Source organism: Nostoc sp. (assembly GCF_036917415.1).
Classification (GTDB): domain Bacteria; phylum Cyanobacteriota; class Cyanobacteriia; order Cyanobacteriales; family Nostocaceae; genus Nostoc.
This window is the reverse complement of record NZ_JBALDJ010000116.1, coordinates 172,739-230,409: the sequence shown is the minus strand read 5'-3', so window position 1 is coordinate 230,409 and position 57,671 is coordinate 172,739. Positions and strand designations below refer to the sequence as shown.

Below are 57,671 nucleotides of genomic sequence, written 5' to 3'. Positions count from 1 at the left end.
AATGAAGTCCAAATAGTGTAAGTTTCCTGTAGGAATCACGCGAGTGCGGGCAAAAACTTGCCCAAAGATCAGCAGCCATAAGGTTGGTTGCACAGCTCGAACTACTAAATCAGTGGGATCGTGGCGGAGTTTACGTATTTCCAATTCAGCGATCGCCAGGGTTTTCGTAACTAGCTCTTTAATTGCAGAGATCAAATTTACTCGGACAGTGGGTGGTGCTTTAACCCAACCGTTGAGCAGTACGTCTGGTTCTTGCTGTGTCACGGTAGTTGACTCCTGATGTTAACTGGTCGCCTGTATAGTGAATAAAGACATCATCCAAAGTTGCATTTGGGTTATCTAAAGAAGCTTTTAAGTCGCTTGGTGTACCTGTGGTAACGACTTCACCTTGCTGCATAATCGCCACTCGGTTACATAAACTGTCTGCTTCTTCTAAAAAGTGGGTTGTTAAAAATATAGTTGTGCCGTAATCATCACAGAGTTGTAGTACAAGCTGCCATACTTGAGTTCGAGCGATGGGATCTAGTCCGACAGTCGGCTCATCAAGAAATAAAATTTGGGGTTGATGTAGAACTGATATGCCAATTTCCAGCTTGCGGATCATCCCACCAGAGTAGTTTCGTACCAAGCGTTTCGCGGCATCTTGCAAACCCATGTATTCTAAAATTTCATAGATGCGGCGATCGCGTCCTTTGGCAGGTATTCCATACAGCTTGGCAAAAATTAAGAGATTTTCGTAACCTGTGAGGCTACCATCAGCAGAGAGCGCCTGGGGTACATAGCCGATAGCCCGTCTTACAGGATTAGATTGACGAGTTACGTCATAGCCAGCCAAGGTTGCTTTCCCTGCACTGATAGGTAGCAAGGTTGTCAACATCTTAATAACTGTACTTTTGCCTGCTCCATTGGGTCCAAGTAGTCCAAATACTTCACCCTGTTCTACAGATATGCTTAGGTTATTAACTGCGGTTAACTTCCCAAAACGGCGTGTGAGTCCCTGAGTTTCCAAAATCAGGGGTTTTGCCTCGCTAGGAGGTTGCGATCGATTTACTTTTCTCGTCAGTATTGTCACAAATTTGATGCACTTCTGTTAATTAGTAAAACTAACTATTAGTTTCTCAATGTATTCGTCTGAAGTCAATAGACTTGTTACAAAAATCTGAATCAGAGTAAAACAAAACTCAGTAGAATAGCGACGAGGTTATTGATGGGGGAAGTATCACTGACAAATTAAGCGCAAAGACTTGCTAAGAATAGCCAATAGGTGAAGAAATGTTCAGAATGCCTACTGCTGCCCAGCTAGAGAGTCTATACCGCATTGCCTATCAACTAACCTATGTTATGCTTCAGCCAATACATCTAGTTTGTGTTGATAATCGCCCTCACAATGTGTATTTATTAGCTGGTTATAGCGAAGAACTGGAGTTTCAAATTCTACCCAACGGGGAGTTTGCTGATGAGCCGCGTTAACTATGATGTAATGTCTAATGCCGAGTTGAGAGAGTATTTTCTCAAACATCGTAAAGATGAAGCTGCATTTCAGGCGTACTTAAACAGAATTAACCAACGTCCACTCAGAATTATTGCATCTCTCAACGATCCTGATTTTGATCAAAAGGTTCAGATAGCTATTCGTCAAAAGTTAGAAGCTGCAAGAAATGGTAGCAACCAGCCGTTTAACACAGCATTGGAGCCGAAAAACCAAGATTGATCTGTGAAATTGATTTGCGTTATTGTAGAGTATCAAAAATTAATTTTCATCAACAAGCTGCAAAACCCTCTTGTATAAAGGTTCCGTCACCCAGAATCCTGCTTGGTTAATCAGAGCATCTAACAAAGGTTTCACAGCAAAAATCAGCTTTTGACTTTTAGCTTCAACCAAAATCCCTAAAATCCCTGTGTAACCAAGATTTAGCCTAGCTGCAACCATGCGACCACGACGTTCATCAATCAAAACTTGATCTGCTTTCATTTCCAGCGCTAGAGCGATCGCTTCAGCTTCACCAATATCCAGTTCATTGCTGAGTGCTTCAACCAGTATACGATCTTGAACTGGACGAGTTTGAATCCAGATAAAAGTTTGGACTTCAATTGCACCTGCAACTGGAAAGTTGGGATCAGTCAGTTCTCGGTAGACAGCTTCAGGAATTAGGACTGTTCCGTAAAGCTGTTGTAGTAAATGAAGATGGTTAATGGCAGCGAGGTTATTAATAGGCGAAGTATCACTGACAATGATCACAGTCTACCCATCGCCCGCAAGTTATTGATATCTTGTTCAAAATCCTCGACCCCATAATGCACTGAAATTTGACGACTTGCGAGTAGATGCTGAAATGCTATACGATTCATGCCTGCAAATCGGCTGGCTTGAGCAAGGGTTAACTTTTCTTTTTGAAAGAGCATCACCGCAATTTCCTGCTTCATTTCGCCTTCAGTCATCCGAGTTGCGGTTAATATTTCATTAGGAATGACGACGTTCATAATTACAATCCTTTCTATCACTACTATTCTAAGCAACTGCAAACTCTTTGTTGCTGATTTGGTATACAGCGAAATACCATCAGTGTTAATACTGATATAATTCTAGTAATAATTATGCTTTAGTAGTAGAATATCGTGTACCAGATTAGGAAAAATTGATTTATGAATTTTGAAGATATTACCAATAAAGCCGTTGAAAAAGGTGTAGAAACTGCAAATACAATCAAGTTGCTGGATGTAGTAGCACTGACAGTTGATCTGCCTGAATACAACCTGTACCGTGGTCAAGTTGGCACAGTAGTAGAATTATTAGCTAGTGACGCTGCATTTGAAGTTGAATTTAGCGATACCTCCGGCGGGCTACGCCTACGCAACGGGCGCACTTATGAATCTGTTGGTTTACGCCCAGCGCAAATTATGGTGTTACATTTTGAGCCAGCATCCCCTGATTCAGTCCCTGAAATGGTGTCAGTGTAATCGGTATAAAAACGCAGATGCTAATGATATTTAGGATGGGTTACCCTGACGCACATAAATATAGAGAATCTGGCGATCGCTTATTGTATATTGTAGTTTTGAAAGCGATGCCAAGATAGATAGAAAGTAGAGAGCAAAATAATGCTAAAAACATTCAAAGCTTGGTTGAAAGGAAGTCGTTTAGAGTGGATTGATGATGTACCTACATTGGGAGAGCTACAAATCCCAGTTCATGTTACATTGCTGGAAAATGAATCAGTCATAGATAAACAAGCACGGGGAAGAAGAATGGCTGAAATATTAGAAAAACTTGCTGTGAGTCAAGCTTTGACTGATGTAGATCCAGTTATTTGGCAGCAAGAAACTCGTCAAGACCGTTCACTTCCGGGACGATAAAACGTGCTGCTCGATAGCAATATTATTATATATTCTGCTCAATCAGAAAACGCCCAATTGAGAGAGTTAATTGCTGAATATGCACCTGCGGTATCAGCACTCAGTTATTTAGAAGTGTTAGGCTATCATCTGCTTAAAGAGGAACAACGTCAGTATTTGGAGGAGTTTTTTCAAGTTGCTCAGGTTCTACCAATCTCTCAAGATATTTTAAATCAAGCGGTAATTCTGCGACAACAGAAACGAATGACTTTAGGTGATGCAATTATTGCCGGCACTGCTTTGGTGTATGGACTAACTCTGATAACAAGAAATACAGATGATTTCCGTTGGATTACACAAGGGAGATTGTGGAATCCGTTTGACTCTGATAAACCCAGTTAAGAGAAAAGTGCGTAAACGTAGCCCGTCGTAGACATCGTATCTGGTAATTTTGAGAGCGATCGCATTAAAAATTATTGAAAAATTGAGCGCTTCTTGACAAAAGTCTGATTGGTAATCACAATGTAATTACAATCTAGGAGAAGTATTCTTATGGGGACAGCAATTAGAACCCGTATTGTTAAAATCGGAAACTCTCAAGGTATCCGCATTCCTAAACTTCTGCTGGAACAAAGCGGTATTGGTGAAGAGGTGGAAATTGAAATTCAAGATTGTCATCTAATTGTCCGTGCTGCCTCGCAATCGCGTCAGGGGTGGGAGGAAGCATTTGCAACTATGGCGAAGCAACACGACGATACACTGCTTGATGATGCGATAACTACAGAGTGGGAGCATCTAGAGTGGGAGTGGTAGTGAATCGATTTGATGTGTTTTTGGTTAACCTTGACCCAACGATTGGCAGTGAGATTCAAAAGACAAGGCCCTGTGTAGTAATTTCACCAGATGAGATGAATAAATATATTGCCACAGTTATTGTTGCTCCAATGACAACTAAAAGACAGTCTTATCCGACTCGTGTTGCTTGTGACTTTCAGGGCAAGGATGGGCAAATCGTTCTAGATCAAATTCGTACAGTTGACAAAACTCGATTAGTCAAAAAGCTAGGTCAGATTGACCCTGATGAACAAAAAGCAATTTTAGATACCTTGGCTGAAATGTTTGCCGAATAATATGCCTCAATACAGTTCAGTTAGAGCTAAAAGCCTAAATTGTGTAGGTTGGGTTGAGGGACGAAACCCAACATTTTCAGGACTTGGGCAAATTTTTACGCGGCATCGCATCAAAAATCCAGTTAAAGCAGGAGGGGAAACGTCCTGCAAATACACTTTCAATTCTTCAGCAATACTTACAGGTAACATCGTCACTCGACTTTTCATCCCATCACGGACAATAATTTGCTGCTAGGCAAAATCAATATATTTAATACGTAGTTGTAACCCTTCTGTTAATCGCAATCCTGTTCTGTGAAGCAGCTTGATAACTAATTAATAAAAACCCGATAATTGCTGGATGATTGCCAACACTTCTTCTTTTATTAATACTTAACTTAAAAAGTGGCTTTTTGTACTATTTATTGAAGTATTATAGTATGACATTTTTAAGTGCGGAATGTGGGGGTATAGTACCTGAATACGGGTGTTATATGGAAAAACTCTGTAAATTCTAAAAATAAATAGCTGGAATGTTTGTATATTCTCATTGAAACAAAATATTAGACGGAAAATTTCAGTCTAATAAATATAGGACTTACGCAAAAATTGCCCAAAAGCTTAATTTGTCGAACCGCCAAGACGCCAAGAACGCTAAGAATTCGTAGAGTGTGCGTAAGTCCTAAAATAATTAGACAGCTATTTTTAGTGCATTTAACACTTTATCTGAACTGATTATGAAAACAAGCTTAGTCGTCTTTATTTTCGGAGCCATCCTCCTTGCTGTAGCTATTCTCGGCGGTGGGTTTGAACTCAAAGAATTAAAAGTACCTAAGGTGGCTACCTAGGTTGATTTCAGGACTTGTGGGTGCATTTTTCGTTGTAGTAGGAATTGGATTAGAAGCACCAGATAATACTGCTCCTCCTCAATCAGCCATCAATTTTACAATTGGTGACAATCTTGGCGTTGAGATAGGTCAGGTAAGCGAACAAGTTGAAGTTTCCATAAATGGAAGACCAGTTGGGACTCTTACAGTCAATCAGAACTACCCTAGAGCAACTTTAACAGTTACTGTTCCAAAACCCGGTCAGTACACGTATTCAGCCAACGCGAGGGCTGTGTTTGACAACGGAAAAGAAGGTAGCTGTGCTGGGCAAGGGAATGTTGATATATCCGATGGCAAAAAATTCAACTTAAACGCAAATTCTGGTGGCAATACTTGTTTTATAGTCTTGCAAGAGGAGTAAAGAGCAAATTATGGTGTTACATTTCGAGCCAGCATCCCTTGATTCAGTCCCGGAAATGGTGACAGCGTAAGCAACAGAAAGTGGTCTATGCATAATACACATAGAACATTATCCGATCGCCTATTGTAGTGATGAGCGCGATCACCTACCCTGATGTTGCCTTGATCCAAGAAAACCCAAAATTTGCTGATATTTAAAGGTTACAGGTTTTTTAGATTCTGGCGCTCGCAGTCTAAAAATCCCTTTACACCCAATACAAACTAAAGTTACTAAGCAAACACCTAATGCAATGCCTACGTAGGTATACCCCACTATCTTGTTGTAGACTGCGCTGCATCAAACCTACCTGGAGAATAATAAGGTAGATCGAATGCTAAGAATAAAGTTTTTCAATAAATTTTATATTTTTGTGAATTGCTTTGCTGGTTATACTACCTCTAATCCTTATTTTTAGGACTTTTGCAGCTTACTTAGCTAACTCCAGTTGTTACCTTGACTAATCAATGAGGTTAAGAGAAACTAACTAAATACTGATGTGTGTGCTTATAATATTAATAACTTTTGTAAAGATTCTGAGATATATATGTTGAAAGATGGAACATTAATTAACAAATGGCGAGTTTGTATCTAATATCTAAGTAAAAATGTTCCTACGGCTATATTTGTAGCCTTCTGCTAAGGCAGTAAAATTTAAGCGTACTTATCGTGGTTGGCCAAGAGCATGGAGACATTAGAGTTCATAATCTATCCAGACGGTCGGGTACAAGAGAAAGTCACTGGCATTGTGGGTGCTTCTTGCGCTGAGGTTACAGCAGCAATAGAGGCACAGCTGGGGCAAGTACTTAATCATGAGCCAACCTCAGAATATTTCGCCGCGAAGGTGCAGCAATCTAATGTGGCGAATACACACACCACTTACAGCGATTGGTAAGTTTTCACAGTAGTTTAGTGTTATTAATTCATAACCACCATGTCACACTTTAGCCAAATTAAGACTCAAATCCGTAACCTTGATTCTTTGAAAGATGCTTTGACTGAATTGGGCGTAGACTGGAAACCCGGCCCACGCGAAGTCCGTGGCTATCGCGGTCAAACCCATCCTGCGGAAGTTAGTATTGAGCAGGAAAATGGCTATGACATCGGTTTTAGATGGAATGGCAAAGAATATGAACTGGTGGCTGACTTGCAATATTGGCAGCAAGACCTATCCGTGGACGGATTTTTGCGCCAAGTAACACAGCGCTATGCTTATCAAACAGTTGTGAAAGAAACCGCTCGTGTTGGTTTTCAAGTCTCTGAACAACAAAAAAATGAAGATGGTTCAATTCGCCTGGTAGTACAGCGCTGGAGTGCGTAATGGCTGATTTTCTGCCGTCGCCGGAAGAACAAGAAGAGAACCGTTCCGGTTTGGAACCAGAATTAGGGGGTTTTTTACGGGATGCCCCAGAACGTTCTGGTTTAGAACCGGAATTGGGTGGTGTATTTCGCCAAAATGGTGTTTATGTTGACGAAATCACCTGTATTGGTTGCAAGCATTGCGCTCATGTTGCGCGTAACACCTTTTATATTGAACCAGATTACGGGCGATCGCGCGTAGTTCGGCAAGATGGGGACGCTGAGGAAATTATCCAAGAAGCAATTGACACTTGTCCGGTTGATTGCATTCATTGGGTTGATTACACTGAACTGAGAAAGTTAGAAGACGAGCGCAAATATCAGGTAATTCCTTTAGTGGGTTATCCGGTAGAACAGGCAGTTGTTGCTAGCGAACGTCGGCGTAAAAAGCAAAAGTTGAAGACCAAAAAATCTCGTTATTAAGATAAAAACGTTAAATCAATTTAATAAAGGACTGGTATATCCAGTCCTTTTGTTTTTCGTCATATAGTTAATTTATGATGCAAGAATAATTTTGAATTCCCTGTTAGGGCTAACTCCCTTCATTTTAAATTTAGAGGATCGTGTTGTGAAAGCAATTTTTCTACTTTTGCTTCGTCTAACCTAGCGGTTAATCTTCTAGTTTCGTGCAAGTCTCTAGTAGTTTTTGCCAAAGTAAAAGTTGAGCCAACAGAGAAAGCCATACCCATACCCATAAAGCCTTTCACCCAGCCATTTACGGGTAAGTTTACAATACCGAAGGTGGTCATAGAAATAGAAATCACAAAAGCTGCCCAAGTTTGAATAACCCAAGCTGCACTGTCTTTCTGGGTACCAATTGTTTGCATATTTCTTACCTTTGATAATTCGTAATTAAGAAGCGTAAGATTTAATCTGGGTTTCCAGACTTATATCTATAGTTATAGTTTTGGAGAATTGGTGTTAACAGTAATTATATTTATTGGTAGGTTTACTGGTATCAATAGTAAGACCAGTTTCATAACTGGACTTCAACAGGTAAGCTCAAGAGCAATTGTAGTAAGTAGAAACTGGCACAAGATTTGTACCAGTTTTACAAGTGGCATTAAAAGGATGAGTTTACTTATTGATCTGGAAAAGTCTGTACCTTGCCATCAGGGCTGAGAACAACTCGAATTCTGACATTTTGTCCATTTTTATTGGCAGAAACAAAAGGTTTACCAACTTCAGGCATCCCAGCGTTATCAACGAATTCTCTTGCTGCCTTATTAAGGGGGAAAATTCGTTCAATTGTGCCGTCAACACCAACTATCAAACTGTACTCTAATGTTTGTCCCAGTCCAGTAGGTGGTTGCCAACGCTTTGTTAGGTATTCTCTAGCTTCTGCTACTTGAGGTGTGTCAAATAATGTGCCAGTAGCTACTTCTCTGGATGTGGGGTTTTTACCTGCGTCCCCTAATTGATCGATAAAGGGATTATTCTCCGCAGTCCTAGAGGAGGGAAGTTGTGAAGCAGGTTTTTCTCCAGCAGAAGATTGCTGTAAGGAACGGATTCTTTCGTCTAGCTGTTGTGAGGTTAGTGGGGAGGGTTGGGTTGGGGTATTGACACGATTATTATTGGGTATGGTGTCAAGAGATGGAGGGAGGACGGGTGAGATATTAGTTGGTAAGCTGCTGGCGTTAGAAGATAGTCTGGGTGGCAAATTCCGCAGTTTAGGGATAGTACCAGCACCGCCTTGGGGACTTGACCCGGTTGGATTCTGTCCCAGATTTGGTAATATGGCAATTTCCTGTCCTGGGATTTTGCTGGATGGTGCAATCGCTCGATTACTAGGAAGGGTTGCAGTCGTCCCTTGAGGTATTGTCAATGTATTTGGTGGCGGTGCAGAGAAACTACTAGAACTAGGGGCTGTTAGAGGTGCTTGGGGTAAAGTGGATGTGGAAAGTGGAGGAGTAGAACCTAGCAAATTATTTGATGGAGAGGTTAGCCCAGGTTCAGGCGTGGGAAAGTTTAGTGAGGATGAAGGTTCTAGAGCAGTCTTTACTGTTGCTGAATCTGATGTTTTGGCTGTCTGCTGTTGCTTTTCTCTAATATTGTTAGCATATTGCCAAGTAACTGGTAAAAAACCTATACCTAATACTAAGACTGCGGCAACAGGTGCCCAAGCAGGGAACCTCATCGAAGCTGTGCTGTTGAGAGTTGGAAGTGCCATGACATCAGTTGAGTATTCATCTAAAGCACTTGCCAAATCGAATAGTTGCAGCAAACTGAGTTGAATTACGGGGCCAGATGAATGGTTGGCAAGAGAACCAAGAAATAGGTTGTGAGTTAAATAGCTGCTTGGTTCTAAGTAGATATTTGCCCCTGGAATCTGGGTACTAAAGGCATTTAATGTTTTTGTTGAAGACTTTAATTCTGGCTCATCCAGTGCTGCGCTTGATTCTTGAGTACTGGAGAAACTGACCCAAAAGCTTTCTGGAGACTGTTGGAGGAATTGCTGTACATAGTTGGTGACAGCATCACATAAAGCTTCGAGTTGCTCGCGATCGCCCCGAATTGGAACTCTGTGTTCTTCTGGTAGTCGAGGATCGTCAAAACGTAGCTCAAAACTCAGATGTTTGAGGACAGTTTTCCCCATCCAACGAGACAGAGATGAGCTTTGCGCAAATACTTCTAGCGTGCAAGTCGGTGGTGTGTAGCAACGAATAACAGAATTTGATAGAGGCATGACAGGAACTGCGAAGAAGACTATATTGGGATTTTGCAAAAATTGAGCCAGTTGCTTGCAAAGAAAAGTTGGAACGGTGGATTTTTCCACTCAGAAATTTGTCAGGTTCCTTCCGTTATTCAAACTGGCGTGCAAGGAGGAAGCATTGCTAGATAGTGCATCGCCCAAGAGCTAATGACCATCAAAAAGGTTTCCTGACCTAGCAAACTTTTACGAGCAAATTTTGGTTGAAGAATTTCAAATCTAAAATTTAAAATTTTGTTGAACGGTCTATAAGTGCTAGCCAAAGACGGCGATGCCCACCAGGAGCGCTGTAAAAAAGTAAATCTACAAGCAGTTTTAGGGCCAGGTTGGTTAGTAAATCCGTTGAGATTTGCTCGTCCTCTTCCATCCGCTCTTGGTAGGTGTTGCAAAAAGCATCAATATAATCTCCAAGTAAAGCAGCCTGGTGAGGTTCTCGGTTATTTTCTGCCATTTGTTCTAACAGACCGACAGCGCGGCGAATCAATTCCTGGTGCTGTTTGGCTAAGTAGCAGACGATCAAAACAAGCGATCGCGCTTCTTCGACATCTAGCTTTTTTCGCCCTCCTTGACCTTTGCGTAGAGGATTTGATTGGCGCAATCGCCATAAAGCTACGCGGTCTGGCACTCTTGACTCTAAATTCAGATCGGTTGCCGCCGAAAGCATTGCCTCTGAACCAATCCCAGTTAAGGTTTCTAGCGCTAACAGCACCAAGTCTAATTGGGTTTTGATATTGTCCCATTGAACTGTGTTTGGGGCTGAAAGCTTGATTAAATCCTCCCACTGGGAATTTGGAGTGGCTGAGTTGGCGGCCGAGTGCATAACTTTTAGCATAGGTGATCGAGCTGATAGGGGATGTTGCTGTTACCCATTTTGAAACCAGACTCTTAAGAATCAAGCTTGGTTTCCCATAGCTATGAGCCAGAGGCTAGCTTTTTTATGTAGTAAACAGTAGGTATCTTTGTCTTACTCTAGATGAAAATTTATTTTCGACAAAGTAAAAAATTATCAATTCTAATTAAGGTTTACCTGACTTTCGCCGTTAGCTCCGTATCAGAGTATAAATAAACAATATTAAAAATGCTAACCGCTAACGATCGCTAAGTAATTATGTAGAATACCTCCTAATTTGTTTGTGGTTTGAAATTTTGAAATTTCTTGATATTTATTACTTGGTCTTAATGTATACATAATTACTCTACAAATATTTTACCTGTTTGCTCAAGGCACTTTTTGCTGCTGGACATTATCTCAACTTAGTTTTACTTGTGTGCAGCCTGTTATTTAGTATAGGCTGGGCAACATCAGGACGATTGACGCCTCTATGAATAAAACTGATGACAAACTTAAAAATTTGATAAAGTCAGCATTTGGATATGTTGGGTGATTGATTTATTCCAACTTCGTTGGTACTATAACTCTAACCGCAAAACACGCACATATCAGAACTCATTTATAAAGTTAATGGGCAGAGGTAATACTTTAGATATTTACCAAAACCCACACTGAAGCATGGGTTGCAGATCATTCACCTAATAGAAATAGCAACGCAATAATATAACAACTATGAAAAAGCATTTTTTTGCCTTTTCACTGATAGCTTGTGCTGTCGGTGTGACACTGCCAACTCAGGCATTCGCGGTTAAACTATACGCTGCTGGTAGTTTGCGGGATAGTCTCACAGAAGTAGGTGAATCTTTTAACGAGAAATATGGGATTCCAGTAGAAACGCGCTTTGGCCCGTCTGGTCTAACACGAGAATTGATAGAACAAGAATTATCCAAAACTGGAAAATCCGCAGATGTTTTTGCCAGTGCAGATATTGATAATCCTCAGACATTGTTTGAAGAAGGTTTAAGTGAACCTGTAGTGAACTTCACCAGCAACCGTATGACTGCGGTTGTCAGATCGGGACTTGGTATCACATCAGATAATTTGTTAGATTTTTTGTTAAAACCCGAAATCAAGTTAGGAACTTCCACGCCTCTAGCAGATCCATCTGGTGATTATGCATGGCAAATATTTGACAAGTCCGATCGGGTTACACCTGGTAGCTCTCAAATTCTGAAGAATAAAGCTTTACAGTTAGTAGGTGGTAATCCTAATGCTCCTATAGTTCCTAATGGCAAAAATAGTTTAGTCTACTTTTTAGAAGAAACAAAACAGGCAGATATATTTTTAGCTTATTACACCAGTGGCAAGACTGCCCAAGCAACAAAAGGTGGTGAAAATCTGCAAATAGTAGAGTTACCCGACTATTTAGCAACGAAAGCTAACTATGGACTAACTACACTGAAAAATGCCGATCCTGATGGTGAAAAATTAGCTGGATATATCCTGTCACAAGAAGGGCAAGAAATTTTAGCAAAGTATGGATTTACCGCGCCCTCTACTTCTGTTCCCGAACATCAAGGTGCGGGTGGAATTTTGCTGGCGGTAGGGGTAGCTTTTATCTTGAATAAAAAGCAATTAATTAAATTAGACTACCACAGGTAGAAAACTTCCTAATTTTGTCTTGTTCTGATTCAAATCAATCTGATAGTACATTCAATAAGGAACCAATATGTTCGCAGGCGCGTGAATGATGGCTATACCGATAACCTCTCGTTAGTAATCACCAAAGTTCCAGAACCAAGAATTTCATATTTCTTGCTAGTTAGCTTATATCAAGTCCGGTTAATCACTTATGATTACCGGATCTATGCAAAAATCGGAAAAGTCTCTTTCCCCCTGCTCCCTGCTCCCAGCAAGAACTGCGGTCTAAATGATAAGTCTTTGACCGGACATGATATTATCTTGTCTGATAGTATGGAAATTACGTAGAAACCGCCAATTATTGCCGTAGATTTCATTATCTTCATCTAACTTTGGGTGATGAAATCATAAATGCGTGACAGGGAATAATAAAAGACATTGGCATTGTATTGAAGAAGCAGCGAATAATACTTTTATCCTACTAGCCACAACCTTTTTGAGTAGCCATTTCTGATAATTTCAACTAAATATGGCTACTAATTTGCTGTCTTATCCACGCACGAAATGCTTTCATTGTCGCATTTCTGCCATTGGTTTTACTCAGTATCAAATATTCGGGAATTACTTGGAAAATTGAGAAGTTAGGGAAAATAGAACTGATATTTGATTCTATATATTTACCATCAAAAAGCACGTTTATTTCCAGCTTTTTTCCATTCCATCGCCACAGTTCCGGTACTCTCAACGCTTGATAATTATTGAAACGAGTGCGGGAGGTAATATCAATTTCAATAGCCAAATCTGGAGGCGGATCAGTTTCTAAATTTATTCTATCTTTGCCCCTAATTTTAGCTTCATTTTGGATATAGAAACAATCATCGGGTTCTACTCCAGCATCCATACTTTCTTTATCAAAAGTTGTAGAACCTAAACTCCAAAATTCCAGATCGAGTTCTTCTAATAAAATTTTTAACAAGTCCCCAATAATAACTTTAGCTACTTCATGCTCTGGTAATGGAGCCATTATTTCCAGCACCCCTTGACTGTAACCTATCCGAGAGCTGCGATTGTCTCCCAATTCTGCTAAAATGCGTTTGTATGCCGACCAGGAGACATCTTTAATCAACAACTGATGACCGGCTCTAACAATTAGTTGATTGAGTTCAAGTAACATCGCAAATTTCCTTCTCTTTATTAATGGCAATACGCTTGGTGTTCGCAAGCTGGGCTATTAGTAAAAAAACTAAAAGCTGCAATGAAAGGTAAAATCTTAGTCTTCATACTGTTTTTATTCTGTAACTTCTGCTTCATCCTAACTTTGGGTAATGAAATATAGTAGTTTTCGTTTGAATGCAACCGATGGTGAGGGCATAGCATTCCTATGCCCTAACAGTGGTCTGTATTCCATGCAATTAAGAACCGCTATAGTTACATTTATTACTACTTTATTTTAGATGAACAACGGTAACACCACTGCCGCCATCTGCTTGTTCTGCTGGTTCGTAATTGTTCACTCTGGAATGCTGCTGCAAAAAGGCGTGAACTCCTTGTCGTAGCTTACCAGTACCGTACCCGTGAATAATCCAGATTGGGCCTGTAGCTTCCGAAATGGCTTTATCTAAAATATATTCAGCATCAGCCACCCGTTTACCACGCAAATCGATGGTATTTTGGGAAGTCCGAATTTCTGGGACACTTTGCGGTGGGGGGGCTACTGCTACTGGGGCTAGTTTGGCTTTGACGACTGGTTCGGCTTTTTGACCATCTAGAGATTCTACGTCTTCCAACTTCACAGTCATCTTCATTAGCCCAAAGCGAACGCTTAACTCGCCATCTTCATCAGGGGCGGCGATCACTTCCGCTGTCTGTCCCAATTTGGGAACGCGGATGCGATCGCCTACTTTGGGCATAAACCCAACTTTTGGTTTTGCTGGCGTTACTGACTGATATTGCTGGCCAATTTGATTCAAAGCATTGGTTGCTTGCTGGGCTTCTTGGGCTGTGGGCGTACCTTTCTGTAAACGGCGGATAACTTGGGCAATTTCACCTTTTGCTTGGGCGATCGCTTGCTGCACTGCTATTTCCTGTGAGGCCCGTAAACTGCTTTCCCTTTCTTCCAAACTTGCAGCTTTTGCGGATACTTCTTTGTATAAACGTTCCGCTTGCTGCAACAAACTTTGGGCTTCCGCAGCTTTGGTTTCTTGACGGCGGCGCTGCGCTTCTAAGCCAGCAATCACCTGGTTAACTTCATCTGTGGCCTCTCCCACTTGGGTTTTTGCCTCTTCTACCACTTCTGGTTTTAATCCCAAGCGCAGGGCAATGGTTAGGGCATTAGAACGTCCGGGGATGCCCCACAGGAGACGGTAAGTAGGTGAGAGAGTACTTTCGTCAAATTCTACAGAGGCATTTTCAAACCGATCGTCTTCATATTTCAGGGCTTTTAATTCCCCGAAGTGAGTGGTGGCAATAGTTAGCTGGGCATGGTTGGCGAGATATTGCAACAAAGCGATCGCTAAGGCGCTACCTTCCACTGGATCGGTTCCTGCGCCAACTTCATCGAGTAAGACTAGGGATTGGGGATTAGGAATTTCCTTTTCCACAGTCCCAAGTCCCAAGTCCCCAGTCCCCAATGCTTCCAAAATCCGACTAATTCGGCGGATGTGTCCAGAGAATGTAGATAAACTTTGCTGTAAGGATTGTTCATCGCCAATATCTGCCAGCACTTTATCAAACCAAGGTATTTCTACTGGTTCGCGGGCGGGGACAAATAAACCCACTTTGGCCATTAATGCTGCTAACCCCAAGGTTTTTAAGGTTACAGTTTTACCGCCAGTATTTGGCCCGGTAATTGTCACTACTCGAATTTGGGGGCTAATCAGTAAATCTACAGGAATTACTGGTTGCCCTTGTTCGTGCTGTTGCTGCCACACTAACAGAGGATGTCTTAAGTTCCGTAAGGTAATGATTTCCCTGTCTTCTCGCTGGATAAATCGTGGGGGATTCGCTCCTAGCCAGTAGCTATATCGCGATCTAGCGGTTGCCAGATCCAAAGTGGTAGCGATCGCTAACAACCTCTCCAAATCTGGTTTGACTGCGGCTACAAGTTCTGTCAAAATGCGGCGAATCGTTTCTTCTTCGGCTTGCTCTCTTCTAATTATCTGCCGCAGTTGGTTGCCTAGAGGTACTACTGAATTCGGTTCCACATACAGGGTGGCACCGCTGGTAGAGGTATCGTGGACTATGCCGGGGATGGCATCTTTTTGGGGTGCTTTTACAGGGATAACAAAGCGATCGCTCCGTTGGGTAATCAGCTGTTCTTGAACTGCGCCAGATTTTGCCTGTAAGATATTTTGCAGCTTTTGAGTAATTTGGCTGCGTAATCGCCGTAAGTCTGTACGAATTTCTCCCAGTTTTTGACTCGCGCGGTCAGTTACCTGGGCCCGTTCATCAATACAGCGATGAATTTCCTGTTCTAGTTCGGGATAAGTCCGCAAATCGGCAACCAAATCAGTCAATATCGGCAAATCTTCTTGATTGTCGATGACACGGCGCAAATTTCTGGCACCAGCGAGGGTGGTGGCGATCGCTAACAGTTCATCTCCTGCCAAAACTCCACTACGTTCTGCCCGTTCTAAGGAATCGCCAATATCTTGAATTCCTTCAAATGACAGTCCTGTGGTCAGGCGAGTTTCCAGTTGGTAGACTTCTTTGGTTTGCTCTAACAACTCTTGGCTTTGGATCTGAGAATCGGGTATTTTCAGATGACGCGCAGCTGTCGCCCCCAGTTTCGTTGCCGCAAAGGTGGCAAGATGCTGGCAGAGGCGATGCCATTCTAATAATTCTAAGGTTTCAGATTGGATCAAGGTTTCAATATCTAATCTGAAATTATGGTAACAATTCTAGCTCCTAGATGGATAAATCTTAAAGGAGAAAATTTTCCTTTAATTCAATCAGCCAGCTAGTCCCTGGCAATAGCAAAGTAATAACTGGCACATTGAGCTATCTGTTATGAAAAAATACCCCAACACCAACTGTCATCGAAAACAACACAGAAACTAATTAAGCAGCGACTATTTCTTGCGCCAGAACGTAAGGCTGAACGATGAGAGTATTAAATCGCTTACTGCGATCGCCATTCCATTCTCCCACCTGTACTGTCGTGGGTTTGGTAATCAATTGTTTATCAATCCACTGTTCCACTGATGGAATGTTATCGCTGGCGATCGCTACTCCAACATCCACCAAATTTAGTTCAAGGGCCACCAAAATTACTGCATCTCGTTGTACATGAGGAATTAGCCACTCCCACTCTGCCTCATCCAAAATTTCTGTTAATTCCGTTCTTAAATCCGACATTACTTCCCAATGTTTATTTGTAAATGGCTATTTTTACATTATTCCCTAGTTCCCTGTTCCTGACAAATGACAAATGACTAATGACTAAACTTCTGATTTCATTTCATCAATTTCAAATAAAGATACAATTACCCCAGCGATCGGAATAGATATAAAAACACCTAATAATCCTGCTACTCTAGCTCCTACTAGTAAAGCAAAAAATACCACTACAGGATTAAGATTCAGCGCACCTTGCATAATTCGAGGCGCCATCAAGTTGTCTTGTATCTGCTGGAGGACGATACAAGCTATTAATACTTTCACTGCTAACCAAACACCTTGAGACAATACAAATAGAGTAACTGTGCTTACTCCTAATGTCGCCCCTATGCCAGGAATGATATCAACAATTCCAACTATAATTGACAATATCAAAGCAAAAGGTACTTTTAATAGTAAAAACACTAGGAATGTTGAAATTGTTAAAAATGCACTTAATAGCAGTTGACCTCTAAAAAATCCTAAAAAAGACTTTCTGATAATATTTGTAAATCTATTACGGCGCTGTTTTGGGACTATTTTTAAAATAAAATTCCATAGGTTTTCTCCATCTAGTAGCATAAAAAAAGCTACAACTGCAATTAATATAAAACTTACAAAGTTCGTCATAAACCCTTGTAAAATAGCTAAACTATTAACAAGAGTTGATACAGCTTGATTCCGTAATTGTTCTTCAATAAAACTTAAATCTATCTGGAAATTACGATTTTTCAACAATCCTTCCAGTCCATCTAATAAAGGTACTAAAGAATTTAGAAATGCAGTGATACTATCAATTAATTGTTGTCCTTGAGATAAAACCGTTAAACTCACAGTAATTATTAGACCACCTATAATCACAATACTGAGTAAGAAAACGACACCAACAGCTATACCGTGGGGCAAAAAACGCCGTAGCCCTTGTACAGGATAACTGAGCAAAAAAGCTAAAATTGCCGCAAATGTAAAAATAACAATGATCGCTTCAAAGTAAGCTAAAAGCTGTACAATTGCCCAGCCAGATGCAACCAAAAGCAAAAAGCGAACTAATGCCAGATTATTTAATCGCTCCCAAAAATTCTTGGCTTCAAAGCCGCTCATAATAATTTATAATTTCTAATTTGTTATTAAGACTTAGACAAAAACTAGTTGTGTAGTGTGAGAAAGTTGCCCACTCCACAAGATTAATAATTTATTTGTTGGAAGTCCCTTAATTGATTGCTATAGTGAATTGACTTTAAGATTAGATCAACCTAATAGCGATCGCTACCTTCTTAAAGCATACATCTCTTGCGTGTCTAACTCATCTTCCTAAATCATGCATTTCGTTTATTACTGTGGCACACTTTTGTGTTAGATTCTCCAATTCCTCTTTATTACTGGAATTAGGAGCATCAATCAAGTTACCAATTCTGACTGTGATCGGAACTGCGCGAGGTAGGGACGCTCCTTTTTGTAAAATCTTCTCAGTACCCCAGACACTCACCGGCAATATTGGGGCTTTTGCTTTCGCCGCCAGCAGCAATGCACCTCTTTTGGGGTCTGTAATTCGACCATCTGGGGTACGAGTACCTTGCAAGAAAACACCGACAGCCCAACCATTATCGAGATATTGTAGAGCGGCACGGATGGCATTGCGATCGGTATTTCCCCGACTTACCGGGTAAGCACCATACAATTTAATCGCTTGCGCCAAAATGGGGATATTAAATAACTCTTCCTTAGCCATGTACGCTACTGGACGACGTACACAATTAGAGACAATTGGCGGATCGAAGTAACTAGCGTGATTACTCACTACTAGTAGCGGCCCTAAGTTGGGGACATTTTCCGCACCATAAATCTGGCCCCGAAAGTAAGCGTGGAGCATGGGACTGACAACTGACCATTTAAAGGCGTGGTAAAGTGCCAGACTGATCGACGGTTCGCGGTTTTTGTCCACAGAAGATAATGCAAATCAAACTGAACTTAGCATAAGCGATCGCAACACCCAGATCAAACGCAAAAAAGTTGTAGATATGATGGCGAAGAATGCTGAAGAACGCTATCAGAGTGCATTAGGACTGAAATATGATTTAGAAACTTGTTTAACTCAACTTCAGTCAACTGGTAAAATTGAAAGTTTTCCAATTGCACAAACATTGCACAAACAGATGTGTGCGATCGCCTGAAAAATATCAGCACCAGTCTTTGCACTTTTTCCCGTGCTGATAAGGATTACAAAGTACCGTTTAATATCCATGAAGGTATCGATAATACGATTTTAATTCTTAAACCTGCAAGTAATGATTCTCGTGTCTCAACCCTACCTAATAAGAAGCTAAAAAAATTAAACAGGTAAATCACTAGCCCTCTGGATGTTTTGTAAAATTAAATCAGGGCTATTACGTTTAATCAAGCCAGTTAGGACTTTACCAGGGCCAATTTCCATTACCCGTTCGATACCATTAGCTGGTAATTGCAGACAAATTTCTCGCCATCTTACAGAACCAGTCATTTGTTTATTCAGGCGTTCCTTTAAAATCTCGGCATCAATAGACGGAATTGGTTCTACATTAGACAAAACTGGTACAATAGCTGGCTGAAATTCTACAGATTCTAAAATGTCTTGGAATTCCGCAGCTGCTGGTGCTATTAAGTGTGAATGAAATGCTCCAGAAACTTTTAAGGGAATCGCACGCTTTACTTTGACTTGAGTCATCACCGCTTTTACAGCCTCAGTCGTACCTGAAATTACCACCTGAGCCGAACTATTATCATTTGCTATCACCACATCAGAGGTTTGAGAAATGACTTTTTCTAACTGTTCGTGGTCAAAGTTGATCAAAGCTGCCATCATCCCATCGACGGAACTATCCATAAGTTCTGCACGACGCTTTACCAGATATAAACCAGCTGACCACTCAAAGACACCCGCTATATAAAGGGCAGTATATTCTCCCAAACTATGACCAGCAACTAAATCTGGCTGGTGTCCCCGCTCTCGAAGCAGGTCAGCAAGAATGCTTTCGACCACATAAAGAATTGGTTGAGTATACAGCGTCTGTGATAACTTCTCTTCTTGAGTTTGACAAATTTCAGTTACAGACCAACCCAAAATATCCTCAGCTTTGGCAAGCTTGTATTTAGCGGACGGTATATCTAATAAGTCCATTCCCATTCCCAGCGTTTGGGAACCTTGTCCGGGAAACACCCATGCAGTTTTTGTCATTTGTCATTGGTCATTGGTCATTGGTCATTGGTCATTGGTCATTTGTCATTGGTCATTAGTCATTAGTAATTAACAAAGGACAAATGACTAATGACAAAGGATAAAAGATTTATCTTCCCCATTGAAAGATCGCCGCGCCCCAGGTAAGACCGGCACCAAAGCCGGATGTAGCAACGATTTCATTGGGTTTAATTTTACCTTGTCGTACTGCTTCATCTAAAGCTAAGGGGATGGAAGCAGCTGAGGTATTGCCATAGTGGGCGAGATTACTAATAACTTTATGTTCTGGGATATTCAGGCGTTGGGCAACGGCATCGATAATCCGCTGATTGGCTTGATGCAATATCAGCCAATCTATCTGGTCAACGCTGATGTTGGCTTTAAACAAGGCTTTATCAATTATTTCTGGCACTTTTTGAACAGCAAAGCGGTAGACTTCTTTGCCGTTCATCGTAATCGGTTGGTAAGTGCCTTTGGTGATATTTATATCAGTCAATAGTTCTTGGGAATTACCTGCATAAGCAAGGTTGAGGTAATGGTTTTGAGTACCATCACTTTTAAGTGCAAATCCTAATAAGCGATCGCTTTTGGCAGCTTGTAATACCACTGCCCCGGCACCATCACCAAATAATACACAAGTCCGCCGATCTTCCCAATCTACCCAGCGAGAGAGGATATCTGCCCCTATTAACAATACATTTCTATAGACACCAGTTCTAATGTATTGGGCTGCTGTAACCAAACCAAACACAAAGCCGGAGCAGGCAGCGGTCAAGTCAAAGGCTACTGCGTTGGTAGCTCCCAATTTAGCCTGTACTTGACAAGCACTACCAAACAAATCATCAGGGGTGGAAGTTGCTAGCAGAATCAGGTCTAAGTCTTCTGGTTTAATTCCTGAAGCTGCGATCGCCTGACTGCTGGCGGCAGTAGCGAGTATACTCAAAGACTCAGATGGGAGAGCTAATCGACGCTGACGAATTCCCGTTCTTGTAGCGATCCACTCATCTGATGTTTCAACTAGTTCACTCAATGTCTGGTTGTGTAGGGAAGTTGCTGGTACTGCCGAGCCACTTCCAATAATTGCTACGCCTAAGTTTTGCACTCCTAATCTCCCAAGCTATCAGCTTTTTGTCCTTTGTTCTTTGTCCTTTGTCAGTTGTCCTTTGTCCTTCGCAAATGACCAATGACAAATGACCAATGACCAATGACCGATCGCTAACTGCTCTCGCGCTCTAACATATATTGGGACTGAATTCGTTGTATCACCTGGTTGTCAACAGCTTCTTTTGCCATACGAATTGCATTAAAAATTGAAGGTGCTTGGGAGCTACCGTGACCGATAAAACAGACTCCTGCCACGCCCAATAGCAAAGCGCCACCGTGTTCTGCGTGATCCATTCGTTGCTTAATTCGCTTCAAGTTGGGTTTTAAAAGTGCTGAACCGATTTGACCGTGCAATCCTTGGGGTAATTCTTCCCGCAGAATTTGTAGAATCACTTCTCCAACGGCTTCGGCAAATTTTAATAATACATTGCCCACAAAGCCATCGCAGACAATCACATCAAAGCGACCGGAAAGCACATCACGCCCTTCAGCATTGCCAATAAAATTAATTTGGGAATTTTCGCGTAGCAGTTGGTGGGCGCGGACGGCTGCATCATTGCCTTTAGAGTCTTCTTCACCGATATTCAGCAAACCCACCTTCGGTTCAGTTGTACCCAAGACATACTGACTGTAAGCCGATCCCATAACGCCAAACTGCTCTAAAAACTTGGGACGGCAATCTACATTTGCGCCAACATCAAGTACCAGTACTGGCTTACCAGCAATAATTGTCGGAAAAACTGTCCCGATGGCTGGGCGATCGATTCCTGGTAATCTTCCTAAACGGAGCAAAGCTGATGCCATAGCCGCCCCAGAGTGACCCGCAGAAAATACGGCATCTGCCTTTTGCTGCTTGACTAAATCTATCGCCACATTGATAGAAGCCTTGCGTTTGCGTCTAACTGCATTTAAAGGCTCCTCATCCATAGCGATCGCTTCTTCAGCATTCACGATCTCTACCTGCCCTAAACTTGTTTTTGATGGCAAGGCAGCTTCTATTTGTTGGGGATCGCCAACCAAAAATATATCTACACCCAATTCTTCTCTTGCTCGCAATGCGCCAGCAACGATTTCACCGGGTGCATGATCCCCTCCCATTGCGTCAATTGCGATCCGTACACGAGTCGATCCCATTGCTCACAGCTTCTAGAAACCTTACAAATTTTACCAGATGGCAATGCCCGAAAAAGCTTAACTTTCTGAGCGCCAAATTAATTCTGTTACTATTGCAACAATTTTTGCTGGCGAGCTCAAGATAGCACGAATTGTTAAGTATTGGGCATAGGGCATAGGGCATTGCGATTAGGGGAAAGGTGACAGGTAATAGGGAATAATCTGTACCCTGTAACCTATACCCTATTCCCCTGTTGACTCCCTATTCACCACTTCCCATAACCCAATCAACTAGCGTCCGAACACCGTAGCCAGTTGCCCCTGCGCCGTTGTAGCCATTTTCTTTATCTGTCCACACTGGACCAGCAATATCTATGTGCGCCCAAGGGGTTTGTTTGACGAATTGCTTCAGGAAAAGGGCAGCGGTGATTGCACCACCTGGACGCGGCCCTGTATTTTTCATGTCCGCAATACCAGACTTTAACCCTTCAAAATATTTTTCTTCCATTGGCATCCGCCAAATCTTTTCCCCTGAAGTTTGGGCAGCTTTTTCAAGCTGGGAGGCTACAGCATCATCAGGAGTGTACAAACCAGCAATATCGTCACCCAAGGCAATGACGTTGGCACCAGTCAGTGTGGCTAAATCAACGATCGCATCTAATCCCAATTTGTCGGCATACACCAAGGCATCTGCTAAGGTCAAACGTCCTTCTGCGTCGGTGTTGTTCACTTCAATTGTTTTGCCATTTGATGCTGTGAGAATGTCTCCAGGGTGCATGGCGTGACCGCTAATCATGTTTTCAGCCGCCGCCGAAATGAAGTGAACTTCAACATCTGGCTTAATTTGAGCAACTGCTTTTGCTGCCCCCAAGGTAGCAGCTGCACCCCCCATATCCATCTTCATGGTTTCGATGCCGCTACCAGCACCTTTAATGTTGAGTCCGCCGGAGTCGAAGGTTACACCTTTGCCAATAATTGCTAATTTCTTTTTGGGTGTACCTTCTGGCTTATAAGTTAGGTGAATGAATTTCGGTGGCAAATCGGAAGCTTGAGCTACTCCTAAAAATGCACCCATGCCCAACTTTTCACAGTCTTCTCGTTCCAGAATTTCCAGTTGTAAACCATAATCCTTGGCGATCGCTTGAGCAGTTTCCGCTAAAGTAAGTGGTGTTACTGCATTAGCTGGTGCTGCTACTAATTGCCGTGCCAAATTTACCCCGGAAACAATTTGATTGGCGCGGGTGATGGCGGCTTCTTGTCCACCAAAACCCAGTAAATCTACACTTTCTATTGGTGAACCTTTATCTTCTGGTTCGGATTTAAAACGAATATCTTGATAAAGTGCTAATTCCACACCTTCTACGATCGCTTGGGCACTCGCTGCTGGATCGTTGTTCCACAATGGAAAGCTAAATCCGAGAATTTTGCTTTTTTGCTTTTTTCCTACCCTGGCTACAGCCGCAGCAGCGCGGCGCAGAGTATCTAGTTTTAGTGCATCTGGTTTGCCTAAACCTACTAAAATCAATTTCCGCACTGGGCTATCAGCATTTACACGGGTGAAAATAGTGCTATTGGCTTTACCTTTAAATTCTTCTTCGGCAATCAGTTCTTTTAAGACCCCGGAAAACTTTTGATCTAAAGTAGCTAGTTCTCCGGTTAACTCCACTGCATCTTCAAATAATCCAATTGCCAAACTATCGCCTGCCCACTCTAGTAAAGGCTTATCACTAGGTTGAATTGTCATTTTGGGATTTTGTGTAAATATTCCTTCTTGTACCAGTATTGCTCAAAATTCTGGTTTCATGGTGAGGGGAGTGGGGATTGGGCATGGGGAATTGGGCATTGAGCATTGGGGAGAAAGGGTTAGTAAGTATAAGTCTAACCAATTAGTATAAATAGCATTCGTTAAGAGTCTTTGAGCCTGGTTAATCCACCTCAGAACTCCGTTAACGAGTCTTTGATACTCATTAATCCACCTCAGAACTCCATTAACGAGTCTTTGATACTCATTAATCCACCTCAGAACTCCATTAACGAGTCTTTGATACTCATTAATCCACCTCAGAACTCCATTAATGAGTCTTTGATCCTCATTAATCCACCTCAGAACTCCATTAATGAGTCTTTGATCCTCATTAATCCACCTCAGAACTCCATTAATGAGTCTTTGATATTCGTTAATGAAGCTATGAACTCTACTCTTTTACTTCCTGTCCCATGCCCAATGCCTTATCCCCCAATTTTATTTGTGTCAATATCAAATTTGCTGGCGATCGCTTCTATTATTTTTTGCTCAGGTGCTGTAATCTGATTATCAAGCTGGGCAATTTTGTAACATTGAGCCAACAAAGGTATGGCAAAATCACGATTCAGTTGATTGAGCAATACATCTAAAGGCTTGGGCGATTTGATATTTTGGGCAATGGCATCCAACGAAGTCGGACTGAGGTTTAGAGCTTTTAATTCTGGTAAAATTTCTTGCCAAGTCTTTTCTGGATGGCTAGCTAGGATCGTGTGAACTAAGATTTGATCCATGAGAGCTTGTTGAGCGATCGCACTTTCTAAATACTTTTCACTTTCGGCTTTTAATGTTGCCAATGTCTGTGGCGATGCCAAGGAAGTAGATTCATCCAGCTTGGTTTCGTAAAATCGACAAGCAGCATACCCCAATGAATAGATCATCGTCGCATTTGAACTAGCTCCAATCACTGCACCCGCCAAGGGCAAATTTCGCAGCAAGCCTAACCCCGCAGCTTTCAACAAACGTCCTCCACCCAAAGCCAACCCAAAAATTGCCAAAATTTCACCTTTACGGGCAGGGTCTTTTAAATCTAGCCCGTAGACAGATGCAATTTGATAAAGCATTTCTGACTGCAATTTTGTTGTGGCTGTTAAATCAATTGCCAACAATGCCACTGCTATTCCTGGCAAAAAACTAGTAGCTAGTCCAACTGTGGCTGCTTTAGTTGCTTTTTCCACCATGATTCGGTGAGCAAGCTGGCTGGGTGATTCATTTGGATACTGTTTCTTGAGTTTGTTTACTGCCGCTTGTGCTTGTTCCAAATCAACAAGGTTAGTATCGCTAATCAGCCAATTGAGATTTAATACTCCAGATAGTTTTCTAATCAGCCAATTTTCACTGAGGCGATTCACAACCTGACCGCTGGTTTGAGTTGTTTGCTCAATGAACTTGTGTGTTTCTTTCGCTGTCGCTTCTCCCACCCCTATTGCTGTGTCTAAAACTGCTTGGCCAGTCTCAGCAACAGTTTTAATCAAAGACTCTACTATAGACGGTTCATTTTCTACTGATGATTGAGCCTGGATTTTTACTTCTGAAGTTTCTTTAGGTGAATTAACTAATTTATTCACTTTTATTTCTTGGGGTTTGTCTGCCATTGCTTGACACCATCTTGTAAAGCCTCTCTCTTTTGGTTGTAGCGAAGTTTGAGGAGCTTTGACATCTCTCTATAAGTACAATTCATCAGAGCAAATAGGAATGATTATGAGCCTTAACTATAGACATACGAAGGATGACAGAGGTTCTGATTTTAAAATTGATAACCCAATGTCAACAACACTTTATCTTCTAAAATAGCGAGTATTTATGGAGTTATAACGCCTACTTTTCTTTGCAATCTTGTTTTATCAATTACCCGCAATTGGTGGCAAAGAGCAACTGAATCCCGTTCTAATCCACCTTCACTACTTTGAATTAATAAACAGGTTGGCAAAGACGCACGACGCAAATTTGTTGTTAGAGGAATGGTGATGATAGTGGTGGAGAATTCGGTGACAATATTATCTTGAAAAAGAATAACTGGTCTTATGCCTCCTTGTTCAGAACCCTTCGTAGGGTCTAAATTGGCTAGCCATACTTCACCTCGTTGAACCCTCATTTTAAATCTTCTTGTGTAAGTAGTTCTGCATATTCATCTAATCCTGCCTCCGCTAGTTGACGATCTTCCTGGGCAAATTCACTGTAAAGAGCAGCCATTTTATTTTTATCTATTTGCCAGCTAATATTTCTGCTGCGGAATTTGAGAAAGGCAATAAAATCACTAACTTGTTTGAGTTGTTCTTCATTCAATTTGTCTAATTCTAGGCTGAGGAATTCTTTGAGAGCAACCATTTGATAGTCTCCAAAAATATGTGGTTAAGTTTTTTAAGGATGCAAATATTATTTGAAGGTGACGAGATATTAGATGTACTTTACTTTACTTTCTTACCAAAGAAGGCAAAATCAAGGTTGTCAACTCTCTGAATTGATGTGTAGCACACTTTTTACTTTTTAACTCTACCTTTATCAGCTTGACTTTCTAAAAAGTCGTTATCCTTAAGAATTTTATAGAGATTAGTATCTTGCTCTAGCAAGCATGCGTGTCCACAATTGGGCAACACTACAATCTTGTTATTTGGTAGGATATTCGCTATCCGGTTGACTTCACTTACAGAAGGCAAAAGGCGATCGCTAGCACCGGCAATCAACAAAACTGGTTGAGTTAAACGCCTTAACTGTTCCTCATCAACATGAAACTCTCGCAGTAAAGACAACCGCCAATGAACGGTTTCTGCTGGGACAGAACGCATCGTTTTTAGCAGATCGTGGCGATCGCTTTGAGAAATGCGTGGCAAAGATGCTAAAAATGGCAACAAGCCTAGTGCGCCAATATCATACAATCCTGATGGCACTAAGAAAGTTAGCTGGGATGCCCAACTTAACCAAGGGCGAAGCTGAAAGGACGAAGCTGGGTTAATTAGGATAATTCGCTTAAATAAATGGGGTGCTTGGATTGCCACTTTCATTGCCAAGCAACCACCAAAGGACTCACCGCACAAGTAAACTGGTCTTTGAGGGTTTTTTTCTAATTCGGCATCGATCAAGTCCAATACACTCTTAGTTAGGACATCCCAATTGTTAAGGTCTTTCCGGGGGAGCGCCAAACAACGGACATCAAAGCCAGTTTCTAATCCTGCGGTTTGCGATCGTAATAGTTGACCAGTTCCATCCATTCCTGGCAAATATACCAATAGCGGATACTCTGGCTGTACTCGTTTAGGAGTTAAAAAACAAGGGTTTAGCTCAACTTCTGTGATAGTCATTAGTCATTGATATAAAACTTTTGAACTGCTGATTGTTACTAATAAAAGCTTCGGTGCTTTTGATTCTAATAGCAACCTTGACGCAGTAAATTACTAATCTCGCCGTGACAGTGTTCTGTCAGTTCAGCCACAACAGTTCTAGCTTGTTTGCCATGATATTTTTTATGATGTTGGGGTGTAATCCAATAAGGACGACCGATTAACACTGCAACCCGACGATAAATTACTAAAGGATGCCAACCACTCTGATTAAATAAAGGTTCTGAAGGGTCAAATACACTCAAAAGTCTTAATGGGAAGCCATTAGTGTTTACTTCTTCTAAGGAAGCGATCGCGATCGGTAAAATAGCTAAATCCTCCACATTCGCTCGTAATGCCAAATGGGCAAATCCCCGCTGGAACTCACCCACCTGGTTGGGCTGAGTAAATTTCACCATTGGTGCAGTCCCTTCTGGAAATACTCCCACCATTTGCTTGGACTGCAATAGCACCTGTGACTGCGAAAAAAAACTTTGCTGGCGGTTTTGAGTTTCTTCCAAGGGGAAACACCCCAATTGACCGGTGACAATCTCCCGCATGACTGGAACTTGCCCCATGTAGTGATGGCAAGCAAAGCGAATCGGACTCGATAACGCCGCCATTAAAATCAGGGCATCCATAAAGCTGCGATGATTGCTGACTACCAAAACGCTGGCATCCTGGGGAATGCGGTCTTCGTAATAGCGGAACATTTGCGTTGAGAATGCCGCCACCAAAGTGCGAGAAATCTCTAGGGGGCTATTTCCACTCATACCTAATCAATAATATTTTCCGGTAAATATGGCAATTTGTCTTAATTTTAGTTTTACATTTCTTTACTATTGCCATGACCGTCTTAAGATAGAAATATCTAATCTACAGAAGTAACTAGATTTTCTGTATTCTTAATTATGTATTCTCAAGCACAATAATATCTAATAGAAACTATTTAAAAAAATTATGATTAGTTAATTTCCATTTTTTAGGTAAGAATGAGTTTAATTGATGCATATTACCAAACAATTTTTGACCTGATAAATTTGCTAGTATGAAGATGTTATTGGAAAAAATAGTAATAATATTGTATAATTACGTGGTTTTGCCGCCAAAAGCTAAGATGTAAAACGTTTTAATAAGTTAATTTTGATTTTGCATGAATCTAGTGAATAAAACAGAAAATACATTTGCGTTGACTACACCCCTATATTATGTAAACGATGTCCCTCATATAGGCAGTGCTTATACGACGATCGCAGCCGATGTAGTGGCGCGATTTCAGCGGTTACTGGGACATCAAGTATTACTAATTACAGGTACAGATGAACATGGGCAAAAAATTCAGCGATCGGCAGAAAGTTTAGGGAAAGCGCCACAAGAATTTTGTGATGAAATTGTCCCTAGTTTCGTGAGTTTATGGCAATTATTAGACATTCAATACGATCGCTTTAGTCGGACTACTGCACCTCGTCATCAAGCGATCGTTAAAGAATTCTTTGAGCGAGTCTGGGAATCTGGTGATATCTACCAAGGACAACAACAAGGCTGGTACTGCGTATCCTGCGAAGAATTCAAAGAAGAACGGGATCTGTTAGAAGGACACCGTTGCCCAATTCATACTAACAAAGAAGTGGAGTGGCGAGACGAACAAAACTATTTTTTCCGCTTATCCAAATATCAAACCAAGCTGACAGAATTTTATCAATCTAAACCGGATTTTATTCAACCAGAAAGTCGGCGTAATGAAGTTCTCAGCTTTGTCAATCAAGGACTGCAAGATTTTTCCATTTCACGAGTGAATTTAGATTGGGGTTTTCCTGTACCAGTCGATCCCAAGCACACTCTCTATGTCTGGTTTGATGCGCTGCTAGGTTATGTCACAGCATTACTTGAACCAGATGCAGAACCGACTTTAGCAAATGCTTTAGAAACATGGTGGCCGATTAACCTGCACCTAATTGGTAAAGATATTCTGCGCTTTCATGCAGTTTACTGGCCAGCAATGCTGTTATCGGCTGGCTTACCCTTACCAGAGAGAGTCTTTGGGCATGGCTTTTTGACTAAAGATGGTCTAAAGATGGGCAAAAGTCTGGGTAACACCCTTGATCCAGTGGCATTAGTTAAAAGCTATGGTAGTGATGCCGTTCGTTATTACTTCCTTAAGGAAATCGAATTTGGCAAGGATGGAGATTTTAATGAAGTTAGGTTCATTAATTCTCTGAATGCAGATTTAGCAGATAAATTAGGCAATTTGCTCAATCGCACTTTGAGCATGGTGAAAAAATACTGTGCTGAGAATAAAGTACCATCAATCGGCAATGAAGCGATTCCTGACGAAAATCCTTTGAAAGCCATTGGTTTACGTCTAGGGGAACAGGTAAAACAAGCATACCAGGAGCTAGCTTTCAGTCAAGCCTGTGAGGCTATTCTTTCACTGGTGCAAGTCAGTAATAAATTTATTGATGAACAAGCTCCTTGGTCATTATATAAACAGGGACAGCAGGAGGCGGTGGAAAAGGTTCTCTACGCAGTTCTAGAATCAGTTAGACTAGCAGCTTATCTGCTATCCCCAATTATTCCGAACATTAGTAGCGATATTTATCAGCAGCTAGGCTTCAGAATAAATTTTAACGATCAAAAACAAAGTTCAGTTAATGCTCCTTTTGCCATCCATGCTAAATGGGGGCTACTATCGAGCAAACAACAGTTGGGTACACCCCAACCGATTTTTAAGCGAATAGAATCCCCGAAAAACAATTAGTCCTTATCAAACTCTGATTTTGTTCAATTTTTTATTTTCTCACAAAATTTATCGTGGCTCAATTTAAATTAGCCGCAGAACATTATCATAAGCCGCTGTGACTAGCATCTAAAAGTTGGTAATTTGTATCAAAAATAACAGGGATAAAAATTGAGGTATCACAATGATGTTGAATAATTTGGAAAACGATTCAATATTTACGCCAGAACAAGTTTTGGAAAATCGGGGTAGGGTCGCCATATTTATTGATGGCTCAAATTTATTTTATGCTGCACTGCAACTAGGTATTGAAATAGATTACACGAAGTTATTATGTCGATTAACAGGAGGTTCTAGATTACTGCGTTCTTTTTTCTACACTGGTGTAGATCGGACAAACGAGAAGCAACAGGGGTTTCTGCTGTGGATGCGTCGCAATGGCTATCGAGTCATTGCTAAGGATTTAGTCCAGCTACCAGATGGCTCGAAAAAAGCTAACCTGGATGTAGAAATAGCAGTAGATATGATGGCGCTAGTAGATTCTTATGATACCGCAGTTTTAGTTAGCGGTGATGGGGATTTGGCTTATGCGGTAAATTCAGTCAGCTATCGTGGCGTGCGGGTAGAAGTAGTGAGCTTGCGTTCGATGACCAGCGACAGCTTAATTAATGTAAGCGATCGCTACATTGATTTAGAAGCTATCAAAGAAGATATTCAAAAAACCCCTCGCCAAAGCTATCCATACCGACCGTTATCTGGTATCGGTTTTTTGGAAGACCCCAGAACTAGTGACGGACACCTAGAAATCCAAGAATAATGGCGTATCAATTTCATAAAAGAGGGAGATGGGGAAAGAGAAAAATTCAAAATTTCTCCTCCACTCCCTCGTTTCTTATTTTACTTTTATTAATATTTGGTTTAGTCGCCTGCGGGGGCAAATCCCCGCCAGCTTCCCAACAAAACACTGCGGATTCATCCGATAGAGATAGTAATTTGACTTTCTATGATGTCACCCTAGAACAAGCAGATGAAGTGGGGAGACCAATTTGGAAAGTCAGGGCTAAAACCGCAAAATATACCAAAGAAAAACAAATTGGTCAGGCTGTAAGTCCTTATGGTGAACTATATCAAGATGGGAAAGTTGTTTACCAAATCAAGGCAGATGTAGCAGATATTGAACAAGATGGGAAGCAGTTGTTTCTTAAAGGTAAGATATTTGCTACAGATCCTACGAATGGTGTTGTATTGCAAGGTAATGAATTAGAATGGCGACCCAAAGAAGATTTGTTAATTGTCCGCAACCAGATTAACGGCACTCACAAACAACTACAAGCTGTAGCGCAAGAAGCACGAGTTAAAACCCGCGAACAACGGATGGAATTTTCTGGAGGAGTAGTAGCAAATTCTATCGATCCCCAAATGCAAGTGAGAACTGAACATTTAATCTGGAATATTAAAGAAGAAAAACTAATTGGCGATCGCCCTCTAGAAATTGACCGCTACAAAGATAATAAAATTAGCGATCGCGGTAAGGGAAATTCTGCCGAAGTCAACTTAAAAACAAAAATTGCCACTGTCCAAAAGAATGCTCAACTAGAATTACTAGATCCACCAATGCAAATAGCTAGTAACTCTATGACCTGGAACATGAACGCAGAAACTGTCACCACAAACTCACCTACGCGAATGTTCCAGCGTGCCGAAAATGTCACAGTGACAGCTAATCAAGGTGAAATGAAAATACCGCAAAAAACCGTTTATTTAACAGGTAATGTCAACGCCGTTGGTCAGCGTCGCCAGTCTCTAAGATCCAATACACTAACTTGGTATTTAGACAATAAGTTAGTTGAAGCTCAGGGAAATGTTGTTTACCGACAAATTGATCCACCATTAAATTTTGTGGGTGAAACAGCAGTTGGTAATCTGCAAACAGAAAATATTCTTGTCAAAGGTGGCAGTTCTAGCGGTAGGGTAGTAACGGAGATTATTCCTCAAGAAAGAGCCAAGCGTTAGCAGTAAAGTTAGGTGAATGAAGCCCACCTTCACCCAGAAATTTTGGGTTGGTCGAGTACTAGACTAGGATCTTAGTAATACAAGTCTTTTGATAGCCCATGAATGGATCAAACCGATTAGGTAAGGAATCCTTGCCAACATCCCAGCAAGCAGAACATTCCCACCATCACGATACAGACCACGAGCATACAGATCGTACTCATGGAACTGGAGAGTCAGCTCATCCTCATATCCATAGTGAAGAGTCTTTACGGCGAATTGTCAATCGATTATCGCGTATAGAAGGACATGTTCGAGGTATTAAGTCAATGGTGCAGCAAAGTGCCCCTTGTCCTGATGTTCTACTGCAAATTGCCGCAGTGCGAGGCGCATTGGATCGAGTCGCGCGAATTGTTTTGGATGAACATTTAACTGAGTGTATTGCTAGAGCCGCACAAGAGGGTAATATTGATGTTGAAATTAAACAGTTAAAAGCTGCTTTAGATCGATTTTTACCTTAAAAATTAGAAAATAATGTAGAATGCACTTGCAAAACTGCTAATACACTAGCTGCGATACATCAAAATTCATATAGTGCATACTGACATTTACCCCGGCAACATTAATATTGCGAACTGGTAGACAAGCAGAAGTGTTGAATGTTAAAAAAAAGCCGATAAAAATAGCCCAAAATATTCATTGATTTGAGGAGATGATATTATGTTGACTATTTTATGATTTTTAGAGTTAGTTTAACTAAGTATGTAAAGTTTTGTATCGAAATTCAACATTTCTGGTATTACACTTTTTAGTGATTAGGTGTAATTCCAAATTTTGCACCAATAAAATTTTATGTAATTTAATAACTCAGTATTAAGCTAAAACCGTTGATTTAACGATAAAAACCAATAAAAAGAAGGTAGCCTTATCGCGCATATTTTTACATTACCTGGGTTTATACGGGAAGATGCAAGATATAAGGTAATCCTCAATTTTGCCCCAATTGCGGAATTCATTAGAGAAAGCGTGTAATATCAGTAAAATATGATGCTGCATTGATGAGGTAGTAGATGGAGTCACTAACAGCAAGTGTGATCGTAACTCTGGCTTTAACCAAAGTGTTTGAAACGACAATAGAGAAAGCGACAGAAGCAACCTTAGCCAAGGTCTGTTAACAGATTGTTTATAGCTTTAATAGATTAATGTTGTCCTCTGATAAATGTAGTTTCATCATATAAATATTGTAAATAATTGTCAATTTAAAAGGAAGTACAAAATGAATTATGATTTGCTAAAACCAGATATTATTAGCCTGCATATAACATTGATTGACTGGTTAAAAGAAATCAGCAAATTGATGAATATAATCAGTCAAGACTTTAGTTCTGATGATGAAACAGGAAAAAGAGCTAATGAATTGAAAATCTTGTTCGAGCGGAAATTAGAAGAACTAGAAAAAATGGAACTGTTAATGGTGATAACTGCACCTATGAGTGCAGGGAAATCAACTATTATCAATGCTCTCTCTGGACTAAATATAATGCCAAAGCGTCCTACAGCTATGACAACACTTCCTACGAAAGTAGTTTTTGGAGAAAAACCAGAACCCACACTAACACTAACCGATAATTCATTTTTACTTTTCAAAGACATATGGAATGAACTTTACGATAAATTCAAAAATTTTCAGGACATTGATAATTATCAACAAACAGAAATTAAGAAATTTGAGTATTTAGAAAATTTGAAAAAGCTTATTATAACTTCAAGAGATATACCCATAGAGCAACAAACTATTGGATGCGATAAAATATCTGACGTTTTAACTAAACTCAATGATTTGATTCGTTTGTATACAATTATAAATCCTGAAGATAACCCTATTAAATTAATTGATGAATTTCCTGTAATTGAGACAAGCTTATGGAAAATGCCTACAGCAAACCAGTCAGAGCAAGATATAACTTTTCCTATTCAAGCAAAATTTGTAATTATTGATACTCCAGGTATAAACGAAGCTGGACAAGCTTATTTGGTAGATGTGGTTAATGAACAAATTGATAAAAGCCACATGATTTTATTAGTTATAGACCCCCAGCATCTAGATAGTGATGCGGCTAAAAAGATTAAAGAAAATGCTCTGAAGCCAATGGAATTAACAAATAATAAAAATCTATATATATTAGTTAATAAAATTGACCAACGGAAGCAGGATAGTCTGGATTTAAAGCAATTACAACAATTTGTCTCTAACGAGTTAAATTTATTTAATTCTGATTTTGACATTAAAGAACGTTTGTTTGAATGTTCTGCTTTGAGGGGTTTTTATTCTGCTTGTTTAATACAAGAAATCAAAAGCCAAAAATCTATTGAAAATCCAATAAATAGTACTTTATTTTATCAGGAAATATCACAAGCAATTAATAGTGATAGTAATTTAAGTATTGCTGATAGAGGAAGAAAGACAGTAAACATTTCTGAACTTATTGCAGATTATCAAAATAATAACATAGATAAAGAAAAGTTAGAACAGCTTGAAGAATATACTGAACTTCTTTATCAATACTCTGGCTTTGATTCGTTTATCAAAAAAGTAATTAATATTCTTATTAATAACGCAGCTCCTAAATTAATGGAAACAGCAATAATTACTATTGCAAAAACTCTTCCTGATTTTTATAATCAAGTCATTATACGTAATATATCCGCATATACAAATGATGTTAATAAACTAAATGATGCAATTAATGTAATTCAAAATAGAATGGATGATGTGGAAGCTTGCCGAACTAACATTTTTCAAGAACTATTAGCACGCAAACAAGACATTGAAGATAAAATTAACTCTAAATTTATAGAGATAGAAGCTAAGATTCAAGAAGAAATTACAGAACATCTTACATCCAATTTTGAAGTGCGATATTATGAAATGTCCCAACGATATCCAGAGTATTTTGGCTATATTATGGCGAATAAAAGAATACCTGATGACAGTGAAATTGAGACATTGAAATTTTCTGAAGATATCTCTATAGGAGATTTTTTAAATGAACTATCCAAGAGTATTAATGATATTGTTAATACATATTTTATAACTCTTAATAAAGAGATAAAACAAGAACTTAAAACACAGAAAACTCAACTTATTAAATTTGCTAACAATCAAACTCAAGAACCTTTAGAAAATGCTCAAGCCCAAATTCATAGCTATTTTCCACAAAGCTTTAAATTACCTTCATTACCTATTATAGAAGATTTAGAAGATTATAGTAATTTTCATGAAAATCAAGAAGAGTTTACGGAATATTTACAACCAAAAATTGAAATTCAAAAGGAGCGTCGTTGGTTGTTTTCTATACCCTTACTCTTATGGTTGACTGATAAATTACCCTTATGGTTGACTCATGAAGACATACCAGTAGTAGTTGACAAAGGAGGATATACTGTTAACAAACAAAAATTATCTAACTATGTATTACAATCTATTCAAAAAAAACTACAAGAAAATAAGGAAGGCTTTAACAATTTTATAGATAATGATTTGCGAACAAGTGTAACATCTTACTTTAAATACATTATAAAATACTTAAATGAATATAAGAGTGCTTTAAAACAATCATTAAAAGATAATGCTTTAGAAGCTAATCAAAATAAAGAATTAATACGTAAGTTAAATTTCTTAAAAATAGAAATAGAAAAACAAATTGAATATTCAGAAACCTATAAAAGATATATAAAAGATTTACAACAAATAATTAGTTGAGTTGTAAATTGTTTCATAAATAGAGTAATTCCAACATAGATTTCCATTAACAAAAAATAAAATTTTATGAATGAGTTAAATAACCTACAAAAAAAGTTTCCACAAATTAAAGAAAGAGCCTTAATTGAATTAGTTCACAGTATACATATAAATCAAGATTTTATTGGAGACTGGAACCAAGGAGAATATAAATCTAAAAGGCTAGGATTTTTAGGGAACTTAATTAACAAAATAGTTGATAATCATATTAAAGAACAAGAAATTTTGACTGGAAATTTAGTTAAAAGTCAAGATGTCCTGTATCAATGGCTAAGAGAACTTTGTCTAGATCAAAGTATTAGTTATAGAGCACTATATATAACTCGAAAAAACATAGAAGATATTGCATTACAATTCAATCAGAATTTAAGTGAGCTAAAAGAATTTGTTTCTCAGAGGTTCAATGAAGTTAGTAGTAGGCAAGAAGCTTACGAAGATTTTAATGATATTATACTAATCTGGAATAGTAATGAATATTATAAAGGGTTACCTTGGGTATTACAAATACCACTCTTAGTAGATGAAATATTTAGACGTTGTGCTAGTCCCAATATGACTGATGATGCTTTGAAAAGATATCCTCAAAGAGTTGTGAATAAAATTCTTCAAAGTCATCATAGTCAAAAGATACCTAGTAATTTCTTCTCCCTTGGACAGTTACTTGATTTGTCCATTAAAGATATAGAAACAAACGGTGAAGAAACCTCAGAAGATATGAACATTAACAGCGACACTATATCTGTAGTAGAGTGGCTGTTAAAGATAGACGTAAATTTACAAAGCCTGCAAAAATCAGGCTTTTTTTGCAGACCACACTTGTATGTTATCAGTAGAACATTAGAGCTAGCAAGCCAAGAGAACAGATATATTAATCCTGCTCAAAAAGCTATTTCGGAATGTCGTGATTTTGCTTATATACCTTCAGCTACAGATAAAAATAGTTTTGTTAAAGCAGTTGTCCAAGAAACATTTGATTTTTATATAAGAAAAATTAAAATTCAACAAGTAGAAACTCAAGAGTATAATACTTATACTGTTCCAACTTTATCAAATACAAATCAGTTTGATACAAGTTCATCTAAGTTTTCCGAAATATTTGAGAAAGAAACTAATAATCCAAAAATTGGATTAGTTCTTGCGGGTGGGGGTGCTAAAGGAGCTTATCAAGTTGGTGTCCTCAAATATCTTTCAGAGGAATTAAATTTTGTACCAGATATGATAGCTGGTACGAGCATTGGTGCTCTAAATGGTGCCTTTTTAGCATCTCATCAACCATTCAATAAAGCTGTCAGCCGACTAGAAGAAATTTGGGATGACATTGCCATTGGTAAAATTAACATACTTCAACGAAAACCAATATTAGAATCATTAAGAAGTTTATCAATTTATGATCCAGACCCTATTAAGGAACTATTAGAAGAAAAAGTAACACAAGATGCACTGCAACAAGGGATTCCATTATGGGTGACAGTATACCTTGCTGCCCAACCTCTCCCTTTTTTAAATTACTTGGAATACTATCTTCACTCTTTTCAGGATGAAATTCCTCAGAAAGTAGAATGGCGATCCGTTCGAGATGTTGATGCTGATACTATGTATAATTCAATTTTAGCTAGTGCTGCTATTCCTTTGGTATTTCCTAGTTGGAACATAGATAGTCAGTCTTACGTAGATGGATTCTTGGGTGATAATATTCCTTTGAAAGCGTTAGAGAAAGAGGGATGCACTTTTGCAATTGTGATTCATCTAGATAATGTAGAAACTTGGAATCGCCACAAATTTCCTAATCAGACAGTTATTGAAATTCGCCCACGATTGGAAATTAACAAATCATTATTGAGTCCCTTAGACTTTAGTAATGATTATATTACTGACCTTAAAAAGCGCGGAGAAGAAGATGCTAAATTCTATTTAGAACCTATTATTTTTACTTTAATATCTAACTACCAACGCCGTAGCCTAAGAGATAGGCTAATTCAATCTATGCCTATGGATTTTGTACAGTGACAAATTAAATTAAATGGTGTTGAAACAAATTGGTGTCATCAAGTTAAGCCTTACCTACTTTAGGCTTACAACAATTCGTGTTGATACAGCTTGTAAGTATCTATGCTGGTTCTTACGCTTAACGCTCTTTGAGTTCAAGCTTCACACCCTCGATGACATTAATTTGGCACTGCGACAAATAAAAAGTTACTGTACAAAAGAAAACTCAAGGTTTGATGCCAACTTCAACTCGTGTGATCACAGTGGCGAATCTCTAAGCAGACATCTATGGTAGACAAGCTATTTTATAGACTTTCTTTTTTTCACTTTTTCTAGAAGGTAACGAGATAAAAGCTTATTTTATCAGATCATACGCTGTGCAATGACGATGGTTTTTAGATAGACTATGATTCTAAAAAGTTATCAATTTTATTATTCTTTAACTGGCACTTTAGATAAACCACTAATTCTTTTTTTGCATGGCTTCATGGGTAACATTGATGAATTTGATGAAGCCATAAAATTACTATTTAACGAATTTTCTTATTTAACACTTGACCTCCCCGGACACGGCAAAACCCAAGTTTTGGGTGAGGACGAGTACTATACAATGGCAAACACTGCTCATGCTTTAATCAACTTACTGGATAAGTTAAAAATTGCTAAATGCTTTTTAGTTGGTTATTCAATGGGTGGAAGATTGGCTTTATACCTAACCCTGCATTTTCCAGAACGTTTTCATAAAGTTGTGCTGGAGTCAGCTTCTCCAGGTTTACCAACAGCAGCAGAACAATTAGAACGGATTAAAATCGATACACAAATAGGTAGAAAATTAACAAGAATCTGGAAAAAAAGTGATTTTACCGCCTTTCTATCAAATTGGTATAATCAACCGATTTTTGGTTATATAAAAAATCATTCGGAATACGATCGCATGGTAGAAAGTCGGTTGCAGAACAATCCACAGGAATTAGATAAATCTCTGCGCTTTATGGGTACTGGATGCCAACCTTCTTTATGGGAAAAGCTACAAGGCAATACAATTCCCATGCTTTTACTAGTCGGTGAATACGATCAAAAATTTATATCTATTAATACAGAAATGGCTAAAATATGTGAATTTGCTCAGATAAAAATAATTAGCAATGCTGGACACAATATCCACTTTGAAAATACCTTGGCATTTGTGGAAAATATCAAAAGTTTCTTGTCTACAGCAAGTTAAAAATTAAGATAACCTTACTACTTTTTTACTGCCTTGCTAGAAGGAGTTGGGGATGGTGGCATCGGGGCTGTTGGTTGTTTAGCTGCGGTCAATTCTTCTTGCAACATTTTTTGATAAATCTTAGGCAAAGAGTTACTAACAAAATTAGTTTCTATGCCATATCCCAGACTTGTCCAGGTGGGAGAGAGTCGCCGCAAAACATCATTTAACTTTCCTTGACGCAACAGTTGCGAAATATTAATTCCCCAAACTTTAGAATCATTTAACCAACGGTAAACTACTATATCTTGATACTCTGCTTCAAAACTATAAGCAGTCCAAAACATCATCCGCATCGGCTTTGGGTGATAACGAGGAGCTAAACGATACCAAGTAATGTTGATAATTTGATATCTACCAGCAGCGGTAGAACAATTACCTGTGTTGGGGCCTGTGATAATTGTGACGCATATCTCAGGATGTCGGCTGAGGTCGTTGACTTGCTGTCCCCCATACAACAGCGAATAGGGACGGTTTCCACTAGCCTCACTTGCCGAGATAGTTCGCATTAAAGCGCGGATGTAGGGGTCGCCCTGTTTCATGACCAAAGGCGGCTGTTTACTTTCAAAGATGGGATCGGAAGGCGATCGCAAGTCTCCAATATACCATTGCAACAAATACACAAAGCCGAGAAGCGCGGCTATTGGACCAATAAGTTTTTCAACACCTTTGAATTCAAAGCCTTTCAGAGTCTGACTCCTTCAAATTCACTCTTTTTGCTAACGAAAATCATCGACGAACTGATTCCGGTAAAGTTCACACCTGATTGTTAGTTATTATTTCCGATTTGCTCATTTTTTTAGAAATTAGCAAAAAAGAGTATAAGTAAGTTGGTGCAATAAAACCAAACTGTGTAAATAAAAGTAAATAAGGCTCAAACTCTTTCTCCCCCTGCCCCCTGCCTTATCCCAACAATAATTATTTACGCCGACCTACTTAAATACAGGAGTTTGTAAGTAACTGAGGTACAAAATGCAGGACTGACGCATTAAATATAAAGAGTTTCTACCTCCTGCCTTAAAATCCGTAGCTTTGTACTTCATGCAAAAGAAAACTACTGTAAGTATAACAAGCGAGATATTTGCGAAAATCTTGAATAAGTATAAATTCAATTGATTATAGTAGCATCTGCTCTCAGTAATAATTCCTTCTTTGCTCAAATCAAACGATAGGTCGATACAACCTCAAAGTTGACACCAATGCACAACTGCGATCCCCTATAAAAAGTCTGTATTACGACCGATTGAGAACTGCAATTACGGAGATTGGGTAATTAATCAGTCTGCTTCTCTAGCCCTGGATAAACTTAGTATTTTAAAATACCAGGAATTTTCTGAAGACACTGTAGATAACAAATGTTACTGTGGCCTAGTTGAAAACCAAGAGGCAGATAGCCTTTACCAATATTGAATCTGCTTTGTGTTTTTACACAATAGTCATAGTCATGGGCACAATATTCAAGTAGCTTGAAATATGAAAATCACTCGTATTCACCACCAGTTTGAAAAACTATGGTTAACCGTTTTACTTCCGTGAGTACTGCTCTCACACTTAAGGTAGTTGGAATAATCTGCATTTTGTCCTTTTTCGTTGACTTTTTGATTCTGTTGTTACCCTTTCAACCCACCGATCGCGTATGGCAAATCAATTTGGGAACAGCGCTCGTCGATCGAGGAATTGTTCCTCTAGTTGGTTTGGGGCTTCTGTTTGCTGCCTATTGGATTGAGAATGCTGATGCCGCAAGCGATCGCCCCCAAGGTATCGATTTAAGACTTCCCGCTGCGATCGTCTCCAGTATTTTAGGGTTGATGTTCTTGCTAATTTTTCCCTTGCACCTAAATAACGTCAATCAAGCGAAGACTCAAACACTCAACCGAATCACCCAAGAAGCAGACCAAGCAGAAAATCAACTAAACACTCGGTTATCGCAATTGCAAGCACAACTGAATACCGATCAAGGAAAAGCGCAACTTGACCAGCTGCGAAACCAAACCAAAGCTCAGTTTAGTGAAATCCTCAAAGATGACCAAAAATATAAGCAAGCAATTGAAAGCCCTCAAATTCCCGCAAATATAAAAGAGTTACTTAAGAAGGCTAAAACAAATCCCCAAGTACTTGACAAAGCTATCGAACAACAAACAGATATCCAAACGCTGCAAACTCAACAACTGAGCCAAGTTCGCCAGCGCCGAGACGAAGCACTGCAACAAGCTAAAGATACTGCTTGGAAGTCTGGACTGCGGATTGGTATTAGCAGTTTGCTATTGTCCATTGGTTACATTATCATCGGCTGGACAAGCTTAAGAGGTAGGGGTGCTGTACAAGGTGGTAAACCTAGAACTGCCGCACGCTAATCCACTATTGGCATGGCAGTAGGACGTATCCAAAAATTATTGAAGGCTGATACTGCCATGCACCTAATAGCTAATAACAATAAAAAGGCAACGATCGCTGAGTAAAATCGCTATAAAACTTGAGTAATGTTCTCAATTTACATACTGACATATAACGAAGAACTAGATATTGCTGCTTGTATCGAATCGGCGATGTTATCAGATGACATCATTGTTGTGGATTCATGCAGTAGCGATCGCACCATAGAAATCGCTAGTCGCTATCCCATCCGCGTCGTCCAACACGCTTTTGAAAGCCACGGACGCCAACGCACCTGGATGTTAGAGTCTATCCCCCCGAAGCATCAATGGGTTTACATTCTCGAAGCTGACGAGCGCATGACACCAGAACTGTTTGCGGAATGCGAAAAGGCAAGTCAGAATCCAGACTACATCGGTTACTACGTGGCTGAACGCGTCATGTTCATGAATCGTTGGATTCGCTACAGCACACAGTATCCCCGTTACCAAATGCGACTCTTCCGCCACGGGAAAGTATGGTTTACAGACTACGGTCATACTGAGCGAGAAGTTTGTGAAGGTGCAACTAGCTTTTTAAAAGAAACATACCCACACTACACTTGTAGCAAAGGTTTGAGCCGCTGGATTGACAAGCACAACCGTTATTCTACGGACGAGGCTCAAGAAACATTGTATCAGCTAGAACAGGGTAAAGTTAACTGGCAAGATTTATTCTTTGGTAAATCGGAAGTCGAAAGACGGCGTGCGCTGAAAGATTTGTCTTTGCGTTTGCCCGCCAGGCCGTTACTACGGTTTGTATATATGTATTTTATCTTAGGCGGATGTTTAGATGGACGCGCCGGAGTCGCTTGGTGTACATTGCAGGCATTCTACGAATACCTGATTTTGCTCAAAGTCTGGGAAATGAAGTATCTACCAAAACCTAATTTAGATACAACAGCAATTTTGGTACAAGATACACAACAGGTGCAGTGCGCGGATTCTGAAACTACACAGGTTGATGCGGCGTGAACAGAGCTGGAGATTAGAAGGATTTCCTGTATAGCGATCGCAAAATCATAGCGTACCACAGATGTGTTACACAGATCCCTGACTTCGTAAAAGTTGTCGGGGATCTTGCTTTTCATGATTCAAGACTAGATCAAAATTCCAAACTTTCTAGTGTGTTCTATATTCAGGGCGGGCAGAATACTCACCTTACAAGATGGATAATTTATTTATTGGAAATACTTAATAAATTAATATTTTTAACAGAACATTTTCATAAAAGCTACCCCTGCTCAAAATTGAGTAACTGACCAGGTAAAGTAATTTATTAGTTTACCCTGTAATACTTTCACAATCATGAGTAGCTTTTGATTAAGCGCGGTAGATTAATAATACTTAATAAGTTGCAACAATCATTTACAAGTCTTATAAAGAAAAGTAACATCCTCTAAGAATAACCAGTCGCCATCGGATTGGTTAATGTCTATGTGTATGCTTATAGGAAAATAGCTGATTTCCAGCAGCAGGCAACTTGCTAGCGTTGTAAACAGTTACTTGCGGCAGAATCTGCCAAAGTTAAAGCCTTCGGAATTTGACGAATCTGCTGGTATGGATACGAATAACAAAAGTTCCTCTAGCTTAAAACAGGAGAATCGGGGCTTGGTAATCGATCGTCTAAAACAGGACTTAAAAAACGACCTGATTGCTGGTTTGTTGGTAATAATTCCCCTAGCAACCACTATCTGGCTGACAATTACCATTGCTACTTGGGTAATCAACTTCCTTACCCAAATTCCTAAACAATTAAATCCCTTTGATGGGTTAAATCCAGTTTTAGTAAATATACTTAATTTATTAGTAGGATTAGCTGTACCACTACTAAGTATATTATTAATGGGCTTGATGGCTCGGAATATAGCTGGGCGGTGGTTGTTAGATTTTGGTGAGCGATTACTACAGGCAATTCCTTTAGCCGGACAGGTATACAAAACTCTTAAACAGCTTTTAGAAACGATACTAAAAGATTCTAATGGCAAGTTTCGCCGGGTAATTTTGGTAGAGTATCCCCGCCGAGGAATTTGGGCGATCGCTTTTGTTACTGGTGCAATCAGCAATGACATCCAAGCTCAGATGTCTCGCCCCGTGCTAAGTGTTTTTATCCCCACCACCCCAAATCCGACTACCGGATGGTACGCAGTCGTTCCTGAAGACGAGGTGGTGAACCTCTCCATGTCAATTGAAGACGCCTTTAAAATAGTTGTATCAGGTGGCATTGTCGCCTCCAATACGCCTTTGGTTTTCCCCAAAGAGTCCACACTGGAAGTGAAACACGACGAAATCAAGCAGCAGGTTATTCCCGTTGAAGAAACTTAAAATCAATTTGGCACAGTCACAAGCAAATGCGTAATGTTGTTGTTTAACTGTGCCAAAATTGATAGGCTTGTAAGTTTGTCTTGCCTAGTTAATCAGTTCTCGCAGAATCACCCCTCAGTTTTATGCAACCTCGGAAACCCCAGCAAATTGCTCGTGAATTGGCGCTTTTAAGCCTTAGCCAATTGCCAGTTAACCCCAAGAAATTAGAAAAATTGGAAGACGATCAACTAGTATCCAAGTTGCTGCTAGGAGCAGTACGCACTCTGACCTCAGAAGTACAAGATACCCTTGATAATGCCGCAGGTGAACTGCAACGCAGTAACGATCGCCTCTTAAGTAGCCAAACTCGCGCCTCCGACCTCAACACTGCTAGAACCATGCTTCAAGAAGCGATCGCCTGCACCCAGACAGCAATCAATCAGTTGGGTACAGCAGTTGATTTCCCAGTATTGATTCAGTTAGCTAATCAGGACAAGGGAGTTCGGAATTACGCCAAAGAGCTTGTGATTACCGTCAACGAAAATCGACACATTATAGATGAACTTATTTCTGCTGCCTTAGTAGATTGGCAAGTAACTCGCCTTGCCCAAATTGACCGCGATATCTTGCAAATCGCTGTGGCAGAAATGAAGTTCTTAGGAGTTCCAGATAGTATTGCCATCAACGAAGCTGTGGAGCTAGCCAAACGCTACAGTGGAGACGATGGTCATCGCTTTATTAACGGTGTTCTGCGCCGAGTCACTGAGCAGAAAAAAACTGCGTAGTACTTTTGCGGAATTCATAATTTCTATACTGCTGTGGAAAAAAGTCTTAGCCGCTTCTGCGGCTTCCTCCAAGCCAAACTTCTCCCTTTGGGAGTAAGGGTAAATGCTGCGCTAACGCAAAAAACTCTCTGTTGTAACGATTCTCCTCAAACTGGCGTTGAAAGGTGAGGATAACCCGGAAGTTTTCACCCCAAGAAAAAGTGCAAAGTTAAATTAAACTCATAACTTATAACTTATAACTCATATAACTAATACTGCTGCAATGGTTTTTAATTGGTTCCGTCGTCAACATAACGATTCCTCTAACACTCCCTCTGATAAAAAACAGGAAGAAACTCCTCCTGCACAAGAACCCCAACCAGAGCCAGCCGAAACCTCAACACCAACTGCTGAAACTGCACCAGACACAACGGCAGACTTATTGGCATTTGCTAAAGCAGCCTACAAAAATATTCAGCAAAAACAGCAAGTTGAGGTAGTAGAAACCCCACCCGATCCAGCAGATACCTTAGCACCATCAATACAACCTGAAACCGCAGAAACGGTCATTGCAGAAATCACTGAAACAGAAGCAACTGAGGAACCTGCTAGTACAACCGTAGAAACTACACAGCCAGAAGTTATCCAAGCTACTAGTGAGGAAGAAATTACAACAGATTCCTCAGTGGCAGCAATTGCCGCTCGGCCAGATGTTTCCAGCTCAGAACTCACGGCAAGTGAAGTTGAACCAACACCCACCGAACCACTAGCTACGCCAGAGGCAACACAGCCAACAGTACCATCCTTCTTAGAACGTGCGGCGGCAGAACGGCAAGCCAAGCTAGAACAACTAATAGCCACCGCCATTGAAGTTCCAGAACCAGAGGTAGTACAGCCAGTAGCGACAACCTCAGAAACAGGAGAGGAAATTCCCGGACTGCTATTTGATGATGGGTTTGTCTGGTCGGTGAAAGTTCTAGCAGCTCAAGGTAGAAGTGCAGAAGACGTTTCGATTGAAGAAATTACCTGGCTGAAAAAGCTCCGCCAAGGATTAGACAAAACTCGCCGTAGTATTCTCAATCAACTGAAGGCGATCGTCGGTCAAGGGCCGCTTAATCAAGCTGCTGTGACGGAAATTGAGGCATTGCTTTTGCAAGCGGATGTGGGTGTAGAGGCGACAGACTTTATTATCAATGCCCTACAGACAAAACTGCGAGAAGAAGTTACTGCACCTGAAGAAGCGATCGCTTTCCTGAAAAAAATCCTTCGGGATATGCTGGATGCACCGAGCAAAACCTCTCACAAAACTACCTTTACCCCAGAAAAAGAAACCTTGAATATTTGGTTAATTACTGGGGTGAATGGTGCCGGTAAAACCACCACTATTGGTAAAATTGCCCATCTTGGACAAAAATCTGGCTATAAATGCCTGATTGGGGCAGCAGACACCTTCCGTGCCGCCGCCGTGGAACAGGTGAAGGTTTGGGGTAGTAGAAGCGGCGTGGATGTAATTGCTAATCCGGGAAAAAATACAGATCCGGCAGCAGTTGTATTTGATGCGATCGCAGCCGCCCAAGCCCGTCAAACCGAATTACTTCTGGTAGATACAGCTGGGCGACTGCAAAACAAGAAAAATTTAATGGACGAACTCGGTAAAATCCGGCGAATTATCGATAAAAAAGCTCCAAATGCCAAGGTAGAATCACTATTGGTTCTAGATGCCACTTTAGGTCAAAATGGACTGCGGCAAGCCGAAGTTTTTTCCCAAGCTGCCCAACTAAGTGGTGTTGTCTTAACCAAGCTAGATGGCACTGCTAAAGGCGGCGTTGCCCTTGCCGTTGTGCAGCAGCTAGGTTTACCCATTCGCTTTATTGGTGCTGGCGAAGGAATTGAAGACCTACGCCCCTTTTCGAGCTATGAGTTTGTCGAAGCTCTCTTGAGTGGTTAGTTGAAAATTTCGAGTTAAAAATTTTTCTTAACAAACTTAGGGCTTACGCAATACTGTATGATTCTTCTCTGGGAGACACTGCGCGTTGGCGTAAGCCTCTGACAAAGAAGGAGATTCGATAAATTAAGCTTTTTAGCTATTTTTTCGTAAGTCCTAAAGCTGATAAATTTAGGGATGACCGATCTGTTATTATCACTTGAACTAACTAGAAACAGCTCAAGTCCTAAAATCATGAATTTGTCACAATAAATGGGTGACTTTTGCTAAAATTTCTAGCTAATGCCATTTTTTAAGTCTTAAACGGGCTTTTTAAATGTAGTAGTACGGTATTTAGTGCGACATACAAAAGTGCCTAAACTTTGATCTTGCAGCAATTGAAAAGGGAATCGAGACGCTCACCCCCACAAATACAATTATTATATTGTGGGATGGACAGCAGTCTCAGTGGTGAGCAGTGTGTTGGTTCGGCAACGCGGGTGATTTCAGCACTGCGGGAGGTTTTCCCTGCATAAGTGTCTAGTGTTGGCTATGGCGACTTGTACCCCTCCGGGGAAGCAAGCTACGTGCAACGTTTCTCGATAGGTTTGAATTCTGATGGTTAAATGGAAAGACTTTTTCTGACTTTTGACTTAAATTTATTGGAAGATATTTCTTCTATTTTTAGTGTCATATCTTCTATTCATATCTTACACTTACCAAATGACTCACCCCTAAAATAAATTACAGGCTAATGGTTTAACTCTGTTACAGCTGACTCAAAAGATAGAGTTACTTCACTTTTGTCCCGTTTTGATGGGTTTAAGTTTTGCGTCTTCAGCAACTCAAAATTCGCAAAACGAGAAATTAAAAATGGAAAAGCTCAATCTTGGCAATTATCCCGGCAACTATGGTATACAAATTAAGTATTTGAAGACTTATTTATATATTCTCAGATTTGGGAATGAGTGTAAGTCTGTTTTTTACCAAGCCAAGCTCGATTTGAGCGCTTATAGAGGTTTTCACTCAAAAGACTTGTAGTCTTCTAGTTTCCTCTGCCCAAACAGTCCCTCGGAAAGCGTTATCAATTATTCTTTGAATAAAGTATTTTTCTGACTTTAGAGATATGCTTTGGGAATTAAGCTATGAAAAAATGAAAAACTTTCTGAAATATCAGCAAAACTAGTAATTTTTACGGGTAGAGTTTGGACTAAAAATACATGATTTGAAATTACTAACATTCCATTAGAAATACAATAAGCAAATAAAATACTTATAAAATTTGCCTGTTACGTCTTTATACTCTTGCTAAAATGACAAGTCTTGTCTAAATATGGTTTAGCAATGCCAAAAGTCAAAAGATTTATAAGTAATCTAAAATCTGCCAATATAAAGTGCAATAATACCTGTGCCTGTGTCTCAACTGCCCTCTCAACCCATTGATAATAATAGTAGTGCCGCGACGGATGTCACACCAGTCGTGGCACTTAAAGAACTCGTGGCAAGGTTGCACCGGGAACAGAACAAAATTCAAGATTTGCTAAGTTCTTTAGGATTTGCCCTGAGAAGTTTTAATAATTTGAATCAGTTTTTGGAACTGATTCCGCTGATGGCAACAAGAGTCACAGATGCAGACGGTAGCGCCCTGTTTCTCTACAAACCTAATGGTCAAGTCAGGTTAGAACAGTTACATTGGCAAGATAGTGGCCAGCGCAAGAATATCCGCAAAGCGCTAGAAATAGCCAGTAGTCAAATCACGCTTTTGCCAAATACTGCCCCCCTAGCTAATGCCACAGGAATTTTAGACGATCAGATGCATCGCTATTTGGGGCCAGATGTGCAAATCTTTGGTACGGCAATTCTGGTAAAGCATACAGAACGGGGATGGCTCTACGTCTTGAGCCGCGATCCAGAATATAGTTGGACAGAAACCAGGCAAAAGTTAGTTAGGTTAGTGGCAGACCAAACAGCAGTAGCGATCGAAAACGATGAACTAGCTGTGGAACTAAGAAAAAAAGAACGCCTAGACCAAGAATTAGAAATTGGCGCAGAAATTCAACGGCGACTTCTACCACGTCAATGCCCTACAATTCCTGGTGCAGTCCTAGCGGCACGCTGTAAACCTGCCAATCGCGTCGGCGGAGACTACTACGACTTTATTGCTACCAATCATAATAAGATTCAGCCCAAGATCAAAAGTGGCACCGAAACTAGTCGCTGGGGTTTGGTTATTGGAGATGTCATGGGCAAAGGTGTCCCCGCTGGGCTGATTATGACGATGATGCGGGGAATGCTACGAGGAGAAGTGCTACATGGTAATTCCCCAGCCAGAATTCTACAAAACTTAAATAGAGTTATGTATGCGGATTTGGAAAATTCCCATCGCTTTGTAACGCTATTTTACTCAGAATATAACCCCCACAGCCGAATTCTGTCTTATAGCAATGCGGCACACAATCCTCCCTTGTGGTGGCACGCAGCGACAAAAACTGTCACCCGTTTAGATACTTTGGGAATGTTAATCGGTTTGGATGCTAACAGCCAATATGAAGATGCCCAGGCACAGTTAGAGCCTGGAGATACAATTATTTACTATACAGATGGCTTGACCGATGCCGCTGCTGCTGGTGGCGATCGCTTTGATGAAGACAATTTTGTTGCTGGCTTCAATACTGCTTGTAAATACTGCAATGGGCCAGAGGAGATTGTGGATTACTTATTTGACCAAGTTCAGCAATTCATCGGTGCTGATAAACAAAACACTGATGATATGACACTAGTTGTTCTGCAAATTTTATAATCATTGGGCATTTATACTCGGTCAAGTCATGAGTCAATGCTTAGGATTATGGTGACAGAAGATTCACTACAGTGATTCTACTAAATTTAATTTTTTATTTATTTTTATTTAAATTTCCGTAGCGATCGCCCAAATAGTTGTACATCAACCTTTTTTGGTGACTTGTTTGTATTTAGCCTTTAGGATAATACATAAAAAATGATCGTTAGAATACTTTTCTGTTCAATTAAAAACTATATATTTTGCACATCTAGCACAGTAGGAAACGCCAAGGGGGAGAGCAGGTAAAAGGTAAAAGGTACAAGGTAAAAAGTAAAAAGTAAATTTAATTTTTCATTTTTGCTTTCTTTCTATCTTGTGACGCAAGCATTTGGTCTGCTCCCTTTTGGCGTTTTAATTTTTTCTTTCTCCGCCGTAGCAAGTTCACAATAGCTACGACGGAGTTTTGCTTTATTTATTTCTTAAGTCTAGACTTAGTTATTTTAAAATAATTCGTAATTGATAATGACGCTTTCTAGCGCAGCGTCTCATAGAGAGTGTCATTACGAATTAGTAATTAGTTAAACTTCTTTAGTATTTAAGTTAATAACCCTCATTTAATAATTTGTCAAGATATACAGCAGAATTTAGAATTCAGAATTCAGATTATATCTGGGTAACAGACGAATCGTTGTGTATCTGACTTTCCTTGAAATCTGCTGTATCTGAAAACATTTTAGATGAAGAAAAATTTAGATAGCTATTCTATTCTTGCGCCCCAGCTTGTTGCAAACTCCGCACCACATTCTTATAACCATTAAATTCTGCAATCATCAAAGCAGTATAACCACCCCGGTTTTTAAAATTCACATCTGCCCCAGCTTGGAGTAATAACTGCACAATTTCGCCATAACCTGCTGAAGCAGCCCACATCAATGATGTGGCCCTTGCTGAGTCTTGAAAATTCACATCTGCCCCCTTTGCCAGCAGCAAATGTACGATCTCTTTGTGTTTGCATTCGGTTGCCTTGATCAAAGCAGTTTTGCCATCATCCCCTGGAATGTTGACATCAGCACCATAGTCTAACAACACTTGCACCGTTTGGGTGTGTCCTTGTGATACAGCCAACGTCAAAGGTACTTCACCAAGATTTTTCCCATTTATATCTCCGCCAGAACATAGCAGTGCCTCGACAATGTGGCTATGTCCCTGCAATGCTGCTACAAGCAGTGGTGTATCGCCCAGGTGGTTGCTAATTTGGACATCTGCACCCCTGTTAAGTAATATTTGCACGACATCAATGTAGCCTTCCACAACGGCAAGGTGTAAGGCCGTTTCACCATCTTTATCTTGGAGATTAATCTGGGCACCTCTATCTAGTAAAGCTGCTGCGATCGCACTGTGTCCAGTCGCTACTGCTGCCGATAGGGCAGTTCCACCATCAGCGTTTTTCACATTCACATCAGCCCCTGCTGCTAGCAGTGCTTCCACAATCTCCAGATGTCCCAAGTCTGCCGCTAGCATTAAGAGTGTCTCACCTTCCTCATCGTGGATATTGACATCAACACCAGTTTGGAGAATTGCTTCTATAACTTCTATTTTTCCCTGCTTAACGGCGAGTTTCAACGCCGTATCATCATCTCGATCTGCGATATTAACTTGGGCATCAGCAGCCAATAAAACTCGCACTACATCAATATGACCTTTGAGTACTGCTGCCATTAAAGCTGTACTGCCATCTTCATTAGTGGCATTAACATCTGCACCTCTAGATAGTAAAAGTTGCACAATGTCAAGCTGTTTGGCACTAGCCGCCAACATCAAAGCCGTCAAACCATAGAGTTTTCTGGGCAAGTTGATATTTGCCCCAGCATCCAGAAGCGATCGCACAATTTCGGTGTAGCCTAAATTAGCAGCAAACATTAACGCCGTAGTGCCTTGGCGATCGCATACGTCCACCCTCGCACCAGCACCTAGTAGCGCACACAGCCCCTTAATATCACCACTTTTAGCAGCTTTAAGCAGTAAAGTATCGTTGTTTTCAGTCATGGATCAGATCCCACACAGGGGATTTTGTTCGTCTACCCTCAAAATTTAGTCTGAGATTGTTTATCCACTTTGGCAAGAGGGCAAAGGAAAATAGTAGGGGGAGATGATGAGTAGGGGACAAGGGGATAGGGGGAGATGAGGGAGTGAGGGAGAAGAATTAATAACCAATGACAAATGACTAATGACTAATGACTTCTTCAATTTGTGCCAATTTAAGCACAGAAAATAGAGTTATGCTAATTTTTATGAAGATTTAATGATTAGGCGAGAACACGATGAGTCTGGAACTTTCTACGTCGGTAAAATATTGGCTGAACTTCTTTCATCCTGTGCTCATGTGGGCGCTATTAGCACTTTCGATTTATGCTGCCTACTTGGGGCTGCAAGTACAGCGTACCAGAAATGCTCAGGGGGAAGAAAAGAAAGAACTGATTAAAGGTAGATATAACGTTAGACACTACCAAATGGGGTCTATACTCCTAGCTTTGATGGTAGCAGGTGCGATCGCTGCTATGGCTGTCACTTACATTAATAACCAAAAGTTATTTGTCGGGTCTCACCTATTAGCAGGACTGGGTATGACGAGTTTGATTGCATTTTCTGCTGCTTTGTCTCCTTATATGCAGAAAGGGGCAAATTGGGCACGTGCAACTCACATTTTGTTGAATTTTATCCTTTTGGGACTTTTTGCTTGGCAGGCTGTTACTGGGGTGCAAATTGTCCAAAAAATTCTCACTCAAGCTTAGTCCTTTGTCATTTGTCCTCTCTTACAAAGTTCTGATCGGAGGTTTCCTCCGCTCAGACTTTGCGCTTTGTCATTTGTCATTAGTGTATGAGCAATGACAAAGGACTGTTGACTCAGCGCTTTTGTTTAGAATTAGCAGGAAAGGGTATTTCCAAAGATTTATGAAAATCTTCCTGAACTTTGCGAGTTAAGCGGCGGGAGACTTGGCGGACAATTTGATTAAGTAAGCGATCGCCTGTAGATTGAATTATAGACTGGGGTAATCGCTGAATAAATCTGGGAAAGTGAAGATAAACTATCAAATCCAATTCCCATTCAACTCTTGTAACCTTACCAATGCTAGTGGAAACATTGGTTTCTTTTAACTGTAGAGATGCGTTATAGTCTACGTCATAACCAGGCGGTTGGTAGTCAGGAATGGGGATTGTACGGATGCGGTAAATACCCTCCTCTGGGGGCAACAATTCCAAACCTATTTTCGGTTCTACTTCATAACCAAAAGAACCAAAACGACCAATTATTAAAGCATAGCCATTTTCCCCAAGTGATTGTACCTTCATGGGTTCAGCGCAGCGCGAAAACCATGAGGCGTGAGCATTTAGATACTCAGCAACCTTCTCTACTGGGGCAGCCATTTCCATAAAATCTTCATAACGACCGTAAAATTTTGTGAGCGTCGCTACATTTGGTTCTGTTAATGTGTCCTCAACTTCTTGGCTGGACGCTACAGGTAAAACTGCTTCTGTTATTTCCCAGGATTTATATTCGCCTTTTCTTGAAAGCATAAATGCATTACTGTATATTTTGGCGTTAGTCTATATTAATGATTCCCCATACACCTGGGTCATTTCGCATTTAGATCCCATTTTGACCGAAACCTCATTAATCTGCGATCGGCTCCATAGAATTACTAAAATAAAGAACTGAACAAGCACACAATAGTTTCTCAGGATAACATTTATCATGAAAGCATTTGTAGCAGGGGCAACAGGTGAAACAGGCCGTCGGATTGTGCAAGAATTGATAGCGCGGAATATTCCCGTCCGAGCCTTGGTGCGGGATATAGAGAAAGCTAGGGGTATTCTGTCTCCTGAAGCCGAATTAGTAGTAGGCGACGTGTTACAACCAGAAAGTTTAACTGCTGCGTTGGGAGATAGCACAGTTGTGTTGGTTGCGACTGGGGCAAAACCTAGCTTTGACCCCACTGGCCCCTATAAAGTGGATTTTGAAGGGAATAAAAATTTAGTAGATGCTGCTAAGGCAAAGGGAATTGAGCATCTCATCTTAGTTTCTTCTTTGTGTACATCCCGACTTTTCCATCCGCTGAACTTGTTTTGGCTAATTTTGTTGTGGAAAAAACAAGCTGAAGAGTATATTCAGAAAAGTGGTCTTACTTATACGATTGTCCGACCTGGGGGGTTAAAGAATGAAGACAACTCTGACCACATTGTGATGCAGAGTGCAGATACACTGTTTGATGGTAGCATCCCCAGGCAGAAAGTCGCCCAAGTTGCTGTTGAGGCTCTGTTTGAAGCAGATGCAGGCAATAAAATTGTCGAAATTATTGCTAAACCTGAAGCAGTCTCAAAAAGCTTTAAGGAGCTATTTCAACAGTGCTGATATTCCACAGGATTTTATTGCTTCTGTCTGTTAATTCTCATCCCCAAGATCGTCAGATCACATCTTTATGGAAAAGTAATGCCTACGCACTTTTTCAATTAGCTTGCATTATTTAAATTAGACCGCCCTTTGATTCCACTCCCTAAAGCGATCGCTCCATCTTTCCTGCAAGGGCTTGTTCCCAGATTGACAGATCCTCCGGTCGGTCAACATCAGCTAACGGCAACAAGTCCACGTATGATAAATTAAGTTTCTGGGCAATATCCACCGTTTTCTGGAATACTTGAGCAGTTCCCCACTCGATGTTAACAAATAGCTCCGGGATGGGTTGGCGCAAACCAATTAAGTAATATCCACCATCGATCGCAGGCCCAAGTACGAGGTCAAAGGCATGTAACTTCTCAAAAGCTGTTGCTAAAATCTTGGCATTCACTCCAGGACAATCTGTACCAATGATAATTACTTTTTTTGCACCAGCTTGAAAAGCATCAAAAAGCGATCGCGCCATCCGCAAACCTAGATCCCCTTCACCTTGAGACTGGTAAACCAAATCCAACCCCAGCCAGTCTTGCATAAGTTGCGAATCGCCACCTGCAAACCGCACTTCTACAGATATAGCAAGGGCTTTTTGCAATTCTTGAACCTGAAATATTGTATGCTCAGTCATTTTCCGTTGAAAATTAGCAGCACCAACAGTTCCCAAAACAGGTATCAATCGGGTTTTTGTCTTACCTGGTTCTGGATAGCGGGTGAAAATAATCAGGTGCTGTTTTGGGTTTGCTGGTAAGTTCAGCACACAATACCTTGTTTGAATCAATTAAAAATATCTTAATAGCAATACTTGTCGTTTTCGTTGGCTCTAGCATGATCTTTTCCCGTTCGCATAGCTCCCAAGATTGTAGAAACATAGACACAACGTCTAGCTTTACCACCATTCAAGCTGTAGAAGGTTATCTGTCCTAATCCGCCTACTGTACACTGATTTCCAATTTCAGAGATAGGACAACCGTGATAGTTAAATAAAACTCGCCACATTTGCTGTGAAGTGTGTTTTAGTAAAGTTGTCTCTTTTTTTCCTTTATTGTTTTCCTCTTCATCAATGCGAATGTTTGGCTCAAGATTATGCCATAGGTTGCCATTGTTTTTAACAGCATCAGGAATGAATTGTCCTGCTTCTGCTTGATGGACTGCCCATTGGACAACACCATTTTGTATGCGAAAACTGGCTTGCTTAGTCAATTTATCTTTGGTAGCTTGGTTTTGGGCTTGGCGTATAGCATAATAAACCTCGTTTTGGGCAGTGTTAAGACGGCGAATCTCTACAAAAGTTAGCCAGTTAGGTATTCCGATTGTAGCTAATATACCAATTAATACAACAACTACTAACATCTCTGGTAAGGTAAAACCACTGTTAGAGTGATTATTCCAGAGATTTTTTGCATTAACTAGAGATCGTAAATGCACCTGGATATCCATTTTTGCTTACTGGTCGATTTTCAGCTACCCAGATGTTGACCAACATTTCAGCTTCTTCGCTTCTGACTTCGCGCTGATTAATAATACTGTAAAACAAGGTGGGCAAAGTAAAAATTATGACAATTTTCAAGAACAATTTTAGGGTGAAATTTATATTTTGAAGTCTTGCAGGGTCGTTAAGAAAATACTTCCACAGAAATCTAGCAGCGGCTAGACTTTTTTGCCGATTAAATGGCTTTTGTAAAGCTTTACAGGTCAGATATTTATATAAATTTGCTAGGCTTATATTCCAACTCTGCTTAAGTGTCGAAGGTTTTTCCTTATACGCTCTATCAAGCACTTGCAAGCAGGTTTTTTCCTGCCTGACAAGATTGGAAGAAACTGAATTAGCGCTTATGCGATATAAGATTTGTACAGATGGTACACATATAAAATCAAAGTTAGAGGCTAATCGCAGCCACATATCCCAATCCTGAGCCGCACTTAGAGATTCGTCAAAGCCACCTAATGTAATTAAAGCTTTTTTAGAAATTAAGGGATTGGAACCATTTTCTAGAAAGTTATTTAATAACAGTTTTTCATAACCATTTCCATTTACATTAATCCGCTTACCTGAAAGTAAAAATTGACCATTTTCGTCAATATAATCAGTCCAACTATAAGCAACTTTTGCAGTAATATTTTCTTGCAGAGCTTTTAACTGAGATTGAAGTTTATCAGGTGTCCAAAGATCATCTGCATCTAAGAAACTAACAAATTCTCCAACAGCATGGTGTAGCCCTCGATTCCGGCTGATGTTTCCGCCAGCGTTGGAATAGGAAAATACTTTTATTCTTGAGTCTTGGATTTTTGTCACAACTTCTAGAGTTGAGTCTTCTGAGCCATCATTAATTACAATTAATTCTAGGTCAGTAAAAGTTTGATTTAAAACAGATTGAATTGTATACTTAATAGTCTTTTCATTGTTATAAGTGGGAATGATTACAGAAATTTTTGGTATTGGTTTGCTGGTTTTCATCGCTTTTACAGGGCTAATTTGTTTTTTAATACTCTACCTAGACGGCATTTTAAGTAGTAGAGAGGACTCATCATACTAGCCAAGTAAAACTCCATCTCAAAAAGAGCAATTAGATTACTTTTAAATTGCCCTCTATAGTGAATTAGGTGTTTTAATGCTCGGCGTAAATTCCCTAAAATAGTTTTCATAAACACTATTGGTTTTTGCCAATTTTTAGTATTTATCAAGCTTAACTGGAAAATACATAAGCCACAACCGCGTGCCAGAGTTAGGAGGTAATCTCTCTCAAGTCGCCAATGTGGTATTTGATGATAAGTATGCATGGCAGGATTATACCAAATTTGCCAGCCTGCATAATGTATGTAAAGCAATGGTTCATAGTCATCACCCTGCACCAAAATACCAGGCAGCTTCCCACTTAAATTAGGCCGCTGTGGTACATTTTCACGCCATACCTCTTTCCGAACAACAAGCGCTGCACCAGGAGGAAGTCTTAAATTATCTGCGTCAAATAAATATGGATTTGAACCATGTTCTCTGATAGCTAAAAAAGCTTGAATTCTTTCAAAATTTTCTGGCGGGTTTACTTCAAAATCACCATGAATCTGTCCGCTCCAAGCACCTGCTTGAGGATACTCTAATCCAAAAGTATATGCTTCTGATAACCAATCAGCAGCAGGTAAATTATCATCATCTAAAAATGCGATTAGCTGCCCTTTGGCTTCACGTACTGCTCGCAATCTGGCAAAAGCTGCTCCCTGTTCGGTTTCTAAAAAATATCTTAAATGACAGTTTCCATCATATCTTTTTTGGTAATTCTGGATTATTTCAAACGTGTTATCAGAACTATTATTATCCACAACAACAATTTCCCAGTTAAGTTGTTCTACTCCTGTCTGGGTTAATAGCTTATCCAAAATTTTAGGTAAACGGGTTGCTCCATTGTATGCAGGGATGGCTACGGTAATATCTAAATTTTCAGCTGTTAAGTCAGTCATAATATTTAACGTTTTAATAATTTATTTTTTAAAGTATCCATTTTTCCACAGATAAAAAGGACTAATGAAACTACTTAAAAAAAGTTCCATTTCGCAAGCAGCTACCAAATCATTTTTCAGATTAGTTCGATATTTGAGTAAGTGTAACGTGATTTTACGCAAGTCATTTATCATATAAGATAAAAGAGCAAATGGTCTATATATTTGTTTTATATTTACCATTCTAGTTACACAACGGCTAAGTCCAATACCTCGGAAAAATGGAATTAAATAATCTTTTTGCAAACGCAATTTAGGTATTTTGTGTGATATTTCCATTTCTGGGTTATACCAGATTTCCCATCCTGATTTTTGGAGATAAGACAACATTTCTAAATCTTCACTGGTAAGCATATTGCCTTTAACTCTACCAGTTAAAATAGACTTATCTGGTATGCTTTCTAACCATGCTTTTTTACGGACAACAAGTCCGGCAGAAGGGGGTAGTAATTTTTTAGATGCTTCATATAATAGCGGTAGATTCCCGCGTTCTGTAATTGCTAAGAATGGAGCAATTCTCTTAAAATTTTCCGGTGGTTCTACTTCCCAGTCTGGATGAATTTGGCTGCCAT

At 40.1% G+C, this 57,671-nt stretch carries 57 protein-coding genes (2 of these 57 running past the window's edge); 28 read left to right on the top strand and 29 right to left on the bottom strand.

What is annotated here, in order from left to right; genetic code table 11:
- Together V7K41_RS28345 and V7K41_RS28340 are read right to left on the bottom strand one after the other, a co-directional pair.
- Positions 1 to 264, bottom strand: partial view of an ABC transporter permease gene (locus tag V7K41_RS28345; protein WP_334853646.1) — the beginning only. The gene continues 591 nt to the left of window position 1, outside the view; only the first 264 of its 855 coding nucleotides appear in the window; the start codon lies at positions 262 to 264; its stop codon lies off the left edge, out of view.
- On the bottom strand, positions 221 to 1,072 hold the full coding sequence (locus tag V7K41_RS28340; RefSeq protein WP_334853644.1) for an ABC transporter ATP-binding protein: 852 nt from the start codon (positions 1,070 to 1,072) through the stop codon (positions 221 to 223). Before V7K41_RS28340 ends, V7K41_RS28345 begins: the two co-directional genes overlap by 44 nt.
- Before the next feature lie 209 nt (positions 1,073 to 1,281).
- Here V7K41_RS28340 and V7K41_RS28335 point away from each other — a divergent pair, with 209 nt between their 5' ends.
- Positions 1,282 to 1,470, top strand: coding sequence for a DUF6888 family protein (locus V7K41_RS28335; RefSeq protein WP_334853642.1), 189 nt, complete (start codon positions 1,282 to 1,284; stop codon positions 1,468 to 1,470).
- Positions 1,457 to 1,711 (top strand): DUF6887 family protein, encoded by a 255-nt coding sequence (locus V7K41_RS28330; RefSeq protein WP_334853640.1) that lies wholly within the window; start codon positions 1,457 to 1,459, stop codon positions 1,709 to 1,711. The genes V7K41_RS28335 and V7K41_RS28330 overlap by 14 nt, the downstream gene beginning before the upstream one ends.
- A 39-nt stretch (positions 1,712 to 1,750) precedes the next feature.
- Here V7K41_RS28330 and V7K41_RS28325 read toward each other — a convergent pair whose 3' ends face one another.
- Positions 1,751 to 2,239 carry a DUF3368 domain-containing protein gene (locus V7K41_RS28325; RefSeq protein WP_334853639.1) on the bottom strand — a complete coding sequence of 163 codons (489 nt, stop codon included), beginning with the start codon at positions 2,237 to 2,239 and terminating at the stop codon, positions 1,751 to 1,753.
- Positions 2,236 to 2,481, bottom strand: a complete 246-nt coding sequence (locus tag V7K41_RS28320; protein ID WP_298912904.1) for a UPF0175 family protein — start codon at positions 2,479 to 2,481, stop codon at positions 2,236 to 2,238. Before V7K41_RS28320 ends, V7K41_RS28325 begins: the two co-directional genes overlap by 4 nt.
- A gap of 162 nt (positions 2,482 to 2,643) precedes the next feature.
- On the opposite strand from V7K41_RS28320, the gene V7K41_RS28315 reads away from it, so the two are divergent.
- The 9 genes from V7K41_RS28315 (at position 2,644) to V7K41_RS28275 (ending at position 7,508) form a co-directional block, all read left to right on the top strand.
- Positions 2,644 to 2,958 (top strand): DUF4926 domain-containing protein, encoded by a 315-nt coding sequence (locus V7K41_RS28315; protein ID WP_334853636.1) that lies wholly within the window; start codon positions 2,644 to 2,646, stop codon positions 2,956 to 2,958.
- A 141-nt stretch (positions 2,959 to 3,099) separates the two neighbouring features.
- Positions 3,100 to 3,354 (top strand): hypothetical protein, encoded by a 255-nt coding sequence (locus V7K41_RS28310; protein WP_334853634.1) that lies wholly within the window; start codon positions 3,100 to 3,102, stop codon positions 3,352 to 3,354.
- 3 nt (positions 3,355 to 3,357) lie between these two features.
- Positions 3,358 to 3,735, top strand: coding sequence for a type II toxin-antitoxin system VapC family toxin (locus V7K41_RS28305; RefSeq protein ID WP_334853632.1), 378 nt, complete (start codon positions 3,358 to 3,360; stop codon positions 3,733 to 3,735).
- 150 nt (positions 3,736 to 3,885) lie between these two features.
- Entirely contained in the window at positions 3,886 to 4,146 is a 261-nt protein-coding gene (locus V7K41_RS28300; protein WP_334853630.1) for an AbrB/MazE/SpoVT family DNA-binding domain-containing protein, read from the top strand.
- Positions 4,146 to 4,463 carry a type II toxin-antitoxin system PemK/MazF family toxin gene (locus tag V7K41_RS28295; protein ID WP_334853628.1) on the top strand — a complete coding sequence of 106 codons (318 nt, stop codon included), beginning with the start codon at positions 4,146 to 4,148 and terminating at the stop codon, positions 4,461 to 4,463. Before V7K41_RS28300 ends, V7K41_RS28295 begins: the two co-directional genes overlap by 1 nt.
- An 828-nt stretch (positions 4,464 to 5,291) precedes the next feature.
- Complete coding sequence (locus tag V7K41_RS28290; RefSeq protein ID WP_334853626.1) at positions 5,292 to 5,690, top strand: hypothetical protein; 399 nt, start codon at positions 5,292 to 5,294, stop codon at positions 5,688 to 5,690.
- Between the two features lie 721 nt (positions 5,691 to 6,411).
- Positions 6,412 to 6,621: a DUF2997 domain-containing protein gene (locus V7K41_RS28285; RefSeq protein ID WP_012406943.1), complete on the top strand. Its 210-nt coding sequence runs from the start codon at positions 6,412 to 6,414 to the stop codon at positions 6,619 to 6,621.
- Positions 6,622 to 6,660: 39 nt separating this feature from the next.
- On the top strand, positions 6,661 to 7,047 hold the full coding sequence (locus V7K41_RS28280; RefSeq protein WP_012406942.1) for a DUF1257 domain-containing protein: 387 nt from the start codon (positions 6,661 to 6,663) through the stop codon (positions 7,045 to 7,047).
- Positions 7,047 to 7,508, top strand: coding sequence for a ferredoxin (locus V7K41_RS28275; protein WP_334853625.1), 462 nt, complete (start codon positions 7,047 to 7,049; stop codon positions 7,506 to 7,508). The genes V7K41_RS28280 and V7K41_RS28275 overlap by 1 nt, the downstream gene beginning before the upstream one ends.
- A 119-nt stretch (positions 7,509 to 7,627) precedes the next feature.
- Here V7K41_RS28275 and V7K41_RS28270 read toward each other — a convergent pair whose 3' ends face one another.
- The 3 genes from V7K41_RS28270 to V7K41_RS28260 all read right to left on the bottom strand — a co-directional run bounded on the left by V7K41_RS28270 (position 7,628) and on the right by V7K41_RS28260 (position 10,627).
- Positions 7,628 to 7,912, bottom strand: a complete 285-nt coding sequence (locus V7K41_RS28270; protein WP_104905732.1) for a YiaA/YiaB family inner membrane protein — start codon at positions 7,910 to 7,912, stop codon at positions 7,628 to 7,630.
- A gap of 254 nt (positions 7,913 to 8,166) precedes the next feature.
- The gene (locus tag V7K41_RS28265) at positions 8,167 to 9,771 is read right to left on the bottom strand and encodes a DUF4335 domain-containing protein (protein ID WP_334853622.1); all 1,605 of its coding nucleotides are present in this window, start codon (positions 9,769 to 9,771) and stop codon (positions 8,167 to 8,169) included.
- A gap of 250 nt (positions 9,772 to 10,021) precedes the next feature.
- The gene (locus V7K41_RS28260) at positions 10,022 to 10,627 is read right to left on the bottom strand and encodes a DUF3038 domain-containing protein (protein WP_334853621.1); all 606 of its coding nucleotides are present in this window, start codon (positions 10,625 to 10,627) and stop codon (positions 10,022 to 10,024) included.
- Between the two features lie 732 nt (positions 10,628 to 11,359).
- Between V7K41_RS28260 and V7K41_RS28255 the strand changes: the two genes are divergently transcribed.
- Positions 11,360 to 12,289 carry a molybdate ABC transporter substrate-binding protein gene (locus V7K41_RS28255; protein WP_334853619.1) on the top strand — a complete coding sequence of 310 codons (930 nt, stop codon included), beginning with the start codon at positions 11,360 to 11,362 and terminating at the stop codon, positions 12,287 to 12,289.
- A 502-nt stretch (positions 12,290 to 12,791) separates the two neighbouring features.
- Here V7K41_RS28255 and V7K41_RS28250 read toward each other — a convergent pair.
- The 5 genes from V7K41_RS28250 to V7K41_RS28230 all read right to left on the bottom strand — a co-directional run bounded on the left by V7K41_RS28250 (position 12,792) and on the right by V7K41_RS28230 (position 18,587).
- The gene (locus V7K41_RS28250; protein ID WP_334853617.1) at positions 12,792 to 13,442 is read right to left on the bottom strand and encodes a Uma2 family endonuclease; all 651 of its coding nucleotides are present in this window, start codon (positions 13,440 to 13,442) and stop codon (positions 12,792 to 12,794) included.
- 271 nt (positions 13,443 to 13,713) lie between these two features.
- Positions 13,714 to 16,131 (bottom strand): endonuclease MutS2, encoded by a 2,418-nt coding sequence (locus tag V7K41_RS28245; RefSeq protein WP_334853616.1) that lies wholly within the window; start codon positions 16,129 to 16,131, stop codon positions 13,714 to 13,716.
- 196 nt (positions 16,132 to 16,327) lie between these two features.
- Positions 16,328 to 16,624 (bottom strand): DUF2288 domain-containing protein, encoded by a 297-nt coding sequence (locus V7K41_RS28240; RefSeq protein WP_334853614.1) that lies wholly within the window; start codon positions 16,622 to 16,624, stop codon positions 16,328 to 16,330.
- 84 nt (positions 16,625 to 16,708) lie between these two features.
- A complete protein-coding gene (locus V7K41_RS28235; protein ID WP_334853613.1) occupies positions 16,709 to 17,746 on the bottom strand; it encodes an AI-2E family transporter in 1,038 nt (345 codons plus the stop codon).
- Positions 17,747 to 17,948: 202 nt separating this feature from the next.
- The gene (locus tag V7K41_RS28230) at positions 17,949 to 18,587 is read right to left on the bottom strand and encodes a lysophospholipid acyltransferase family protein (RefSeq protein WP_334853611.1); all 639 of its coding nucleotides are present in this window, start codon (positions 18,585 to 18,587) and stop codon (positions 17,949 to 17,951) included.
- Here V7K41_RS28230 and V7K41_RS28225 point away from each other — a divergent pair.
- Complete coding sequence (locus tag V7K41_RS28225; RefSeq protein WP_334853610.1) at positions 18,580 to 18,816, top strand: hypothetical protein; 237 nt, start codon at positions 18,580 to 18,582, stop codon at positions 18,814 to 18,816. The genes V7K41_RS28230 and V7K41_RS28225 overlap by 8 nt on opposite strands.
- A 158-nt stretch (positions 18,817 to 18,974) precedes the next feature.
- On the opposite strand, the gene fabD is transcribed toward V7K41_RS28225, so the two are convergent.
- The 9 genes from fabD to V7K41_RS28180 form a co-directional block, all read right to left on the bottom strand.
- On the bottom strand, positions 18,975 to 19,856 hold the full coding sequence (fabD, locus tag V7K41_RS28220) for an ACP S-malonyltransferase (RefSeq protein ID WP_334853608.1): 882 nt from the start codon (positions 19,854 to 19,856) through the stop codon (positions 18,975 to 18,977).
- Between the two features lie 109 nt (positions 19,857 to 19,965).
- The gene (locus tag V7K41_RS28215; RefSeq protein WP_334853607.1) at positions 19,966 to 20,958 is read right to left on the bottom strand and encodes a beta-ketoacyl-ACP synthase 3; all 993 of its coding nucleotides are present in this window, start codon (positions 20,956 to 20,958) and stop codon (positions 19,966 to 19,968) included.
- A gap of 113 nt (positions 20,959 to 21,071) precedes the next feature.
- On the bottom strand, positions 21,072 to 22,094 hold the full coding sequence (plsX, locus tag V7K41_RS28210; RefSeq protein ID WP_334853605.1) for a phosphate acyltransferase PlsX: 1,023 nt from the start codon (positions 22,092 to 22,094) through the stop codon (positions 21,072 to 21,074).
- A gap of 241 nt (positions 22,095 to 22,335) precedes the next feature.
- A complete protein-coding gene (locus V7K41_RS28205) occupies positions 22,336 to 23,817 on the bottom strand; it encodes a leucyl aminopeptidase (RefSeq protein ID WP_334853603.1) in 1,482 nt (493 codons plus the stop codon).
- A gap of 485 nt (positions 23,818 to 24,302) precedes the next feature.
- The gene (locus tag V7K41_RS28200) at positions 24,303 to 25,469 is read right to left on the bottom strand and encodes an EcsC family protein (RefSeq protein WP_334853602.1); all 1,167 of its coding nucleotides are present in this window, start codon (positions 25,467 to 25,469) and stop codon (positions 24,303 to 24,305) included.
- A gap of 206 nt (positions 25,470 to 25,675) precedes the next feature.
- Positions 25,676 to 25,969: a type II toxin-antitoxin system PemK/MazF family toxin gene (locus V7K41_RS28195; protein ID WP_334853600.1), complete on the bottom strand. Its 294-nt coding sequence runs from the start codon at positions 25,967 to 25,969 to the stop codon at positions 25,676 to 25,678.
- Positions 25,966 to 26,202, bottom strand: a complete 237-nt coding sequence (locus tag V7K41_RS28190; protein ID WP_334853598.1) for a hypothetical protein — start codon at positions 26,200 to 26,202, stop codon at positions 25,966 to 25,968. Before V7K41_RS28190 ends, V7K41_RS28195 begins: the two co-directional genes overlap by 4 nt.
- 152 nt (positions 26,203 to 26,354) lie before the next feature.
- Positions 26,355 to 27,173, bottom strand: coding sequence for an alpha/beta fold hydrolase (locus V7K41_RS28185; protein ID WP_334853597.1), 819 nt, complete (start codon positions 27,171 to 27,173; stop codon positions 26,355 to 26,357).
- Between the two features lie 65 nt (positions 27,174 to 27,238).
- Complete coding sequence (locus tag V7K41_RS28180; RefSeq protein ID WP_334853595.1) at positions 27,239 to 27,964, bottom strand: lysophospholipid acyltransferase family protein; 726 nt, start codon at positions 27,962 to 27,964, stop codon at positions 27,239 to 27,241.
- A gap of 380 nt (positions 27,965 to 28,344) precedes the next feature.
- On the opposite strand from V7K41_RS28180, the gene metG reads away from it, so the two are divergent.
- The 7 genes from metG to menH all read left to right on the top strand — a co-directional run bounded on the left by metG (position 28,345) and on the right by menH (position 38,933).
- Entirely contained in the window at positions 28,345 to 29,949 is a 1,605-nt protein-coding gene (gene metG, locus V7K41_RS28175) for a methionine--tRNA ligase (protein WP_334853593.1), read from the top strand.
- Between the two features lie 166 nt (positions 29,950 to 30,115).
- Entirely contained in the window at positions 30,116 to 30,745 is a 630-nt protein-coding gene (locus V7K41_RS28170) for a LabA-like NYN domain-containing protein (RefSeq protein WP_094348455.1), read from the top strand.
- Positions 30,745 to 31,941 carry an LPS export ABC transporter periplasmic protein LptC gene (gene lptC, locus V7K41_RS28165; protein WP_334853591.1) on the top strand — a complete coding sequence of 399 codons (1,197 nt, stop codon included), beginning with the start codon at positions 30,745 to 30,747 and terminating at the stop codon, positions 31,939 to 31,941. The genes V7K41_RS28170 and lptC overlap by 1 nt, the downstream gene beginning before the upstream one ends.
- A gap of 98 nt (positions 31,942 to 32,039) precedes the next feature.
- On the top strand, positions 32,040 to 32,441 hold the full coding sequence (locus tag V7K41_RS28160; RefSeq protein ID WP_334853589.1) for a metal-sensitive transcriptional regulator: 402 nt from the start codon (positions 32,040 to 32,042) through the stop codon (positions 32,439 to 32,441).
- Positions 32,442 to 33,196: 755 nt separating this feature from the next.
- Complete coding sequence (locus V7K41_RS28155) at positions 33,197 to 35,683, top strand: dynamin family protein (protein WP_334853587.1); 2,487 nt, start codon at positions 33,197 to 33,199, stop codon at positions 35,681 to 35,683.
- 66 nt (positions 35,684 to 35,749) lie between these two features.
- A complete protein-coding gene (locus V7K41_RS28150; protein WP_334853585.1) occupies positions 35,750 to 37,729 on the top strand; it encodes a patatin-like phospholipase family protein in 1,980 nt (659 codons plus the stop codon).
- A 385-nt stretch (positions 37,730 to 38,114) separates the two neighbouring features.
- Positions 38,115 to 38,933: a 2-succinyl-6-hydroxy-2,4-cyclohexadiene-1-carboxylate synthase gene (gene menH, locus V7K41_RS28145; protein ID WP_334853584.1), complete on the top strand. Its 819-nt coding sequence runs from the start codon at positions 38,115 to 38,117 to the stop codon at positions 38,931 to 38,933.
- 17 nt (positions 38,934 to 38,950) lie between these two features.
- On the opposite strand, the gene V7K41_RS28140 is transcribed toward menH, so the two are convergent.
- Positions 38,951 to 39,595: a glycoside hydrolase family 24 protein gene (locus V7K41_RS28140; RefSeq protein WP_334853582.1), complete on the bottom strand. Its 645-nt coding sequence runs from the start codon at positions 39,593 to 39,595 to the stop codon at positions 38,951 to 38,953.
- Between the two features lie 888 nt (positions 39,596 to 40,483).
- On the opposite strand from V7K41_RS28140, the gene hpsJ-B reads away from it, so the two are divergent.
- The 6 genes from hpsJ-B to V7K41_RS28110 all read left to right on the top strand — a co-directional run bounded on the left by hpsJ-B (position 40,484) and on the right by V7K41_RS28110 (position 49,175).
- Entirely contained in the window at positions 40,484 to 41,326 is an 843-nt protein-coding gene (hpsJ-B, locus tag V7K41_RS28135; RefSeq protein WP_334853580.1) for a hormogonium polysaccharide biosynthesis protein HpsJ, read from the top strand.
- A gap of 126 nt (positions 41,327 to 41,452) precedes the next feature.
- Entirely contained in the window at positions 41,453 to 42,358 is a 906-nt protein-coding gene (locus V7K41_RS28130; RefSeq protein ID WP_334853578.1) for a glycosyltransferase family 2 protein, read from the top strand.
- A gap of 585 nt (positions 42,359 to 42,943) precedes the next feature.
- On the top strand, positions 42,944 to 43,708 hold the full coding sequence (locus V7K41_RS28125; protein ID WP_334853576.1) for a DUF502 domain-containing protein: 765 nt from the start codon (positions 42,944 to 42,946) through the stop codon (positions 43,706 to 43,708).
- Positions 43,709 to 43,830: 122 nt separating this feature from the next.
- Positions 43,831 to 44,472 (top strand): transcription antitermination factor NusB, encoded by a 642-nt coding sequence (nusB, locus tag V7K41_RS28120; RefSeq protein ID WP_334853574.1) that lies wholly within the window; start codon positions 43,831 to 43,833, stop codon positions 44,470 to 44,472.
- A 262-nt stretch (positions 44,473 to 44,734) separates the two neighbouring features.
- Positions 44,735 to 46,399, top strand: coding sequence for a signal recognition particle-docking protein FtsY (gene ftsY, locus V7K41_RS28115; protein ID WP_334853572.1), 1,665 nt, complete (start codon positions 44,735 to 44,737; stop codon positions 46,397 to 46,399).
- 1,384 nt (positions 46,400 to 47,783) lie between these two features.
- Entirely contained in the window at positions 47,784 to 49,175 is a 1,392-nt protein-coding gene (locus V7K41_RS28110; RefSeq protein WP_334853571.1) for a PP2C family protein-serine/threonine phosphatase, read from the top strand.
- Positions 49,176 to 49,919: 744 nt separating this feature from the next.
- On the opposite strand, the gene V7K41_RS28105 is transcribed toward V7K41_RS28110, so the two are convergent.
- Positions 49,920 to 51,203: an ankyrin repeat domain-containing protein gene (locus V7K41_RS28105; RefSeq protein ID WP_334853570.1), complete on the bottom strand. Its 1,284-nt coding sequence runs from the start codon at positions 51,201 to 51,203 to the stop codon at positions 49,920 to 49,922.
- 275 nt (positions 51,204 to 51,478) lie between these two features.
- Between V7K41_RS28105 and V7K41_RS28100 the strand changes: the two genes are divergently transcribed.
- Positions 51,479 to 51,949: a DUF4079 domain-containing protein gene (locus tag V7K41_RS28100; protein ID WP_334853568.1), complete on the top strand. Its 471-nt coding sequence runs from the start codon at positions 51,479 to 51,481 to the stop codon at positions 51,947 to 51,949.
- 112 nt (positions 51,950 to 52,061) lie between these two features.
- Here V7K41_RS28100 and V7K41_RS28095 read toward each other — a convergent pair whose 3' ends face one another.
- Positions 52,062 to 52,733 carry a DUF1997 domain-containing protein gene (locus V7K41_RS28095; protein ID WP_334853566.1) on the bottom strand — a complete coding sequence of 224 codons (672 nt, stop codon included), beginning with the start codon at positions 52,731 to 52,733 and terminating at the stop codon, positions 52,062 to 52,064.
- A 178-nt stretch (positions 52,734 to 52,911) separates the two neighbouring features.
- Here V7K41_RS28095 and V7K41_RS28090 point away from each other — a divergent pair, with 178 nt between their 5' ends.
- The gene (locus V7K41_RS28090) at positions 52,912 to 53,568 is read left to right on the top strand and encodes an NAD(P)H-binding protein (RefSeq protein ID WP_334853564.1); all 657 of its coding nucleotides are present in this window, start codon (positions 52,912 to 52,914) and stop codon (positions 53,566 to 53,568) included.
- A 142-nt stretch (positions 53,569 to 53,710) separates the two neighbouring features.
- On the opposite strand, the gene V7K41_RS28085 is transcribed toward V7K41_RS28090, so the two are convergent.
- The 5 genes in view from V7K41_RS28085 to hpsE (V7K41_RS28065) are tightly spaced (at most 32 nt apart) and all read right to left on the bottom strand, a layout consistent with a single transcriptional unit that may run on beyond the window.
- On the bottom strand, positions 53,711 to 54,364 hold the full coding sequence (locus V7K41_RS28085; RefSeq protein ID WP_334853562.1) for a TIGR04282 family arsenosugar biosynthesis glycosyltransferase: 654 nt from the start codon (positions 54,362 to 54,364) through the stop codon (positions 53,711 to 53,713).
- 32 nt (positions 54,365 to 54,396) lie between these two features.
- Positions 54,397 to 55,044 carry a pilus assembly FimT family protein gene (locus V7K41_RS28080; RefSeq protein WP_334853560.1) on the bottom strand — a complete coding sequence of 216 codons (648 nt, stop codon included), beginning with the start codon at positions 55,042 to 55,044 and terminating at the stop codon, positions 54,397 to 54,399.
- Complete coding sequence (locus V7K41_RS28075; protein ID WP_334853559.1) at positions 55,010 to 56,062, bottom strand: glycosyltransferase; 1,053 nt, start codon at positions 56,060 to 56,062, stop codon at positions 55,010 to 55,012. The genes V7K41_RS28080 and V7K41_RS28075 overlap by 35 nt, the downstream gene beginning before the upstream one ends.
- Positions 56,063 to 56,067: 5 nt before the next feature.
- Positions 56,068 to 57,060: a hormogonium polysaccharide biosynthesis glycosyltransferase HpsE gene (gene hpsE, locus V7K41_RS28070; protein WP_334853557.1), complete on the bottom strand. Its 993-nt coding sequence runs from the start codon at positions 57,058 to 57,060 to the stop codon at positions 56,068 to 56,070.
- Positions 57,061 to 57,081: 21 nt separating this feature from the next.
- Positions 57,082 to 57,671, bottom strand: the 3' portion of a protein-coding gene (hpsE, locus tag V7K41_RS28065) for a hormogonium polysaccharide biosynthesis glycosyltransferase HpsE (protein ID WP_334853555.1). It continues 370 nt past the right edge of the window; only the last 590 of its 960 coding nucleotides appear in the window; its start codon lies off the right edge, out of view; the stop codon is at positions 57,082 to 57,084.

Excerpts from the sequence above, each read along its gene's own strand:
- V7K41_RS28335 (WP_334853642.1), top strand. The coding sequence starts at position 1,282 with ATGCCTACTGCTGCCCAGCTAGAGAGTCTATACCGCATTGCCTATCAA.
- V7K41_RS28330 (WP_334853640.1), top strand. The coding sequence starts at position 1,457 with ATGAGCCGCGTTAACTATGATGTAATGTCTAATGCCGAGTTGAGAGAG.
- V7K41_RS28320 (WP_298912904.1), bottom strand. The coding sequence starts at position 2,481 with ATGAACGTCGTCATTCCTAATGAAATATTAACCGCAACTCGGATGACT.
- V7K41_RS28315 (WP_334853636.1), top strand. The coding sequence starts at position 2,644 with ATGAATTTTGAAGATATTACCAATAAAGCCGTTGAAAAAGGTGTAGAA.
- V7K41_RS28310 (WP_334853634.1), top strand. The coding sequence starts at position 3,100 with ATGCTAAAAACATTCAAAGCTTGGTTGAAAGGAAGTCGTTTAGAGTGG.
- V7K41_RS28300 (WP_334853630.1), top strand. The coding sequence starts at position 3,886 with ATGGGGACAGCAATTAGAACCCGTATTGTTAAAATCGGAAACTCTCAA.
- V7K41_RS28285 (WP_012406943.1), top strand. The coding sequence starts at position 6,412 with ATGGAGACATTAGAGTTCATAATCTATCCAGACGGTCGGGTACAAGAG.
- V7K41_RS28280 (WP_012406942.1), top strand. The coding sequence starts at position 6,661 with ATGTCACACTTTAGCCAAATTAAGACTCAAATCCGTAACCTTGATTCT.
- V7K41_RS28275 (WP_334853625.1), top strand. The coding sequence starts at position 7,047 with ATGGCTGATTTTCTGCCGTCGCCGGAAGAACAAGAAGAGAACCGTTCC.
- V7K41_RS28270 (WP_104905732.1), bottom strand. The coding sequence starts at position 7,912 with ATGCAAACAATTGGTACCCAGAAAGACAGTGCAGCTTGGGTTATTCAA.
- V7K41_RS28265 (WP_334853622.1), bottom strand. The coding sequence starts at position 9,771 with ATGCCTCTATCAAATTCTGTTATTCGTTGCTACACACCACCGACTTGC.
- V7K41_RS28260 (WP_334853621.1), bottom strand. The coding sequence starts at position 10,627 with ATGCTAAAAGTTATGCACTCGGCCGCCAACTCAGCCACTCCAAATTCC.
- V7K41_RS28255 (WP_334853619.1), top strand. The coding sequence starts at position 11,360 with ATGAAAAAGCATTTTTTTGCCTTTTCACTGATAGCTTGTGCTGTCGGT.
- V7K41_RS28250 (WP_334853617.1), bottom strand. The coding sequence starts at position 13,442 with ATGTTACTTGAACTCAATCAACTAATTGTTAGAGCCGGTCATCAGTTG.
- V7K41_RS28240 (WP_334853614.1), bottom strand. The coding sequence starts at position 16,624 with ATGTCGGATTTAAGAACGGAATTAACAGAAATTTTGGATGAGGCAGAG.
- V7K41_RS28235 (WP_334853613.1), bottom strand. The coding sequence starts at position 17,746 with ATGAGCGGCTTTGAAGCCAAGAATTTTTGGGAGCGATTAAATAATCTG.
- fabD (WP_334853608.1), bottom strand. The coding sequence starts at position 19,856 with ATGACAAAAACTGCATGGGTGTTTCCCGGACAAGGTTCCCAAACGCTG.
- plsX (WP_334853605.1), bottom strand. The coding sequence starts at position 22,094 with ATGGGATCGACTCGTGTACGGATCGCAATTGACGCAATGGGAGGGGAT.
- V7K41_RS28205 (WP_334853603.1), bottom strand. The coding sequence starts at position 23,817 with ATGACAATTCAACCTAGTGATAAGCCTTTACTAGAGTGGGCAGGCGAT.
- V7K41_RS28200 (WP_334853602.1), bottom strand. The coding sequence starts at position 25,469 with ATGGCAGACAAACCCCAAGAAATAAAAGTGAATAAATTAGTTAATTCA.
- V7K41_RS28195 (WP_334853600.1), bottom strand. The coding sequence starts at position 25,969 with ATGAGGGTTCAACGAGGTGAAGTATGGCTAGCCAATTTAGACCCTACG.
- V7K41_RS28190 (WP_334853598.1), bottom strand. The coding sequence starts at position 26,202 with ATGGTTGCTCTCAAAGAATTCCTCAGCCTAGAATTAGACAAATTGAAT.
- V7K41_RS28185 (WP_334853597.1), bottom strand. The coding sequence starts at position 27,173 with ATGACTATCACAGAAGTTGAGCTAAACCCTTGTTTTTTAACTCCTAAA.
- V7K41_RS28180 (WP_334853595.1), bottom strand. The coding sequence starts at position 27,964 with ATGAGTGGAAATAGCCCCCTAGAGATTTCTCGCACTTTGGTGGCGGCA.
- metG (WP_334853593.1), top strand. The coding sequence starts at position 28,345 with ATGAATCTAGTGAATAAAACAGAAAATACATTTGCGTTGACTACACCC.
- V7K41_RS28170 (WP_094348455.1), top strand. The coding sequence starts at position 30,116 with ATGTTGAATAATTTGGAAAACGATTCAATATTTACGCCAGAACAAGTT.
- lptC (WP_334853591.1), top strand. The coding sequence starts at position 30,745 with ATGGCGTATCAATTTCATAAAAGAGGGAGATGGGGAAAGAGAAAAATT.
- V7K41_RS28160 (WP_334853589.1), top strand. The coding sequence starts at position 32,040 with ATGAATGGATCAAACCGATTAGGTAAGGAATCCTTGCCAACATCCCAG.
- V7K41_RS28155 (WP_334853587.1), top strand. The coding sequence starts at position 33,197 with ATGAATTATGATTTGCTAAAACCAGATATTATTAGCCTGCATATAACA.
- V7K41_RS28150 (WP_334853585.1), top strand. The coding sequence starts at position 35,750 with ATGAATGAGTTAAATAACCTACAAAAAAAGTTTCCACAAATTAAAGAA.
- menH (WP_334853584.1), top strand. The coding sequence starts at position 38,115 with ATGATTCTAAAAAGTTATCAATTTTATTATTCTTTAACTGGCACTTTA.
- hpsJ-B (WP_334853580.1), top strand. The coding sequence starts at position 40,484 with ATGGTTAACCGTTTTACTTCCGTGAGTACTGCTCTCACACTTAAGGTA.
- V7K41_RS28130 (WP_334853578.1), top strand. The coding sequence starts at position 41,453 with ATGTTCTCAATTTACATACTGACATATAACGAAGAACTAGATATTGCT.
- V7K41_RS28125 (WP_334853576.1), top strand. The coding sequence starts at position 42,944 with ATGGATACGAATAACAAAAGTTCCTCTAGCTTAAAACAGGAGAATCGG.
- nusB (WP_334853574.1), top strand. The coding sequence starts at position 43,831 with ATGCAACCTCGGAAACCCCAGCAAATTGCTCGTGAATTGGCGCTTTTA.
- ftsY (WP_334853572.1), top strand. The coding sequence starts at position 44,735 with ATGGTTTTTAATTGGTTCCGTCGTCAACATAACGATTCCTCTAACACT.
- V7K41_RS28105 (WP_334853570.1), bottom strand. The coding sequence starts at position 51,203 with ATGACTGAAAACAACGATACTTTACTGCTTAAAGCTGCTAAAAGTGGT.
- V7K41_RS28100 (WP_334853568.1), top strand. The coding sequence starts at position 51,479 with ATGAGTCTGGAACTTTCTACGTCGGTAAAATATTGGCTGAACTTCTTT.
- V7K41_RS28095 (WP_334853566.1), bottom strand. The coding sequence starts at position 52,733 with ATGCTTTCAAGAAAAGGCGAATATAAATCCTGGGAAATAACAGAAGCA.
- V7K41_RS28090 (WP_334853564.1), top strand. The coding sequence starts at position 52,912 with ATGAAAGCATTTGTAGCAGGGGCAACAGGTGAAACAGGCCGTCGGATT.
- V7K41_RS28080 (WP_334853560.1), bottom strand. The coding sequence starts at position 55,044 with ATGGATATCCAGGTGCATTTACGATCTCTAGTTAATGCAAAAAATCTC.
- V7K41_RS28075 (WP_334853559.1), bottom strand. The coding sequence starts at position 56,062 with ATGAAAACCAGCAAACCAATACCAAAAATTTCTGTAATCATTCCCACT.
- hpsE (WP_334853557.1), bottom strand. The coding sequence starts at position 57,060 with ATGACTGACTTAACAGCTGAAAATTTAGATATTACCGTAGCCATCCCT.